We start from the raw sequence: 54,628 nt of genomic DNA, 5'->3' as shown, positions 1-54,628 counted from the left end.
AGATTTAAGAATATATCTTAAAAACATACTAGATTATGAACTTACTCATATTAAAGAACATCGTCCCGATATCATAGCTTCTTGGAAATACTATCAAGAATTTGAAAAGATGTGTAAGGAGTTGGATGGGTGATTAGAGTATAAATTTAATAAAATAGACTTTTAAATTAAGCTAAGATTTTTTTGATAAAATACAAATTTTATTTTATGAAAGGTTAAAAAATGCTAGAAGGTATTATTAGAGAGAGTATCGGTAGAAAAGCTGCCAAAGCTTTAAAAAGAGATGGTTATCTAATTGCAAATATCTATGCAAAAGGATTTGAAAATATTCATGCGGCTTTTAAGCTTAATGATTTTATTAAAGAAGTGCGTAAAAAAACTACACTTGCCTTTGATGTTAAAGTTGGGGAAAAAGTTTTAAATGTTGTTATAGTTGATTATCAAAAAGATCCTGTAACAGCAGAGCTTAAGCATGTGGATTTAAAAGTAGCACAAAAAGGTGTAATGTCTAAATACATGATTCCCGTTAAAATCACAGGAACTGCGATAGGACTTAAAAATAAAGGTGTATTAATTCAATCAAAAAGAAGATTAAAAGTTAAATGTAAAGCTGAAAATTTACCTAATTTTTTTGAGTTAGATGTTAGTAAATTAGATGTAGGTGATGCTTTACTTGTAAAAGATGTAGTTGTTCCAGAAGGTGTAAGCATTATTGATGCTGAAAGAGTAGCAGTAGTAGGTGTAGAAAAAGCAAGGTGATCTTAGTTGTAGGACTTGGCAATATAGGAGATGCTTATAAGGATACAAGACATAATGTCGGATTTATGCTTATTGATTTAATTCTTAAAAATTACAATTTCTTACAAATTTCAAATACTAAATTTAAAGGAGAGTTATATAAAATAGGCTCTTCTTTATTTTTAAAACCAAATACTTATATGAATAATTCCGGTTTAAGCGTAAAAGCTGTTAAAGATTTTTATAAATGTCAAAGAATTATAGTTATTCATGATGATATTGATCTTAAACTTGGATCTTTAAGATTTAAAAAAGCAGGAAGTAGCGGTGGTCATAATGGTCTTAAAAGCATAGATGAACTTTGTTCTAATGACTATGAACGTGTGCGTATTGGTATTGGAAGATCAAATAATATTAAAGAATTTGTTTTATCTAAATTTAATAAAGACGAAAAAATAATTTTAGATAAAGTTTTAGATCATACAAAAAATGCTTTATTTGAACTTATTGATTCAAATGATATAGCTTATATTGCTTCAAAATATAGTTTAAAAGTTTTATAATGTGGATTTTTTTTCGTTTTATTTCAGGAATTTATCTAAAAAATTTTTTTATTATTTTTTTATCTTTACTTTGTTTTTTTGTTTGTATTGATCTTTTATTAAATTTTAAAGATTTACCTAATTCTGCAAATTTAGATTTGCTTTATGTATTTTTTTTAGCTTGTAGTGCTATATTTTATCTTTTGCCGATCTCTTTAATTTTTGCTTTAATTTTAAGTTTAGTTAATATGATTAGAAGCAATGAATTTGTAAGTTTTTATGCATTGGGATTGAGTAAAAATTTAGTCATTCTTTTTCCTTTTTTATGGGCTTTATTTTTTTGTTTTATTTTTATAGGGCTTAATTTCACTTCATTTGCTTATGCTAATGATTATAAAAGAAATATTATTAAAAATGGTGCTTTAATCAAACAAGGTAGTGGAGTTTTTTTAAAATTTAATGATGATCTAATTTATATTGATAAGGTTAAAAGTACTCAAAATGAGGTTGAGGATATTAAAATTTTTAATACCAAAGATCTTAATTTAACCTCATTTATTGTTGCAAAAAAAGCTTTTTTTAGTAATGATTCTTGGACTTTAAAAGAAGGAAGTTTGACATTGTTGCCAAATGAATACAATGTAAGTGGTAAAGGATTACAAAATGAAGAATTTAAAGATCTAAGAACTTTAGAAGGTTTTAAGCCAAAAATTATTGAAAGTGTGGCAAATAATAGTGATTATTCTATTAAAGATGCATTAGAGGGATTGTTTTTATTTAAAGAGCAAGGTATTAGTTTGCATTCTATAAAAATCTCTCTTTATAAATTAGTTTTTACGCCTCTTTTTGCACCTTTTTTAATGCTTATTATGTATTATTTTTTTCCTATAACAGCTAGGTTTTTTAATTTAGCTTTTGTAAGTTTTATATTTTTTATCATTAGTTTTGGTGTTTGGGGTATATTATTTTTACTTACAAGATTGAGCGAAAATGGGGTTATTTTAACTGAATTTGGCATTATCTTGCCTATTATACTTTTGGCATTGTTTGCAATGTTTATGTATTATAAAAATCGTTAAAGGGTTGAAATGGATTATAAAAAGTTAAGAGATGAGTTTCATACTCCTTTTTATATTTATAATTTTGATGAAATAAAGAAGAATTTTTTAGAACTTAAAGAAGTTTTTAAGGCAAGAAAATCTCAAATTTTTTATGCCCTAAAAGCTAATTCTAATTTAAGTCTTTTGCAAATGCTAATCAAACTTGATAGTGGTTTTGATTGTGTGAGTATAGGAGAAGTAAAAAGAGCTTTAAGAGCAGGCGCTAAACCTTATAAGATTATTTTTAGCGGTGTAGCAAAAACCGAAGAAGAACTTAAAGAAGCTTTAAATTATGATATATTATATATTAATTTAGAAAGTGAAGCTGAAATGCTACTTTTAGAAAAAGTAGCCAAAAAACTTGATATAAAAGCAAGAATTAGTATTCGTGTTAATCCTGATGTAGATGCAAAAACCCATCCTTATATTTCTACTGGATTGAATGAAAATAAGTTTGGAGTAGAGTTAGAGCAGGCTAAAAAAATGTATCTTTATGCTAAGAAATCTTCTTACTTAGATCCTATAGGAATACATTTTCATATAGGATCTCAACTTTTAGATCTTTCTCCTGTTTATGAAGCTGCAGAAATTGTTGCAAAACTTGTAAGAGAATTAAAAGCTTTAAAAATTGATATTAAATTTTTTGATATAGGCGGAGGACTTGGTGTTGCTTATGAAAAAGATGATTTAAAACCAGATCTTTATTCATATGCACAAGGAATTTTGGCAAAACTTAATGGACTTGATGTAACTATAGGAATGGAACCGGGTCGTTTTTTAGTGGCAAAAAGTGGAGAGTTTGTTTGCTCTATTCTTTATGAAAAATATAATAAGACAAAACGTTTTGTGATAGTAGATGGGGCAATGAATGATTTAATACGCCCTAGTTTATATGAAGCATATCACGAAATTATTATGCCTTACAATCAAGGAGAAAAAAGTCTTTGTGATATTGTAGGTGGAATTTGCGAAAGTGGAGATTTTTTTGCAAAAGATAGATTGTTAGAACAAACACAAAGTGGCGATATTTTAGTGATTAAAGATACGGGTGCTTATGGATTTAGTATGAGTAGTAATTATAATACTAGAAATCGTGTTTGTGAGCTAGCTTTAGAAGAAGGCAAAGTAAGAATGATACGCCAAAGAGAGACTTTTGAAGATCAAATAGCTTTAGAGGAAAAATTTTTAAAAGATTAAAAAAATGTTTTTTTTAGATGTTCAAGGCACTTTACTATCAGATAAAGACAAAACTTTAATTTCTGGTGCTAAAGAATTAATTAGTTTTTTAAATTTACAAAATATACCTTATATTATCATTACTAATAACACAAAAAAGCTTGATTTTTTGCAAATTTTAAGGCAAAAAGGTTTAGCTATTAAAGATAATGCTTATATTGATCCTTTCTGTGTTTTAAAAGATCTTTTAAAACCTTGTAAGATTGCAGCTTTTGGGGCTATTGAATTTTTACAAAATCTTGAAATTTTAGGTTATAAAATTGATTTTAATCATCCTGAAGCTTTATTGATTTCTAGTTATGATGATTTTAAATTTAAAGATTTTGCTAGCATGATAGAACTTATTAAAAAAGATATTAAAGTAATTGCCATGCATGAAACAAGTATTTATAAAAAAGATAATAGGCTTTATCCAGGTATAGGTAGTATTATGGCTATGCTTAAAAATGCTATAAATTTTAAGTATGAAGTAGTTGGAAAGCCTAGTTTATCTTTTTATAAAGAAGCTTTAAGGCTTATTCAAAAACAAAATCAAAAAATTAGTTTTAAGGATGTTTGTATTATAAGTGATGATTTTATAGGAGATTTAGTAAAAGCTAAGAGTTTAAATATGAAATGTATTTTGGTTTTAAGCGGTAAAATTAGTGATACTAAAGGAATTAATATAAACTTACTTGATAAAATTTATCCTAGCGTTTTAGAATTTTTAGAGGATTTAAAATGCAAGATTTAAATGACTTAAGAGCAAAAATTGATACTTTAGATGATAAAATTTTATATTTACTTGATAAAAGAATGTCTTATGTTAAAAAAATAGGCAAGATAAAACAGAGTAAGGCTAAGGAGATTTGTGATTTTAAAAGAGAGGAAGATATTTTAGAGCGTCTTAAAAATACTAAATATAAATTTTTAGATGCAAAAATGATTAAAAGTATTTATAAAGAAATTTTTATAATATCAAAACAAATACAAAATTTAGATTAAGATTTTATTAAACTCTTAATTGATTTTTGATACAATAAAATTATTTTTTAAATTTTTGTAATATAATTTTCAGTTTAGATAAATGAATAGTTATTTGTAAATTTATTGAGGTTGCATATGGATTTTAAAAATATGTTCCATCAAATTGGACAACTTTATCAAAATTTAAGCCGTAAACAACGTATAGTTATAGCAGCTTCTATTGTTGTAGTGGTTGGATTTTTAGTTTTTTTAAGTTTATATCGTAACTCAGGAAGTGCTACTTCAGATGGCTATGCTATTTTGGTTGAAAATGTAAAACCAAGTTCATCTGCTGCTATTGTTTCAAAATTGGAGCAAAATGGTGTTCCTTATCGTTTGCAAAATGAAAATACAATTTTAGTTCCCCAAGATCAGGTTTATAGACAAAGGATGATTATTGCATCTGAAGGCCTTATTAAGGATAGTCGTGTAGGTTTTGAAGCTTTTGACCAACAACAATTTGGTGCCACCAATGAAGAACAAAAAGTTAAATATCAAAGAGCAATTGAAGGAGAACTTGCTAGAACTATTGAAACTTTAGAACCTATAAGATCAGCGGTTGTGCATATAGCTTTTCCGAAAGAGAGTGTTTTTACTGAAAGACAAACTCCACCCACTGCTTCTGTTGTACTTAATATTAAAGAAGGTTTAAAACTTACAAGAAAACAAATTGATGGGATAAAAAATATTATTTCAGCTGCAGTTCCAAAGCTTACCAAAGAAAATGTAAGAATTAGTGATCAAAGTGGAGCTCCTTTGGATGAACTAGAAGCTTATGAGAGTGATGTAATTGCTGCACAAGTTAGATATAAAAGAGATCAAGAAAGAGAATTAGAAGAAAAAATTATATCAACTTTAGCTCCTTTTGCTGGCGGAACTGATAAAATAGAAGTTAATGTAAATATAGATTTTGATTTTTCTAAAAAAGAATCTCAAAGTGAAATTTATGATCCAAACCCTATAGTTAGAAGTGAGCAAACCTTGGAAGAACAAAGAGAAGGTAGAAAAGAACCAGAAATTCAAGGAGTTCCAGGTGCTGTATCTAATATAGGTCCAGTTCAAGGGCTTGATAATAAAGGTCAAACAGAGCTTTATAAAAAGAATCAAGTAACAACTAATAATGAATTATCTAAAACAATAACTAATACTAAAAAACAATTTGCCACTATTATTAGAACTTCAGCAGCTGTTGCAATTGATGGAAAATATAAAGAGGTTGTTGATCAAAATGGTAATGTTCAAAATGAGTATGTGCCTTTAAGCGATGTAGAACTTAGAAATATAGAAAGTTTGGTACAAAGTGCTATTAATTATAATGCTGCAAGAGGCGATATTGTTGTAGTTAGAAATTTACCTTTTCATCGTGAATCTGTTAAAGTGGAAAGTAAAGTTAGAACTTTTTATTCACGTTTTATCGAGCCATTTATCCCACCTGTTAAATATTTTATTGCAGCTATTTTACTTTTTATCTTTTACAAAAAAGTTATTGGACCATTTATGCAAAAAATGCTCGAAGATGCAACCCCAGAAGAGCAACAACAAGCTCCTGGTTTGGTATTAGATGAAGCAGAAGATGCTATTGAGAAATTCAATGCGGCAAGGAAAAAAGTTGAAGAACAACTTGGTTTTGGTGATAATTTTAATGAAGATTCTATCCAATACGAAGTTTTACTTGAAAAATTAAGAGGAATTGTAAATGATAAAAGTGAAGAAATTGCCGCTTTGCTTCAAAATTTAGTTCAAAATGATTCTGAATTTAGCGAAAAGGATATGTGATGATAAAGCTTAGTGAAGAACAAAAAATGATTTATGATGATTTATCTATGCCTGAAAAAGTAGCTATTTTCTTAATTCAGCTCGGAGAAGATGCTACAACGGCTGTCTTTTCGCATATGGAAATTGATGTTATTACTGAAATTTCAAGATATATAGCTATGGCAAAAAATGTTGATAGATCTGTAGCTACAGCAGTTTTAGAAGAATTTTATACCTTACTTCAATCAAATCAATATATAAAAAGCGGTGGTTTAGAATATGCAAAAGAAATACTTTTCCGCACCTTTGGTCCAGATATTGCCAATAAAATTCTCGAAAAACTTACTAAAAGTATGGAGAATAACCAGAATTTTGCTTATTTGGCGCAAATTAAACCACAACAACTTGCTGATTTTATCACAAAAGAACATCCACAGACTATTGCTCTTATTTTGGCTCATATGGACTCGATCCATGCAGCTGAAACTTTAGAGTATTTTAGTGATGAGTTAAGAGCTGAAGTTGTAATTAGAATGGCAAATCTTGGTGATATTTCTCCAAGTATTATTAAAAGAGTTTCTGCAGTACTTGAAAGCAAGCTTGAAAGTCTTACTTCTTATAAAGTTGAGGTAGGTGGTCCAAGAGCTGTAGCTGAAGTACTCAATCGCTTAGGACAAAAAGCAAGTAAATCTACCATTACTTATATTGAGCAAAGTGATGAGCGTTTAGCTGAAACTATTAAAGAGCTTATGTTTACTTTTGATGATATTAGCAAACTTAGCACTAATGCAATTCGTGAAATTTTAAAAGTTGCTGATAAAAAAGATTTAATGATAGGTTTAAAAGGTGCAAGTGAAGAATTAAAGCAAAAATTTCTTTCTAATATGTCCTCAAGAGCTAGCGAAGCATTCTTGGAAGAAATGGGATTTTTAGGAGCTGTAAGAGTAAAAGATGTTGAAGAAGCACAAAGAAAAGTAGTTGAAGTGGTACAAAAATTAGCAGAACAAGGTTTAATACAAACAGGTGATGCAGATGAAATGATAGAATAGGAATAATATGACAAATCGTAGTAATGTAATTTCTAAAAAAGATAATGAACAACATGTTGTTGAAGGTTACAGATTTAAAGTTATATCCGAATTTAACAACGAACAAGAAAAATCTCATATCAATACAAATAATGAAATTAAAAATGAGAATGAAATAGCCTTTAAAGAAGAGCAAACTCAGACTATTTTAAAAGATAATGAAACTACCGAAGAAAAACAAATTGATTTTCAACCAAGTTTTGTAGAGGATTTGCTTAAAAAAACAGATGAAATGTCAAGTAATATTATTAAACTCCAAATGCAAATTGAAAATCAAGAAAATGAATTTAACAATCGCCTAAATTCTGAACTTGAAAATGCAAAAGAAAAATTTACACAAGAAGGTTATAATAATGCTAAAATGGAATTTGAAAAGGAATTAAATGAATTAAAAGAAAGGTATTTAAAAAGTATTTTAAAACTTGATGAGGCAAGTAAAAATTTAGATTCATTTATAGAAAAAAATAAAAAAGAATTAGCAGATACTGCAATTGATATTGCCAAAGAAGTAATTTTAAAAGAAGTAGAGGATAATTCTTCTAAAATTGCTTATTCTTTAGCAAAAGATTTGATTTCAGAATTAAAAGGTGCTGGAGAAATAGATATTAGAGTAAATTGCAATGATTATGATTATTTAAAATCTGAATTTAAAAATGATCTTAATATTAAAATTACTTTAGATGATGCAATTTCTAAAGGAAGTGTTGTAATACTAAGTGATTTAGGAAATATAGAATCAAGTCTCAATCAAAGATTAGAAAAAATTAAAAGAATGATTAATAATGAGTAAGAGATTGTACTATACTCATAAAGAACTTCAAAATTTAAATATCAAAGAACTTGAAGAACTTGCTTCTAATTTAAGAGAAAAAATTATAGAGGTAGTTTCAAAAAATGGAGGACATTTAAGCTCAAATTTAGGTGTTGTAGAACTTAGTATCGCAATGCATGTAATTTTTGATCATAATAAAGATCCCTTTATTTTTGATGTTTCTCACCAATCCTATGCTCATAAACTTTTAAGTGGAAAAGAAGGTATTTTTCACACCTTACGTCAATTTAAAGGACTTAGTGGATATACTAAACCAAATGAAGGAGATTATTTTATTGCTGGACATTCTAGCACCTCGATTTCTTTGGCTATTGGAGCTTGTAAGGCTATAAAATTAAAAAATGAAGATCGTTTGCCGGTAGTTTTGATTGGAGATGGAGCTTTAAGTGCTGGGATGGCATATGAGGCTTTAAATGAATTAGGTGATAGAAAATACCCTTGTGTTATTATATTAAATGATAATGAAATGAGTATTTCAAAGCCAATAGGAGCTATTTCTAAATATCTTTCTCAGGCAATGGCAACGCAGTTTTATCAAAAATTTAAAAAAAGAGTAGAAAAAATGCTTGATTTTTTGCCAGATAGTGCAACTTATATGGCAAAACGCTTTGAAGAAAGCTTTAAATTAATTACTCCAGGACTTTTATTTGAAGAATTAGGACTTGAATATATAGGTCCGATTAATGGACATAATTTAAATGAGCTTATTAGTGCTTTAAAACAAGCAAAACTTATAAAAAAACCTTGTGTTATTCATGCACAAACTATAAAAGGCAAAGGTTATTCTTTAGCCGAAGGAAGACATGCTAAGTGGCATGGAGTAAGTGCTTTTAATATAGAAAATGGAGAAAGTATTAAAAAACAAGATAAAAAAAGTGCTACCGAAATTTTTAGCCAAAATTTACTAGAGTTAGCAGATAAATATGAAAATATAGTCGGAGTTACTGCTGCTATGCCTAGTGGAACCGGACTTGATAAACTTATAGAAAAATATCCTCAAAGATTTTGGGATGTTGCTATTGCAGAACAACACGCTGTTACTTCTATGGCAGCTATGGCAAAAGAAGGTTTTAAACCTTTTATAGTTATCTATAGTACTTTTTTACAGCGTGCATATGATCAAATAATTCATGATTGTGCTATTTTGAATTTAAATGTTATTTTTGCTATGGATAGAGCTGGAATTGTAGGTGAAGATGGAGAAACTCATCAAGGAGTTTTTGATATTAGCTTTTTGTCACCTTTACCTAATTTAACGCTTATTGCCCCAAGAGATGAGGCTATGATGATAAAAATTATGGAATATGCTTATCATCATAAAGGTCCTATAGCTTTTCGCTATCCTAGAGGAAGTTTTATTTTAGATAATGAATTTAAAGCATGTGAAATAAAATTAGCTAAAGCTCAATGGCTCATTGAAAATGAAAGTGAAATTGCTTTTTTAGGTTATGGTCAAGGTGTTGGAAAAGCTTGGTGTGTTTTAAAAAATCTTCAAAATAATCAAAAAAATGTCAATTTAATTGACTTAATTTTTGCTAAACCTTTAGATGAGGAATTGCTTAAAAAACTTGCACAAAAAACTAAAATATGGTTTGTATTTTCAGAAAATAATAAAATAGGTGGTGTAGGAAGTTTATTGAATACTTTTATACAAGAAAATGATTTAAATATTAAACTTATCAGTTTTGAATATAAAGATAAATTTATAGAACATGGAAAACTTTTTGATATAGAAAAAGAATTACAACTTGATATTAACTCTTTAACAAAGAATGTTTTAAATTATATTTAGTTTATTATTTAATAAAAAATATTATTTAATAAATATAAACTTGTTTTAATGATTTTATTATATAATTATCATTTATAAATTTTTCGAGGTGGAGATTATGGAATTGTTAGAAATGCTGAAAAAACATGAACTTAAAGCAACACCACAAAGACTTTGCGTCTTAAAAATTTTAAAACGTCATGAACATCCAAATATAGAAGAACTTTATGAAGAGATTAAAAAAGAATATCCATCTATTTCTTTGGCGACTGTTTATAAAAATCTAAATACTTTACAAGAACAAGGTTTAGTGGTTGAAATAAATGTAGCCAATCAAAAAACTTGCTATGATATTTATGAGGAAGAACATATACATATTATATGTTCTAAATGTAGTAATATAGAAGATTTAAATTTTAAAGATTCAAATCTTAAAGAGTATCAAGAACATTTAGAAAAAAAGATTGGCAATATTATAAATCATTTAGCAATTTGTGCTTATGTTGATGGTTGTAAAAAATGTCTTTAAATTTATTGGAATTGCTTAAGTAATTTCCAATATCTTATAAAGAAATCTTAATTTAAAATTAAATAATTATTCTTAAAAATTTTATACTCTTAAAATTGTTAAATCTATCTGTTTTTCTATAATTTTTAATACAATTAATTTTTGTTAAATTTAGATAATTTTTGCTTAACTAAGATTTTTTATAAAAAATAAATACTAATTAAAAAAGTGCTAAAATTTTTTAATTATAATAGTTATTTATTAAATAAAAGATTTCCATATAAATTAATGAGGAATAAAATGCAAAAGCAAGAGAAAATTGTTCAAATGTTTAACGAAATTGCTCCTAGTTATGATAAAGCAAATAGAATTTTAAGTTTTGGTATTGATATAACTTGGCGCAAAAAGGCTTGTAATTATGTTTTAAAAAATTATAATAAAATAGATTTAAATATTGTTGATGTTGCTTGTGGAACTGCTGATATGATTAATATTTGGCAACAAGAAGCTTTAAAACTTAATAAACAAATTTCTAAAATTATAGGTGTTGATCCTAGTGAAGGTATGTTAAAAATTGCAAGAGAAAAATATAAAGAAATTTTATTTATAAAAGCTTTTGCACAAGATTTACCTTTAGAGGATGAGAGTGCTGATATTATGAGTATAAGTTATGGGATTAGAAATGTTGTTGAAAGGAAAAAAGCTTTAAAAGAGTTTTTTAGGGTTCTTAAAAAAGATGGTTTATTTTTAATTTTAGAATTTAGCAAACAGGAAAAAAAAGGTCTTCTATCTTTTTTTAGGGATTTTTATCTTAAAAATATTTTACCTATTTTAGGCGGTTTTTTAAGTAAAAATAAGAGCGCTTATGAATATTTACCTAATTCTATTGAGCATTTTTTAAGTGAGCAAGAATTAGCTAAAGAATTGCAAGAAGTTGGTTTTAAAATAGTAAAAATTAAAAATTTTAGTTTTGGTATTAGCTCTATGTTTGTGGTAAAAAAATGACCGTAAGCGAACTTAATATAAAAGCTAAAGCTTTACTTGAAACTCATTTTGAAAATATTGTTTTAAGTGGAGAGTTATCAAAAATTACTATGCATTCTTCAGGGCATTGGTATTTTGAACTTAAAGATGAAAATTCAAGTATTTCTTGTGTAATCTTTAAATGGGAAAATTTAAAATTAAGTTTTATACCTAAAGTTGGAGATTCTTTAGAATTAATTGGAAGTCTTAGTTTATATTCTCAAAGCGGACGTTATCAATTCATAGCTAATAGTATTAGAAAGATAGGTTTTGGTGATTTAGAAGAAAAATTTTTAGCTTTAAAGGAGCGTTTAAATAATGAAGGTTTATTTGATATAAAGTATAAAAAACAATTACCTAAATTTCCTTTAAAAATAGGTATTATAAGCTCTTTTACTTCAGCAGCTTTAGAGGATATGTTAAAAATAATAGAGCAAAAATCTTATTTTTTAGCAAAAATTTATATTTTTAATGCTTTAACACAAGGAAATTTAGCCCCTGCTTCATTAATAAATGCTTTAAAAAAAGCGGATGTAAAAAAACTTGATGTTTTAATTATTGCAAGAGGTGGAGGAAGTAGAGAAGATCTTTTTTGCTTTAATGATGAAAATTTGGCTAGAGAAATTTTTAAAGCAAAAACACCTATTATTTCAGCCATTGGACATGAAATTGATTATGTAATTAGTGATTTTGTTGCGGATCTTAGAGCACCAACTCCTAGTGCAGCTATAGATTTGCTTATTCCATCGAGAATGGATTTAGAGCAAGATTTAGATTTTAAAATGCAACAATTAAAATCTCTTTTACAAACAAAATTTAAAAATTTAGAATTAGAGCTTTTAAATTTAGAAAAAATATTAAAGGCTAATTCTTTAAGTACTTTAATCTTTCAAAAAATCAATCAAAGCAATCATTTAAAACAACAATTGTTTTTTTCTATAAAAAATAAATTAAATATTGCTTATTTGAATTTAGAAAAAATAGAAAATTCTTATAAACAACATAAATCTTTTTTTCAAAAAAGTAAAAATTTAGTTAGCATTGAAAAAGATGGCAAAATAATGAATTTAAAAGATTTAAAACAAAATGATAAAATAATTTTAAATTCTCAAGATGATAGAAAAGAAGCACAAATTTTATAAAGGAAAAATATGAGAAAAATTAATTTTAGTGCAGGACCTTCAACTTTACCTTTAGAAGTTATAAAAGAAGCCAATGAAAATTTACTTGATTATAAAGGGCTTGGTTTTTCTATTATGGAGTTTAGTCATAGAAGTAGTGTTTTTGAAGAAATTCATTTTAATGCTATGAAAATGGCTAAAGAACTTTATGGTTTAAATGATAATTATGAAGTTTTGTTTTTACACGGAGGAGCAAGTTTGCAATTTGCTATGATTCCTATGAATTTATATTTAGGTGGAATTTGTGAGTATGTAAATACTGGAATTTGGACTCAAAAAGCTATTAATGAGGCTAGAATTTTAGGTGTTAATCTTAAAGTCGTTGCTTCAAGTAAAGAAGAAAATTTTTCTTATATACCAAAGGTAAGTTTTAGTGATGATGCTGATTATGCTTATATTTGCTCAAATAATACTATTTATGGAACACAATATAAAGAATATCCAAAAACAAAATGTCCTTTAATTATTGATGCTTCGAGCGATTTTTTTTCTAGAAAAATAGATTTTTCCAATATTGCTCTTTTTTACGGAGGAACTCAAAAAAATGCTGGAATTTCAGGTTTGTCTTGTATTTTTATTCGTAAAGATATGCTAGAGCGAAGTAAAAATAAAAATTTGCCAAGTATGTTAAAATATAGCATTCATTCAGAATATAATTCTTTATTTAACACTCCTTGTAATTTTGCCATTTATATTTTTAATCTTGAAATGCAATGGCTTTTAAAACAAGGGGGTCTTGATGTAATTTATAAAAAAAATTTAGAAAAAGCAAATCTTTTATATAAGATCATAGATGAAAGCGAAGGTTTTTATAAAGCTTATGCTCAAAATAAAGATAGATCTTTAATGAATGTAAGTTTTAACATAAAAGATGAGAATTTACTTCCTATATTTTTAAAAGAAGCAGAACAAAACAATCTTTTAGGACTTAAAGGTCATAAACTTTTAGGTGGAATTCGTGCAAGTATTTATAATGCTATAACTTTAGATCAGGTTAAAATTTTGTGTGATTTTATGAAAGAATTTATGAAAAAATATGCGCAGTTATATTGATAATTTGAAATAGCTATTTCAAATATATTACCATAAAAAAGCTCCAATAGCTATTAAATTTGATTTTAATATAAAAGCTATTTAAAAATAGATTTAAAAAGTTAAATTTTTATACAATTTTTTAGTTTTTTATGTAAAGTTTTTTAAATTGTGTTTTTAAAAAAATACAATTTAAAAAATTGAATTTATTATTGTTTTATTGAAGAATATTATTTTTAAATGAAAAATTTTAATAATTTTCGCCACCAAATTTAAGTAAGGCAGAACCCCAAGTAAAACCACCTCCAAAAGCATCAAGTAGTATTAAATTTCCTTTTTTAAGACGTCCTTCTTCATAAGCATCATTCATAGCCATAGGTATAGAAGCAGCTGAGGTATTTCCATATTTTTGTACACATATAACACATTTATCATCTTCTAAATTTAGTTTTTCTTGTACAGCTTTAATAATACGTAAATTTGCTTGATGAGGTATAAAAAGATCAATATCACTTGCTTTGAGTTTATTTTTTTTCAAAATTTCTATAACATCATTACTTAAAGTATTAACAGCTATTTTAAAAACTTCATTTCCTTTCATACTCATACAAAGCGGGCTACTTATGCTTGACTTTTGTGAACGTTTAGTCATTAAAAGATCACCATAATCACCATTACTTGAAGTATGAACATCAATGATAGAGTTATTGCAATCAAGACTTACAATTCCAGCTCCAGCTCCATCTCCAAATAAAATACAAATACTTCTATCTTTATAATCAATGATAGAACTTGTTTTTTCTGCGCCTATAATTAAAACATTTTTTTTGGCACCACTTTCAACCATAGCTTTTGCAAGTTCTAATAAATAAATAAAGCCTGTACAAGCAGCTGAAATATCAAAAGCTGTTATATTTTTAAGCCCTAAATTTGAAGCTATTTTGCAAGCAGTTGAGGGCATAGCAAAGTAATCAGGACTTAGAGTTGCTACTAAAATAGCATCAATATCATTGGGATTTAAATTTGCTCTTTTTATAGCTTTTAATGCTGCTTTGGTTCCAAGATCACTTGTTTGCTCATTATCACTAGCAATACGTCTTTCTTTAATTCCTGTGCGTCTTGTTATCCATTCATCTGAGGTATCGACTATTTTTTCAAGATCAAAATTGCTTAAAATCTTTTCAGGTATATAAGCTGCTATACTACGTAAAGATGCTTTATTAACTATATTTTGAGAGTTCATTTTCTATAACTTGATTAATATTTGATTCACTAAAGTTAATGGCTTGAAAAATTGCATTTTTAATTGCTCTAGAATCACTTTTTCCATGGCTTATAATAACACAACCATCAACACCTAATAATGGCGCTCCACCATATTCTTGCCAGTCAATACGCTTTTTAAGTCTATAAAAAGAATTTTTAAGTAGTAAAGCTCCCAATTTTGAAATCAAAGATTTTTTAATTTCTGATTTTAATATTTGAAATATAGCAGTTGCAACACCTTCACAGGATTTAAGAATGATATTACCATTAAAACCATCACAAACTAAAACATCAATACTTCCATTAAAAATATCTCTACCTTCAGCATTTCCAACAAAGTTTGGAATTTGTTTCATAAATTGATGAGCTTCTTTTGTAAGTTCATTGCCTTTACCTTCTTCTTCTCCATTAGAAATAAGGGCAATTTTTGGTTTTTTAACTTTCATGATTTCTTTAGCATAAATTTCACCCATTATTGCAAATTGAAATAGATTTTCAACTTTACAATCAGTATTTGCACCGACATCTAAAATTAAAGTATTTGTTTTAATATTCGGCATTAAAGTTGCTATAGCAGGTCTTAAAACATTTTTAAGCCTTCCTAGTTTTAAAGTTGCTAAAGACATAGTTGCACCACTATGTCCTGCTGAAACAACCGCTTTTGCTTTGCCTTGTTTAACAAGATCTATAGCTTTATAAATGGTTGTTTCTTTTCGTTTTAAAACATCTGTTGCATTTTCTTCCATAGAGAAAATTTCGTTTGCCTCTTCATATTGAATGTATTTTTCTAAATGTTGCGGAATTAAAGGCTTTAAAATTTTAGATTGACCTACCAAGATTGCATTAAAAGGCTTTACATTTAAAGCTTCTATTACACCTTCAATAATAGGTTTTTCTCTAAAATCTCCACCCATTGCATCAATTGCAATGTTTATCATAAATATTAGTATTCCTTGGTAACTGGATTAACACGATGAGGCATTTTATAACTTCCATCTTTGTCTTTGATAGGCATCGGAAGAACTACTTTATAGTGTGTTCTGCGTTTTGCTGCACGTGTTTTACTTACTCTTCTTTTAGGTACTGCCATTTTTTCTCCTTTTTAATTTTTACATTTATTACAATAAAAATAATCACTAAAATATGTTTCAATCTCTCCAATTGCAATTTCCATTAAATCAATTTGAGAGTCAAAGAATTCGATAGTATTACTAAGTTCATTTGCTAAATCCTTAAAAATACCATCACTTGCAAATAGCTCTAGTTTTTCATTAAAAGAAAATTCTGTTTCTTCGCCACAACTATCACAAGGTTTATAAATAAAACCTCTTATTATAGCATTTATTTTTACTATTTTAGCATTTATTTTTACCATATCTCCTTCAAAAACTACATTTTCAAGGTCTAATTTGAAAGGATAAGGTGTTGTATGAATTTTAGAAAAATAAATCTTCATTAATAAATTTCATCAGCTTTAAAGAAAAAATCAATCTCAATTTTTGCATTTTCTAAGCTATCACTTCCGTGTACAGCATTTGCATCAATATTTTCAGCAAAATCAGCTCTTATAGTTCCAGCTTTAGCTTCTTTTGGATTGGTTGCTCCCATTAGCTCTCTGTTTTTAAATACGGCGTTTTCTCCTTCTAAAACAGAAACAACTACAGGCCCACTAATCATAAATTTAACTAGATCTTTAAAGAAGGGTCTATCTTTATGAATTTGGTAAAACTCTTCAGCTTGATTTTGACTTAATTGAATTTTTTTTATTGCAACAATTTTTAAGCCATTACTTTCAAAACGATCAAGAATTTTACCTATTACATTTTTTTTAACTGCATCTGGTTTAATAATTGATAAAGTTTTTTGAATCAAAGTATTCTCCACAATTTATTTTAAAAAGCTATGATTATACTTAAATTATTCTAAAATTTTATTTAATTTATACTTTATCAATTTTTTATTTTTTATGCAAATACAGGGGTACTTCCATCTCTCATACTTGCACTGATTTCACTGCGACTTGGTTGTCCTTCTTGAATATCACTCCAAACTATACATCCATCCGTAGGACAAGCACTTGCACAGGCTGGTTGATCATTGTAACCTACACATTCAACGCATTTATTTGCATATACATAATAACTATCTTCATTGTTAGGATTGCTAGCATCATCAACTATTGCTGAAACAGGACATTCATCAATACAAGAACCACATGCAATACAAATATCTGTAATTTTTACTGCCATTTTTTCTCCTTAATTAAACAATATAAATAATTAGAATTTTATCATATTATTCTTAAAAACTTATTTTTTTGATAATCAAAATTTACTACTTATTGATAATATTTATTAAAAATCAACATTATAATGTTTATTTCAAAAATATTTAAAGATTTAAACGATATAATTTTGCTATCAATAAAATTTATTATTTAGGAGAAAAAAATGATAGTTACAAAAAAAGCTTTAGATTTTACTGCTCCAGCAGTTTTAGGAAATAATGAAATAGTAGAAGATTTTAATCTTTATAAAAATATAGGACCAAAAGGTGCTGTTGTATTTTTTTATCCAAAAGATTTTACTTTTGTATGTCCTTCTGAAATCATTGCATTTGATAAGAGATATCAAGAATTTAAAGATAGAGGAATTGAAGTAATTGGAATTTCTGGTGATAATGAATTTTCGCATTTTGCTTGGAAAAATACTCCAGTAAATCAAGGTGGTATTGGCCAAGTTAAATTTCCTTTAGTCGCTGATTTAACTAAACAAATAGCTAGAAATTTTGATGTATTATATGCAGAAGCTGTAGCACTTCGCGGATCTTTCCTTTTAGATGCTGATGGAACAGTTCGTCATGCGGTAATTAATGATTTACCACTTGGAAGAAATATCGATGAAATGATTAGAATGGTTGATACTATGCTTTTCACAAATGAGCACGGCGAAGTTTGTCCAGCAGGCTGGAATAAAGGTGATGAAGGTATGAAAGCAAATCCTAAAGGTGTTGCTGATTATCTTAATAAAAACGAAAATAAACTTTAATTAATCTTTCCCCTTTAAGAAGGGGAATTTTTTATTTATATATTTTAAAATTAATCTTATATCTTACTTATTTAAAAATCAGAATTTAATATAAAATAAACTTTTATGAATTTTGTTAGTTTAAAAATATTTTTTAATATAATCATTAAATATAAATTTTATCAAGTATAGGTTATTTAAAATTTATTAGGTTTAATAAATAGGAGAATTTATGGCGGGTGAAGATCAAGAAAAAACAGAAGAACCCACGTCCAAAAAGATTGAAGATGCCAGAAAAGAAGGGAATGTTCCTAAAAGTCAAGACGCTTCTGCGGTTATAAGTTTAATTGTTGCTGTAGCTATTACTCTATTTTTAATGGGTTTTTTAGGTGAAAGAATAGTTAATTTATATAGATATTATCAAAGTTTTATTGGAGTTGAACTTGATCTTAGAATAATTCAAGCAATTATGATTAAAAGTATTTTTGAAGTTTTAATAATACTTGCTCCTATAGTATTAAGCATTATGGTTGCAGGTGTTCTAGGAAATGTTATGCAATTTGGTTTTGTTTTTACAACAAAACCTATTATGCCAAATTTAGGAAAAATTAATCCTTTAAAAGGTATTAAAAATCTTTTTTCTTTAAAAAAATTATTAGAAAGTATTAAAATTATTTTAAAAGTTAGTGTTGTTTTCACTATAGCTTTTATAGTGTTGCTTCAATTTGTAAAAGAACTTCCAAAGGTTGAACTTTATAATATCACTAATCAGCTTATTTGGTTAAGAGATAAGGCTGTTATTTTAGCTGCTATTGTAATTATTGCTTTTATGATTATTGCTGTTTTAGATGTATTTTTAGTGCGTTTTCAGTATTTTAAAAGTCTTAGAATGAGTAAGCAAGAAATCAAAGATGAATATAAACAAATGGAAGGGGATCCGCAAGTTAAAGCAAGAATTCGTCGTATTCAAATGGAGACAGCACGTCGTCGTATGGTACAAGATGTAGCAGGTGCTGATGTTGTTATAACAAATCCTACTCATTATGCTGTTGCAATTCGTTATGATTCAACCAAAGAACAAGCTCCAAGAGTTGTGGCAAAAGGTATTGATTTTTTAGCTTTAAGGATTAAAGAAATTGCTTATAAAAATAATGTTGTTGTTTATGAAAATCCTCCTTTAGCAAGAGAACTTTATAAAGTTTGTGATATAAACGATCTAATTCCTAGAGAATTATTTAAGGCTGTAGCTGAAGTATTAGGATTTGTTTATAATTCTAACAATAAAAGTAGACTTTCAAACCAAATTAATTCTAAAAATTAATTTGGTCTATGAATAAGTTCAAGTATAGATTTTTGCGCAGCTTCATTATCGCTATCAACTTTAAAATAAATTTCAACTCTATTATTATTTAAAGTAGTAGGATTATTTTGTAAAGGTTCATTAAAGCCATAGCTTTTTACACTTAAATTTTTTATATTAACTCCACCATCAATAAAATATTTTAAGACACTTTGGGCCCTTTCGTAACCTAAATCAAAACTTCTTAATATGGTATCACTATTATCTGTATAGCCTCTAATTTCAATTTTCGTTTGAGGAGGTAAATTAAGAGCGAGTTGTGCCATACGTTTTAAATAATCTTTTATATCAGCAGATACAATTTCAGCACTCCCTCTTTGAAATAAGATTTTAGAAGGAAGATTTAAGGCGACTTCATTATTTGATTGATCTAAAGCAGCTTGAAGTTTTTTAATGGTATCTTGTTGAGTTGTTATTCTTTGTTTTAAAGCTTCTATTTCATCACTTTCTATTTTTGCTGCTCCTTTATATTTTTCTTGATTTTTGCTTTCTTCTTGTATGGTTTGAGTTGTAGTATAATCAAAAATTTTGATAAATTCTGTTTTTAAAGCCTCAACTTTTGCTGGATTTGATTTTGAAATTGCCCATAAAGCTATAAAAAGTGCTAAAAGTAAACTTAAAAAATCAGCATAAGGAACAGCCCATTTTTCACCTGCTGGACATTCTGGGCATTTATGTTTTTTTGCCATTTTTAACCTTTGTCAAATTGTGAAATTTTAGGATCATCGTGACTTAGAAAATTAAAGAGTTTAGCTTCTAAATCTCTAGGATTAGCCCCTTCTGCTATACCTTTAATAGCTTCAGTGATTACAATTTGTTCTTTAACCAAATCCATACCGTTAGCTTTCATTTTTCTACCCCAAGGAGCAAAAAGAGCATATGCTCCAAAAATTCCTGTAACTGTTGCGGTAAAAGCTCCTGAAATACCAGCAGCCATTGCTTGAGGATCATCAAGAAGTTTAAGTGCCAATATAAGTCCAAATACTGCTCCAACTAATCCCATAGTTGGACAAGTTTCTCCAAATACTATCCAGTATTCTGCACATTCTTTATAATGTTCTTCAAGTTGTTCGGTTTGAATTTCCATACTTTCTTTTATTTCTTCAAAACTTTTTCCATCTACTAGCATCATCATAGCATTTTTTAAAAATTCATTTTCAATTTCATTGGTTTTTGACTCTAAAGCCAAAAGACCATCTCTTCTTGCTATAATAGCAAATTCTATAAGTTGAGCGATTCTTTCTGAAAGATTAACCCCTGAACCTTTAAAAACTACTTTTAATTCTTTATAAGCAGCCTTAACTATTTTTTTGTGAGTAGAAGTCATTGCACAAAATGCAGCAGTTGGCATCACGATAAGAAATGAAGAAAGGTGAATAACATGTAAAGGGTTTCCCCCTTCTAGTATGTCACCAACAGAAATACTTGTTATAGCAAGTACCATTCCAAGTATGGTTGAAAGATCCATTAGCAATTCTCCTTATTTAAGTTCTCCCCAATTTTTGGCAATACTTGATGAAGTTTTTAATTTTACATTTAATTTTACAATATTTTCCATAATATCAGTAGCTTTTTTTACAAAATTTTCACACAATTCATCTTTCACTTCAAAAATAAGTTCATCATGAATTTGTAAAATGAGTTTTTTATTTTCATCTAAGTCTGAGGCAATTTTTATCATAGCAAGTTTAATAATATCAGCTGCTGATCCTTGTAAAATAGAATTTATACTTTCTCTTTCATACATTGCTATTTGCACAGCTTTAGCATTTTCGAAATTAAAAAATCTTTTACGACCTAAGAGTGTGGTAATAAAACCATTTTTTTTAACTTCATTTTTAACTTGTTCAAAATATTCTTTAATGCTTGTAAAATTTTCAAAATACTTTTCTATATAAGATTTAGCAAGTTTTGTTTCAATTTTTAAATTAGCACTTAAAGTTTTATAACCCATGCCATAAATAAGTCCAAAATTAATACTTTTTGCTATACTTCTTGTTTTATAATTGCTTTCACCAAATATCATAATAGCTGTTTTTGAATGGATATCTTCATCATTTGAAAATGCTTCTAAAAGTTTTTGATCTTTACTAAAATGTGCAAGCATTCTAAGTTCTATTTGAGAATAATCTAAAGAGATAAAACTAAAACCATCTTGTGCAATAAAACAAGATTTATAATCTTTAGCATATTGTCCATGTGCTGGAATATTTTGCAAATTTGGATCTTTAGAAGAAAGGCGTCCTGTTGCAGTTCCTGTTTGCAAAAAACTTGAATAAATTCTTGAATTTTCATCTTTTTGTGCTAATTTTAAAAGAGGCTCGCAGTAGGTTGAATAAAGTTTGGCAAGTTCTCTATAAGATAAAATCTTTTCTATTGCAGGATGTTCATCAATAAGTTCTTTTAAAACTTTTTCATCGGTAGAATATCCTGTTTTGCTTTTTTTCTTAGTATTAAGATTGAGTTTGTTAAATAAAACTTCTGCTATTTGTTTAGGGGAATTAAGATTAAAACGATCTTGACATAAAGTATAAATTTCTTCGCTTATTTTTTTTATTTCTTTGCTAAATTGTTGCATTAAATTTTCAAGCTCTAATATATTAAGCTTTATACCATTTTCTTCCATCATTATAATAACTTTTATAAAATCAAATTCGTTTTTATAGGCAAGTTCTAATAATTTTGGTTCTAAATTTTTTAAAAAATAAAGATAAAATTTTAAAGTGATATAAGCATCTTCTGCTGCATATTTACAAGCTTTATCAAGTTCTATACTCGCAAAATTTTCCCCTTTTTTTACTATATCTTCAAAATGTAAGGTCTTATAATCAAAAAGCCTTAAAGCTAAATCATCCATATTTACTCTTAAGCTAGGATTAAAAAGCCAAGCTAATATCATAGTATCAGCATATTTTTGAGGAGGATTTAAATCAAAATTATTTTGTATGATTTTAAAATCATATTTAAGATTATGTCCTATGATAGTATGTTTGTAAATAATTTCTATAGCTTTTTTTGCGCTTTGAAGTGGAATTTGTTCTTTTACTCCCAAATAATTATGATTTAAAGGAACATAAAAGGCTTCATTTTCATTATAACAAAAGCTAAATCCAACTATTTTAGCTTTTTTTGTATCAAGACCGGTTGTTTCTGTATCGAAAGCAATAATACTTTCTTTATCTAAATTTTCTAAAATATTAAAAAGTTGATTTTCATCTAAAATTAAAGTCGTTTTGAAATTTAAAATTTTATTTTGATTTTTTGGATTTAGTTGCATTTTTTTAATCAAAGAATTAAGTTCGTATTCTTCTAAAATATTTGTAATTTTTAGTAAAGGTTCTTCTTGATTAAAAACAGATTTTTCTAATAAATTTGGAATTTCAATATCATTTTTTAAACTAGCAAGCTTTTTACTTAAAAAAGCATTTTCTTTTCCTTCTAAAAGAAGAGTGCGACTTCTTTCATTACGTACCAACATAAGATTTTCATAAATGTTTTCTATATTATCAAATTGTTCAAGTAGAGTTTTGGCTCCTTTAGCACCTATACCCTTAACTCCTGGAATATTATCAGAGCTATCTCCACAAAGAGCTAAAAAATCTCTAATTTGTGAAGGTTTTACACCATATTTTTCCATGCAAGCTTCTTCATTATAATCATTTTTAGAAATAGGACTATAAATACTAACTTTTCCATTTTTTATAAGTTGATAAAGATCCTTATCTTGAGTAATAATGCGTACAAAAATATCTTTATCTTCACATTTTTTAACAACAGAAGCTATAATATCATCTGCTTCATAACCTTCTTTAGAATAGCTCATAAAACCCATTTTTTCAATCATTTCGATACAAATTGGAATTTGTGCTAATAATTCTTCAGGTGGTGAGGTACGGTTGATTTTGTAATTTGGATCAATTTCACTTCTAAAAGTTTTACCTTTACAATCAAGTGCAAATAAAATATAATCACTTTTATATTCATCTTTTAAATTATAAATAAAATTAGCAAAGCCTGAAATCATACCACTAGGGGCACCTTTAGAGTTTTTAAGCCCTTTAAGTGCATAAAAAAGTCTAAAGAAAAATCCAAATGTATCAATTATAGTTAAAGTTTTCATAGAGTAAATCTTTAATTAAGAAATTTATTTTTTTAATTATTTCAAATTTTAACTTAAAAATTAGGAAAAATGTTGAAATTAAAAGTTGATAATAGGTATTTAAGCAAAATTAGTATATTTTTTCATCTTTTAATTTATATTTTAAGGAAAAATATGTCAAATAAACAAGCTTGTAGTATTGCAGATCAAAATTTTAATACTCCTGATGGAAAAAAAGCTTTTAAAAAAGCTATATTTTCTTGTTGGCTTGGAACAGCTTTAGAATATGCTGATTTTGCGCTTTATGGTTTGGCTGCAGCAACTATTTTTTCAGAAGTGTTCTTTCCGGAACAAACTCCAGTAATAGCTCTTTTGCTTTCTTTTGTTACTTATGGTATAGGTTTTATTGCGAGACCTATAGGAGCTTTATTTTTTGGATATTTAGGTGATAAGTACGGAAGAAAAAATATTATGATGATAACTATTGCTTTGATGGGAATTTCTACAACACTTATAGGTTTTATTCCAAGTTATGCTATTATAGGAATTTTGGCGCCAATTTGTTTAGTTATTTTAAGATTTATGCAAGGTTTAGGAGCAGGGGCAGAGCTTTCAGGTGGAACTATTATGCTTGGAGAATATGCTCCTAGCAAAAGAAGAGGACTTGTTTCTTCTGTTATAGCATTAGGCTCTAATAGTGGAACTTTACTTGCTTCTTTTGTATGGCTTTTAGTAGTGCAAATTGATGATGAATCTTTCAAGGAATGGGGTTGGAGAATTCCTTTTATTGGAAGTTTTTTGATTGTTTTATTTGCTCTTTATTTACGCATTTTTATTAAAGAAAGTCCTGTTTTTGCAAAACAAAAAGAGGAGATGTTAAAAATTAGGGCGCAAAATGTGAAAGAATTAGAAGAGGATACAAGAACTTTTTGGCAAAAAAGTAAAGCATTTTGGATTATGGTTGGTTTAAGAATAGGAGAAAACGGACCATCTTATTTAGCACAAGGTTTTATAGTAGGTTATGTTACTAAGATTTTGCTTTTAGACAAATCAGTAGCTACAACAGCAGTTTTAAGTGCCTCTTTATTTGGATTTTTGATAATTCCTTTAGCAGGTTATTTAAGTGATAAATTTGGAAGAAAAATAACTTATAGAACTTTTTGTTTTCTTTTAATGCTATATGCTTTTCCTGCTTTTATGTTATTAGATAGCAAAGATGAACTTATAGTAATTTTAACCATTATCGTAGGGATGTCTTTAGCATCTTTAGGAATTTTTGGGGTTCAAGCAGCGTGGGGTGTTGAAATGTTTGGAGTTAAAAACCGTTATACTAAAATGGCTTTTGCAAAAGAATTAGGCTCTATTCTTTCAGGCGGAAGTGCACCTATGATAGCTTCTTTTTTGCTTGCTTATTATGGAACTTGGATTCCTATAGCAATTTATTTTGTTGTAACTGCTGGTATAGGGTTTGTTACTACCTTTTTTGCACCAGAAACAAGAGGAAGAGATTTAAATTTAATTAAAGATGCTATATGATCCGTTTGATTTTGGATACTGATATAGGTAATGGTATAGCAGGAGCTAATACTGATGATGGTTTAGCCCTTGCTTTAATTTTAGCTTCTAAAGAAATTAAACTTGAAATGATAAGTACAGTAAGTGGTAATGTATCTAATATTGTAGCTTATAGCGTAGCAAAGCATTTTTTAAAGCTTTGGAATTTAAATATTCCTGTGTATTTAGGAGCTGATTCTGCCTTAAAAGAACCTATGAAACCTTGGCGCAATAGGCTTGATAATAGTGTTAAAAAGCAAAATTTAAAATTTCTTTGGGATACGATAAAAAAACCTAAAATAATAAAAAATATAATACCTAATGCTCCTTTGAAAATGGGCGAACTTATAATGCAAAATCCTAAAAAAATTTCAATTTGTGCTATAGGTCCTCTTACAAATATAGCTATTGCTATGAGACTTTTTAAAAATTTTGATAAAAATGTAAAAGAAATTCATATTATGGGTGGTAGTTTTGATATGCCCTCATATATTAAAGATACAAATTTTGGTTTTGATCCAGAAGCAGCTAATATAGTATTAAATTCAAAGGCAAAAGTTGTTTTAGCTCCTTATAATGCTACTATGCAAACTTTATTAACTCATAAAGATTTAGATGAATTAGAAAATAAAAATGAACTCTGTAATTATTTAATTCAAACTTTAAGGGCTTGGACTTACTATGCTAGTCGCACAAGAGGAACTAAAGGAACTTGGATCCATGATGCTTTAAGTGTAGCTTATATGCTTGATGAAAATATTGCAGAATTTAATGAGTATTTTGTAGATGTAGTTTGTGATAGTTCTTTAATTAGAGGTTTAGCTTATCGTGTTGAGAAAGAGCCAAAATTAAGTTTAGGTTTAAATTTAAAAGAAAAAAAGCCGGTAAAAGTTTTAAAAAATATAGATAATTCTAAACTTTTAGAGCTTATTAAGACAAGATTATTAAAAGGAATTTGCTATAAAAATTATAAAAATATAACGACTTAATTTTCCAAGAGTGATAAAAATAATAGCTCTTATAAGAGGGTATTTAGCAAATCCTAACCCTAAAACAAAGATATCTCCTACTATGGGTAAAAAACTTAAAAAAGAGAATATTGCCCCAAAGCGATTAAAATTAATACTTAATTTTTCTAATTTTTTTAAAGAATTTGAAAAATATTTTTCTAAAATTTTTTGTTTTCCTAAAAAAGCAAGAGTATAAGTACTCAAACTCCCTAAAGTATTTCCTAAAGTAGCTATAAAAAGTACTGAATAAGGATTAAAATTAAATTTAATAAAAGCAAGCACAAAAGCTTCGCTTGCAAGTGGAAGAAGCGTGCTTGAGAGAAAGCTTGCTAAAAAAAGCATAGGATAACTAAGAGTTTCAAACATTCAAAGGCCTAATTAATTATTTTAAATTAATTTTTATCGCTTTTAAGTTCTAAATTTAAATAATATCCTGTATAAGAACCTGTTTTTTTATATTCTTTTGCTACTTTTTCTACATTACCACTTGCTATAATTTTACCTCCTTTAATCCCGCCTTCTGGTCCCATATCTATGATATAATCAGCATTTTTAATTACATCTAAATTGTGTTCGATTACAAAAACTGAATTTTTTAAATCCACTAAATGTTGCAAAACAGAAATAAGTTTATTAACATCTTCAAAATGAAGTCCTGTAGTAGGTTCATCTAGGATATAAAGAGTTTTACCGGTATCACTTCTACTTAATTCTTTGGCAAGTTTGATTCTTTGAGCTTCTCCTCCGCTTAGAGTTGTAGCATTTTGCCCTAAGGTAAGATAATCTAGTCCTACTTTTACTAAAGTTTCAAGTTTTTGACGAATCTTTGGTACAGAACTAAAAAAATCATACGCTTCTAAAACACTCATTTTTAAGATATCTGAAATATTTTTATCTTTATATTTGATTTCTAAAGTAGCATCATTATAGCGCTTGCCTCCGCAGGTATCACAAATAACCATAACATCAGGTAAAAAGTGCATTTCTATTTTAATTTCTCCATCCCCGCTACATTTTTCACATCTTCCCCCTTTTACATTAAAAGAAAAGCGTCCCGCTTTATAGCCTCTTGCTTTAGCTTCTTTAGTAGCAGCAAAAAGATTGCGAATTTCATCCATAACTCCTGTATAAGTGGCAGGATTAGACCTTGGGGTGCGTCCAATAGGACTTTGATCAAGATAAATAACTTTATCAAGTTGTTCTAATCCTTCTATTTCAACTCCACCTAATTTTTTTACCTTTTTAGCGTGATTTAGAGATTCTTGTGCAAATGGAAGTAAAGTTTGTAGTATTAAAGAGCTTTTTCCACTTCCTGAAACACCTGTAATAGCTACAAGATTTTGTAAAGGAAATTTGGCATTTAAATTTGATATATTGTTAATATTTACATTTTTTAATTCAAGATAATTTTTTTGTTTTCTATTTTTTTGCCAAGAAATTTGTTTTTTTTTGTTCATATAAAGAGCAGTTTCACTTTTGCTTTTTAGAAGTTCTTTATAAGTTCCACTAAAAACAACTTCTCCGCCAAATTTTCCAGCTTTTGGACCAATATCAACAATAAAATCAGCTTCTTCAATTGTCATTTTATCATGTTCTACCACAATAAGCGTATTACCTTTTTGTTGTAAATTTCTTAAAGTTTTAATGAGCTTTGCTGTATCTCTTTCATGAAGTCCAATGCTTGGCTCATCTAAAACATACATTACTCCACTTAAACCACTTCCAATTTGAGATGCAATACGTATTCTTTGGGCTTCTCCACCACTGATTGTTCTAGCATCACGTCCTAAAGAAAGATATCCAAGTCCTACATCAAAAAGAAAAAATAATCTTTCATTTATTTCTTTAAGTATAGGTTTTGCTATGAGTTTTTGTTGTGCATTTAAATAATCAAAATTACTTTCTTGTGAAAAAAAAGCACTTGAATTTTCTATACTCATATCTAAAATTTCCCCTAAGCCTTTGTTGGCTACTTTTACAGCTAAGCTTTCTGGCTTTAAACGATGAGCATTGCAATCTTTGCAAATTTTTTCACTCATATATTCATTTAAGTCTTTTTCATCTTTTAATATATCATAAGCTATTTTGATTACACCTTCAAAAGTTCGTTTTAAATGATTTCTTTTCCAAGTAAAATTTATAGTTTTTGCATTGCCATATAATACAAGACGTTTTTGTTCTTCATTGAGTTCAGCAAAAGGAGTTTTAATAGAAATTTCATTTTGCTCACAAAAAGCAATTAAAAATTTATAATAATAGCTTTTATTAAAACCATACATTGTTTTAATAGCACCATTTTCGATACTTAAATTTTCATCAATGATTTTTTTCATATCTAGAGTGTAACGAATTCCTAAACCATCACAAGATTCGCAAGCTCCTTTTGGAGAATTAAAAGAAAAACTTAAAGGCTCAAGTGGCATAAAAGAAATTTTACAATCAAAACAAGCAGAGTGAATACTATAATGATAATGTTTATTTAAGCCTAATTCTTCATTATTTAATACTTCTAATTCTATTTCTCCAAAGCTTTCTTCAAGTCCTTTTTCAATATCGCTTGCAAGACGTGAGAGTAAATCTTCTTGAATTTCTAATCTATCAATTACGAGTTTAATGGTATGTTTTTTTGTTTTAGAAAGTTCAATATCTTCATCTAAACGCACTAAAACTCCATCAATTTGTGCTCTTATATAACCTTTATTGCGTAGATTTTCAAGTAAATCTGCATAAGTGCCTTTTTTTTCTCTGATTAAAGGAGCATAAAGAATAATTTTTGCTCCTTTAGGAAATTTTAAAATTTCTGACACTATATCTTCTGTATTCATTGAAGTGATTTTTTTACCACATTGATGACAATGTTGCACCCCAATTCTTGCATATAAAAGTCTTAAATAATCATAAATTTCAGTAATTGTTCCAACTGTAGAGCGTGGATTTTTTGAAGTTGTTTTTTGATCAATTGCAATGGCTGGAGTTAATCCTTCAATTTTATCTACATCAGGTTTGCCTACTTTATCTAAAAATTGTCTCGCATAAGCACTTAAGCTTTCTATATAACGACGTTGGCCTTCAGCATAAAGAGTGCCAAAGGCAAGAGTAGATTTACCTGAGCCTGAAAGACCTGTGAATACTATAAGTTTATTTTTTGGAATTTCAAGATTGATATTTTTAAGATTATTTTCTTTTGCGCCTATGATTTTTATCATATCATTCATTTTTTTTCCTAAAAATTAATTAAATTTGGAATTCTAGCATAAATAAAATTAAAAATCTAAAGTTTTTATTTGAATTTAGCTTTACTTAAAAAACTATAATTCCAAGTTTTCTAAGCAAAGAATGCGTAGTTGCAAATATAGATAAAGCATAGATGAAGAGTAAAATTTTACGATGAGAAGAAAGTTTCATTTTTTCTATGATTTTAATACCCATGAAAACTCCTATCATTGACGCAATTCCTACTATTATACCTTTATGAATTACTTCACTATCAATTACATTTGAATTTGAAAAAGAAATAATTCCAGAAATTGAAGCAAATATTACAAAAAACAAAGATAAAGAAACAACTTTTTTACTATCGTAGCCTAGAAAATAAGCTAAAATTGGAGCAATCAATAATCCACCTCCAATTCCTAAAGAAATAGCGAAAACACCAGTAAAGGTTCCAGCTATAAATAAAATTATATTTTTTTGTAAAATGCTTTTATTATTTTTAACTACATTTTCCTTGATTCCAAAGGCATATTTTAGAAAAAAAATACAACTTACACCTAAAAATATAGATGTTAAACTAATATCACTTAAGTATTTTAAAAGTGTTCCACTAAAGCTTGCACCTAAAAGACCTCCTAAACCTATATAAATTCCATCTTTTAAATTTAAATTCTTTTTTTTATAATTTAAATAAGATCCAAAAATTGCAGCAAAAATCATTTGTAAAACTGAAATTCCAATGGCAGAATGCGAGCTTGCACCTAAAATTAACATAGTAGGGACTATTATCATTCCACCACCTATGCCAAAAAGTCCTGAAGCTACGCCAGATATAATTCCTATAGCAAAATAAGGTAAATCTATTAAGTTCATTTAATATCCTAAATTACATTTTATATACTTTACAAATTAAAATATTTTTTTTATAAAATAAAAATAAAATCTTTAAAAATAATTAAGAATTTTAAATATTTTTTATATTATAATAAGAATAATTTTATTTTTAAGGTATGGGTTATGTTAAGTATGCTTGAATATTCAACCACTCATTTTTATAATCACATTTTAAAAATGCATATTGAAAAAATGAAAAAGATAAAAAAGGGTGAATTTTATGCAACTTCTATCACTATAAAAAACAATGAAATAGAAAATGTTTTTTATTTATTTTTCTCTCAATCAATTTTACAAGAAATTGCTAGTATATTAATTCCAGGTGAAGATTTGAGTGAAAATGATTGGCAAGATCTTACTAAAGAATGTACTAATCAGATTATAGGATATATGAAAAAATTACTTAATGATGCGCAAGGAAAAGATGAATATAAACTTGGAATTCCAAAATATCTTGGAAAAACTGATCCTTCAAGTATAAAACTTAATGAATTTTTAGTATATAAACTTGATGATCATTATTTTAAAATAGGTTTTAATAATTATGAATGATGATATTGAATTTAGCAATTATCACGGCTTACTTCATTCTTACGAAGATATTTTAGATATTACAGTTGATTTTGTTAGTGAGCTTGGAACGACTAATATGAGTGTAAATGAGCTTTTAAAATTAGAAGTAGGTTCTGTTATAGATCTTGAAAAGCCAGCAGGAGAAAGTGTTGAGCTTTATATTAATAAAAGAATTTTTGGAAAAGGCGAAGTTATGGTATATGAAAAAAATCTTGCCATAAGAATTAATGAGATTTTAGATTCCAAAACGGTGTTACAATATTTTAAAAAAGAAATTTAATGAGAATTTTATTTGTCTTTTTTTGTTTTTTATTTCCACTTTTTTCCGCAAATTTAACTGATTATAACATTTATAACAGAAACGATAGAGTAGATTTAATGCTTTCTTTTGATAGTGCTTATCAAGGTAATATTTCTCAAAGAAAAGATAAAAAAATATTAGAACTTATTTTTGATAATCTTAAGTATTCTAAAAATGAAATAAAAAATCTTCAATCTAAGTTTATAGATAAGATTGCAATTAGTTCAAAGAATAATAAAACATTTATTATGTTTCATAATAAAGAAGAAATAAATTTAAATGTTAGTTCTGTTAATGATAAATTTGGGATTAGGGTTAGAATTACTCCTTTAAATCAAAGCAATATTGAAGAATTATCAAAAGCAAGTTCAATGTCTAGTAGTGAAAATTTTTTAACAACTAAAGAAAAAATTTCACAAGAGTATAATTATACTAATTATATTTTAATTATATTGGCTTTAATTATTTTGCTTATTGCTCTTTTATGGCTGAAAAAGAATATGCTTTATAAAAAAAATATAGATATAAAAAATTTTAATATTATTTTTCAAAAACCTTTAGATAGAAATAATCAATTTATGATTTTAGAATATAACTCAAAACGTTATGTAATGATTATTGGTCAATCTAATTTACTTTTAGAAAGTAGTGAAATTCCGGTTGATAAAATGGAAAAAGATTTGGAAGATAAAAATTTTAACTCTTTCTTTGAAGAAAATAAAAGAAAGATTCAAAATTTAATTAATGAAAAGACAAAAAGCAGTTAAGGTGCTTGATTTATCGATATATTAATATTGCTAGGTTTGGTAATTTTTTTGATTTCATCTTTTGATAGATTGAGTTTTTGATCTTTATTATAAATATAAAGTGTGTCTTTGCAAAAAGAAAAATTAATTTTTTCTTCGCTAAAACTTAATGTTTTTGCAAGTGTTAGCATAAATCCTAACCAAGTTATAATTTGAGAATTTGGTAAAAGTTGTTTGAAATGCTCTAAATTATAAGGGATAGCTTTTTTACCATTTAGTTTAATAATGGTAGCAATGAGAGCTTTTTCTTTGTGTGAAAACCCATAATTTAAACCACCTAAGATAAAATTTGCTGAATGTTCATTTGCAAAATAAAAATTTAAATATTCTCCAATATGACAAAGTTTTGAAGCTACTATTAAGATATTTTTATAGTATGTATTAAGATTATGAATTTCTTTAAGTGTATCAAAAATTTGCAAAGCATATTGTGGCGTTTTATTTTTTATATTATTTGTTAAAAATCTATCTTGCAAAGATTTTAAACTAGGATTAAAATTATTTGGAAAATATTTTAGTGGTCTTAATAAATCTTGCAAATATATTCCCTCTCTAATTCCAACACCACTTGTTATAATTTGTTTTGCTTTGATTTTTTGAGCGATTTTTAAGAAAATTAGAGCACCTTCTTTAATAGTATCAAAACGATCTTTTTTTATTCCAAAATCGATAAGAGAATTAGCATTGGTGTTTAAAATTTTACAAATATAGTCTTTTTCATCTTCAAAATTGTATCTAAAATCGTGTAAATTTTTTAAAGGATATGAGTTTTTTTGCATAATAGAACTTGAAATTGCCCTTAGACTTCCTCCAATGGCTATAAGATTATCGTTGCAAAATGTTTCTGGTATCAGTCTTAAAGTAGATTCTAAAAATTCATCTAATTTTTTTGAATCTGAATTAAAAAGCTCTTTTAGTCTAACTGTTCCTATATCAAGCGAAATACAATCAATAATTTTTCTATTCTTAATCAAACAAAGCTCGCTTGATCCCCCTCCTATATCTAAAGTTGTACCATCTTTAAAGTTGCTTAACAAATTTAAAGCAGCTAACCCTCCTAAATAAGATTCATTCTTTCCATCAATACAGCGAATATTTAACTGAAGTTTATTTTTTATTCTTTTTATAAATTCTTTTGAATTAGGAGCATCTCTTAGAGCTGAAGTACCAACTATAAAAATTTTTTTACATTTATTTTTTAAAGCACATTGCTTGAAGAAACTTAAAGTCTCTTCAGCTCTTTGCATAGCTTCTTTTTGTAAAAATTTTTTATTGTTATAAGAATTTTCTCCTAAACGAACTTTTCTTTTAAATTCGTGAGTAGTGTAAAACCCATATCGTGAAGTTTTTTCAAAAATCACCATTCTAATTGAATTAGAACCTAGATCAACAACAGCAGTTTTTTTAGCCATTAATATTCTCTACGTTTGTTTTTAAGACGTAATTCCTCTATACTTTCAACATTGTCTGGATCTGGAATGATGCATTCATAAGGACAAGCAACAATACAAGCTGGTTCTGAAAAATCATTTACACATTCTGAACAAAGATCAGGATCTATAACATAGATAGGACTATTTTCATATATAGCGTTATCAGGACATTCTTCTCTACAAGCATCACAACAAACACAATCTTTAGTTATTAAAAGAGACATTGGATTGTAACCTTTCAGATATATTTTTTGTTTTATACAATAATAAAACTTAAATATAATATAAAATTTTAAGTAATAAAATTAAGAAATTTTTTGCTTTTATGCAAAAAATTAAGATTTTTTAGGAAAGCAAAAACGATATCCTCTGCGACGTACTGTTTCAATAGTAGAAATATTTAAAGGTTTATCCATTTTTTGACGAATTTGATTGATTGCGACTTCTATTACATTTGGTGTAACAAGTTCAGGTTCTTCCCAGATGGCATCAAGCAATTGTTCTTTAGAAACAATTTGATCTGAATGTCTTGCTAGATGAGTTAAAACTTCGAAAGGTTTTCCTTTGAGCTCTATATCTTGTCCTCTATATGTTATTTTTTCTTCATCAGGATCTATAGTTAAATCTTCTATTTTTATAACATTAGTTCCACCAAGCCTTAATCTTGCTTCAATTCTTGCCATTAATATATCAAAATCTATATTTTTCTTAACAAAATCATCTGCACCTGCTTTTAAAACTTTGATTTCAGTTTCTTTGTCTGTTTTTGAAGACATAATAATAATTGAAGTTCTTGGAGATTTTTGTTTTATAATATTGATAAGATCAGATCCATCTCCATCTGGTAGATTCCAGCTTGCTAGAACTAGATCATAATGTCTAATGCCAATGAAATATTCTCCATCTTTAAAATTTTCAGAAGAGTCAGTTTGATAACCAAAACTATTAAGATTATCTATAATACTTTTATTTAAATTTATCTCATCTTCTATTACTAAAATTCTCATTATATTATCCTTCTCATAAGAAAAATTTAAAAAATTATAACATAGTTTAAGTAAATATTCAAATAACTTAAAAAAATATTAATATTTTTTTTTAAGAAGAACTCCAGCTTTTGTTTTTTTGATAATTTTTGGTTTAAAAACAGAAATTTTTAAGCTATATAAAGATGGAATTTTTTCTTTTAATTTTATACTTACAAATTTTAAAGATTCTTCTATAGTATAAAATTTATTTTTTTTGTAATATTTTTTTATTTTTTTTGTAAGTATAGAATAATCTAAAAACTCATAAGATTTTGCCTTTAATTTTATTATCACTTTTTGTTTTTTTTTGCGTTCAAAATCTAAAATACCAATAATACACTTAAATTCTGTTTTAATACTAATTATATAATCTTGCATTCTTGTTTAAAAAATAATCTTTTGATATTTGGCAAATGCTTATAAAATATAATGAAAGCAATAATAAAAACAGGTGCGTGAGTATGAATTTCTGGCATATCATAATGATAAATAAAAGAACTTCCTATAAAACTTAACAAAGCCAATAAAGAAGCTAAAGATGATATTTTAAAGATTTTTCCAATAATCAGCCATACTATTAAGGCAGTTAATGTTTCTAAAGGTAAGAGTATTATCATTGCACCAGCACCAGTAGCAACCCCTTTACCTCCTTCAAATAATAAATAAATAGAAAAACAGTGTCCAAATATTGTTAATATAGCAACACTCCAGAGTAAGCCTATATCATAATTTAAAACTTTTAATACTAAAAGCAATAGTGCAGATTTTGAAAAATCCAAAATAATAGTCATAATTGCTAGTTTTTTTGCTAATTTAGGATTATCTTTTTTTATAACTCTTAAAACATTTGTGGCACCTATACTTTTTGATCCTTGTTCTTTAATATTAACATTAGCAAATAACTTAGCAAGGATAAAGCCAAATGGAATTGACCCTAAAAGATAAGAAATTAAATAAATAATTAGATTTTCCATATAAACCTTAAATAAAAACAATAATTTTGTTTTAATTATAAATAAAAAAAATAAATAAATCAAATAAGATAAAAATACTATTAATTAATTATTTATTTTTTTTAGTAATTTTTATTATTAATTAAGTATTAAGAGATTAATATTGTATTTCTATTTAAAATATCAAGGAGTTTTTAATGAAAATTAAATTACCATTTATCATTTTCATTTGCGGTATTTTTTATTCTGCAAATTTGGGTGCTTTAAGTTTAGTTGAAGAAGCTAAACAATCAGGTCTAGCTTCTTTGCCAAAAAATCAAAAAGAAATTGATGATATTTTGAAACAAAATGGTGTTAAAGCAAGTGCGTTTAGCATAGAAAAATCAGAGCTTGGTAAAAAACTTTATTTTGATCCTAGACTTTCTAAAAGTAGTATTATTTCCTGTAATACTTGCCATAATTTAGGTTTAGGTGGAACAGATGGTGTTTCTACAGCTATTGGACATAGATGGACTGCTAATCCTCATCATTTAAATTCTCCGACTGTTTATAATTCTGTTTTAAATACAACTCAGTTTTGGGATGGTAGAGCTAAAACTTTAGCTGATCAAGCTAAGGGTCCTATCGAATCAGAAGCTGAAATGGCAACTCCTTCAAAACTTGCTGTAGAAAAAATTTCTTCTTTGCCTGAATATGTAGAAGAATTTAAAAAGATTTATGGAAAAAGTGGTGTAAATTTTGACAATATTGCTGATGCTATTGCAAATTTTGAAAGAACTTTAATTACTCCTTCTCGTTTTGATAAATTTTTAGATGGAGATGAAAAAGCTTTAAATGATAAAGAGAAAAAAGGTCTTAAACTTTTCCTTGATAAAGGTTGTGTTGCGTGTCATACAGGTGTAAATTTAGGTGGAAGTATGCAGCCTTTCCAAGTTGCTGCTAAATATAAATTTGCAGATATTGGAGACTTTAAAGGCGATGCTAATGGTATGGTAAAAACTCCAACTTTAAGAAATGTAGCAGAGACTGCTCCTTATTTTCATAATGGTGCTATTTGGTCATTACAAGATGCCATAAAAGAAATGGGTAGCGTTCAACTTGGAATTAAAATTACAGATCAAGAAGCAAAAAGTATAGAAACTTTTTTACATTCTTTAACAGGTGAAAAACCAAAAATTATTTATCCTCAATTTCCAGCTTCTACTGGTAAAACTCCAAAACCACAACTTTAATTTTTTAAAACCCTTTTTTAAGGGTTTTTATTTAATATTCTTAATTTTCAATTTGTTATAATTGTTTCAAATTTTATTATAAGGTTTAAAATGGAACTTTTTGGAACAGATGGTGTTAGAGGAAAGGCGGGAGACTTTCTAGATTCTTTTTTGGCAATGCGTTTAGCAATGGCTGCTGGAATATACTTTAAAGATAAAAGTCTTACAAATAATATTTTAGTAGGAAAAGATACTAGAAGAAGTGGTTATATGATTGAGAATGCTATAGTTTCGGGACTTACCTCTATAGGCTATAATGTAATACAAATTGGACCTATGCCGACCCCTGCTATAGCTTTTTTAACTGAGGATATGCGTTGTGATGCTGGTATAATGATTTCAGCCTCTCATAATCCTTATTATGATAATGGTATTAAATTTTTTGATTCATTTGGCAATAAACTTAATGAAGAAGCAGAAAAAAAAATAGAAGAGATATATTTTAATAATGATTTAATTGAAAATGCAAGAGTTACCATGGGTGAAATTGGTCAAGCGAAAAGAATTGATGATGTAATTGGTCGTTATATTGTTTCTATTAAAAATTCTTTTCCTAAAAATTTAACTTTAAAATCATTACGTGTTATTTTAGATGTTGCTAATGGGGCTTCTTATAAAGTAGCTCCAACTGTGTTTAAAGAACTTGGTGCTGAAGTAATTGTAATTAATGATAAGCCAAATGGTTTAAATATAAATGAAAATTGTGGAGCATTGCATCCTATAAATTTAGCTGATGAAGTTAAAAGACTAAGGGCTGATGTAGGATTTGCTTTTGATGGAGATGCTGATCGTTTAGTTGTAGTTGATGAAAGAGGTGAGGTTGCTAATGGTGATAGTTTATTAGGTGTTTTAGCTTTATTTCTTAAAGAGCAAAATAAATTAAAATCAAGTGTAGTTGCAACTTCTATGAGTAATGGTGCATTGAAAGAGTTTTTAAATAAAAATGGTATAGATTTTCAAACTTGCAACGTTGGAGATAAATTTGTTCTTGAAAAATTAAAAGAATTAAAAGGAAATTTTGGCGGAGAGCAAAGTGGGCATATTATTTTTAGTGATTATGCAAAAACAGGAGATGGACTTATTGCAGCTTTGCAATTTAGTGCTTTGATGCTTACTAAAAAAAAGTCTGCTAGTGCAATTTTAGGGCAAATAAAACCTTATCCACAACTTCTAGTAAATTTAAAAATTTCAGAAAAAAAGAATTTAGAAAAAATAAAAGGTCTAAAAGAACTTATTGAAGAATTAAAAAATAAAAATATCAATGCTTTATTTAGATATTCAGGTACTGAAAATCTTATACGTTTGCTCTTGGAAGCTAAAGATGGTAAAAATTTAGAAAAGGAAATGAAAAATGTTGTTGCATTTTTTAAGAAAGCATTGAATGATTAATAAAATCAAATATCAAATTTTATTTTGGTTTAGTTTTATCATAGTTTTTATTTTTGATCAATGGTTTAAATCTTTAACCTTAAATGGTTTGCGTTATCAAAGTGAATATTTAGATCTTACTTTTGCTTTAAATACAGGCGTAGCTTTTTCTATGTTTAGTTTTTTAGAGCATTATCTTAAATATATTCATCTTTTTGTTATTGTTGTTTTATTAATTTATCTTTTTTATCAGAAAGTTTTTTTTAGAAAACATTTTATAGCTTTTGGAATAATACTAGGTGCAGGAAGTTCAAATTTGTTTGATCGCTTTGTTTATGGTGGTGTTGTCGATATGTTTTTTTGGCATAAATGGTTTGAATTTGCTATTTTTAATGTTGCTGATGTAATGATTAATTTAGGGGTATTTTTAATTTTAATACAAGAAATTTTTATAAAAAAGGAAAAGAAATGATAGAATGGATTAATGAATATTATTCTTGGATAAAATGGATGCATTATTTAGCGTTTGTTTCTTGGATGGCTGGACTTTTTTATTTACCAAGACTTTTTGTTTATCACGCAGAAAACAAGAAAAATCAAGGTTTTGTTGAAGTTGTAAAAATTCAAGAGAAAAAACTTTATTTTGCCATTCAAACTCCTGCAATGATTGTGACTTTAATCACAGGAAGTTTAATGTTGCACGCTCATAAAGAAGTTTTAATGGTAGGATCTGGATATATGCACGTTAAACTTACTTGTGTTACCCTTTTAATTATTTTTCATATCCATAATTATTTTTGTTTAAAAGCTTTAGCGAATAATACTTCTAAGAAGAGTGGAAAATATTTTAGAGTTTATAATGAGTTTCCTACTATCATGTTTATCATTATTGCGTGGATGATAGTATTGCGTCCTTTTTAAGTTGTTTTATTGCTCTGTTTTAAATTCCATACTGGTGGAATTTAACGGATCAATATTTTCTTTCATTACATCAATAAAATTTTTGTTTTTTAGGCGTTCATCATCTCTAAAGACTGCACGTACAAGATCCATTCCTGTATAAAAATCTTTCATCAAGACAACAAAAAGATATTTGCCAAAATCAGTGCTATAAAAAGAATCATTTTCCTTATAAATTGCTTTACTTAATTTTAAACCCAAAAGTTCTATAAAAAGATCTTTTTCAAGGTTGCAATTTAAAGTTTTATTAAATTTATTTATTTCAATTTTTCCAGCAAAAATTTCTGTTAAAAAAACATATTTTATAATTTCTTTTTTATTGAAATAAGCTTTTGCTATATTGGCATTGCGTTGTTCTTTTATAAGTTTTGCATAATCATTCAAATTAAAAGCATTAATCAAAAGCTCACCTTCTAAAAAACTAAAAGCTCCACTACCAATGCCTAAATATTCATGATGAGAACTTACGTATTCATCATTTAAAGAATTTTTTTGCAAAGAAAAAGACCAGCTATTGTTTTGAACATAATTTTTTAAAGATTCTCGTATTATTTTATAAAATTCAAATTCATTGTCTTTAAAACTTATACCTAAACTTTTAGCAATATTATCTTTAGTAAGATTTGATTTCATTAAAGGATAAGTTGTAATTTGTTGAGGTGTTAAATTTTTTGCAATTTCTAGATCATTTAATAATTGTTCTTTAGTTTGCCCTGGAAAATTAAAAATTAAATCTATACTAAAAATAGGTAAAATTCCCAAAGCTTTAGATATTTTTTCTTGAAGTTCTTTTGAAGAGCCAAATTTGTTATATCTTGATATTTTTTTTAAAATATTATCGTCAAAACTTTGTATTCCACAACTTAAACGATCTATAAGACCTTTAAATAGAATTAATTTTTCAGGCTTTATATGATTTGGATCGCTCTCACAAGAGATTTCTTTAATAGAGAAAAGTTTTTTGCAAAGTTCTAAAGTTTTTAGAAGTTCTTCTTCGTTAATAAGCGTAGTTCCTCCACCAACATACAAAGAAGTAAAATCAAAACCTTGTTCTTTTATAATTTGAATTTCTTTACGCAAATTTTCAAAATAAGCTTTTGCCAAATTTTCATTATAATAATATTTATGAAAACTACAATAAGGGCAAAAAGTATGACAAAATGGTATATGCATATATAGCATATATTGCTTATGATTTTGCGGAAGTTTTTCTTTAGGTGTTTTTAAAAGCTCGATATTAAAACCTTGTCTTAAAGATTTTTCCATCATATTGTGAGAATATTTTAAAGCAAGATTTTGAAAAAAGTTCATGTTGTTCCTAAGATAAAATTTTAATAAAACTTTAACAGTTTTTATTTAACTAAGCGGTAAATTTTTTATTTTTTAACCAAAAAAAAGATTTTAGCTAAAAAGATATAATGAGTAAAATAAAATCATTTAAAATTTAAATACTTTATTTAAATAAAGAGCTGATTTTAAATTTTATCTTTACTTTAATAAAATATTCCTAAAATAAGTTTTTATTTTTTAAGAATGTTAAATTAATTATAAACTAATATAGATTTTATTTATTTTTAGAGAATAGAAACTATTCTCTAAAAGACATATCTAAATTTTTTGAATCTTGTTCTATATTTTTACTTATATTTTCATTTTGCTCAAATCCGCCTCCAAAAGCTTTAATAACCTCTACTATAGAATTAGCATAAGAATATTTAGTGTTATTAAAGGCAATTGTAGCATTAAGCCAATTTTGACGTGCTTCTAAATAATCTTGTAAAGACATTTCACCTATATCATAACGTTCTTTGGCAATTTCATAAATTCTTTTATAAGATTGTTCGCTTGATTGTGCATTATCATATTGTAAGCGTATATTTTTTCTAGCTACTAAGGCATAGCGAATTTCTCCAAAAGCAGTAATTAGAGTATTTTGATAATTTATAAAGGCTTCATCTTTATTAAGTTTGACTAAATTTACATTCTGGTAAATTTCTCCCCAATGAAAAATAGGCATTGTAAAATTCCCGCCTATATTCCAAGTTTTGGAGCCTCCATTTACAAGTGTATCTAAATCTCTACTTTCAAACCCTAATAATCCTGTTAAAGAAAGACTTGGTAAAAATGCTGTTCTAGCTACTCCAACAAGATAATTTTGTTGAATAAGTTTTTCTAAAGAAGAACCAATATCAGGACGTTGAAGTAAAATAGTGCTTGAAATCCCAGTTGGTATATTAAATTCTTTAAGATTAAAAGCTTGATAAGCTTGATCTTTATAGAGTATATCATTTAAATCATTTGAAGTTAAAATTTTTAAAGCTTTTAAATAATTTTCTTTATTTAATTTTGCTTCATTATATTGTAAAGCTATGCTTTCTAAGTTGGCTTTTGCTTGAGAGAGTTCATATTCTCCAACTGCACCTGCTTGAAATTTTTCATCATTAATTCTATAAATTTCTTTTGCAGAAGCGTATGCATCTTTAAGCGTATTTTCATTCTCGTATGCATTTGTAAAATTAAAATAAGCTTGGGCTGTACTTGAAATTATAGAAAGTCTTGCTGCTTCATAATCATATTCGCTTGCTTTAAAAGCTGATTTTGAAGCACGATATGTATCACGATATTTACCCCAAAGATCAAGCTCATAGCTTAAATTAAGTCCCATTTTAAAATCATTATTATAATTTACTTTTCCTGTTTGGTTGCTAGGGGCATTTATAGAAGTTTTTCCACGACTTGCATCAGCACTTCCATCTAATTTTGGCAACAAGCTACTAAAATCTATGCCTAATTGAGCAGAAGCTTGCTCCATATGGATAAAAGCAAGCTTTAAATCGTTATTATTTTTAAGAGCTAAATCTATGAGTTTATTTAAATTCTCATCATCAAACTCTTTCCACCATTGACTTGAAATATTATTTTCTTTTGTAATATTTAATTGATTATTATCAATACTATAGTTTGCTTCTGGTATTTTTAAATTAGGGCTTAAAGAACAAGCACTAAGAAAAAATAAGATAAAAAGATATAATAATTTTTTCATTTTATTTTACCTCTTTTTTTATCTAGCCATTCATTAAAACTTTCTAAAAGATAGAAAAATAATGGAACAAAAAATATTGCTAGCGTTGATGCTGCAATCATTCCTCCCACAAGTCCAGTCCCTAAGGCGTGTCTTGAAGCACTTCCTGCACCACTAGCAAAAATCATTGGTAAAACTCCAAAAGTAAATGCTAAAGAAGTCATAACAATAGGTCTAAATCTCAATTTAGCTGCATTAATGGCTGCTTCAAAAATGCTTTTTCCTTTTTTTAAGCGCTCTTCCATTGCAAATTCTATAATTAAAATAGCGTTTTTAGCAGAAAGTCCTATTAAAAGTAAAAGTCCTGTTTGAAAGTATATATCGTTGTCAAATCCTCTAAGTGCTACAAGTAAAAAGGAGCCAAAAACTGCAAAAGGAACAGCTGTGATAACAGCAAGTGGCATTAACCATCTTTCATATTGTGCTGCTAAGATTAAAAATACAAACACCATACCTAAAACAAAAGCATATGCTCCAGTTCCTTTAGAACTTACTTCTTGATAAGCCGATCCTGACCAAGCGATAGAATACTCATCTCCTAGACTTTGTTTTGCTACTTCAGCAATAGCATTAATAGCTTGTCCTGAGGTATATCCTGGAGCAGGATCTCCTTGAATTAAAGCTGCTGGGAAAAGATTAAATCTTTTTACATCATCAGGACCTGCAGTTCTTACAAGACTCAAGAATGAATTTAAAGGGATCATTTGATTATCGCTTGATCTTACATAGATATTTTTCAATGCATCTTGAGTATTTCTAAAGTCTCCTAAAGCTCTAATATTTACTTGGAAATTTTTACCCAACATAGGAAAATCATTAACATAATATGTTCCTATAGTTGCACTGATTGTGTTAAAAACATCTTGCATGCTAAGATTATAATATTTCATTTTATCCCTATCGATGATAAGTTTATATTGTGGAAAACTTGTATCAAGGGTAGTTCTTACATTAGCAAGTTCTTTTCTTGTTCTTGCAAGTTCAAGCATTTTATTAACATCTTGTTGTATAGCATCATAATCTTTACCGCTCTTATTTTGAGCATACATTTCAAAGCCACCTGTTAAACTAAGACCTGGTATTGGTGGTGGATTTAAAAAATAACTTAATGCATTTCTATCTGCTGCATATTGTTTAAATAATTGTGCGATCAATTGATTAGAACTTTCTTCTCTTTGACTCCAATCTTTAAGTTTGAAAAATACTGCTGCAGCATTTTCTTTTAAAGAACTTGTAAATAAATCAAATCCTACAAGAGAAACACTTGATTCAATGCTTTCTATTTGAGTAGCATTTTGATTGATTTTATCAACCTCTTCAATAGTTCTATGTATAGATGATCCAGAAGGAAGATTGATAATGCTCATAATAACCCCTTGATCTTCAGAAGGAACTAAAGAACTTGGAACAATTTTATAAAGATAGAAAATAGATCCTATCATAATGAAAAATATAAGCACAAAACGAATAGTTCTTTTTAGTATATAAGCGACACCACTGCTAAATACAGAAGTACTCCAGTCAAAAAAGTCATTAAATTTTTGAACAAAATAAAAAGGTTTGCCTTCATTTCTTGTTAAAAATAAAGCAGATAAAGAAGGGGTAAGTGTTAGAGCGACAAATCCTGAAATAGCAACAGAAATTGCTAAAGTAAGAGCAAATTGTCTTTGAATTTCTCCTACAAATCCTGAAATAAAAGAAACAGGTATAAAAACAGCACACAATACAAGAACGATAGAGATAACAGGCGAGCTTACTTCATTCATTGCTTGAATTGCTGCATCTTTAACTGAAATATCAGGATTTTCATGAAGAATTCTATCAATATTTTCAACAACTATAATAGCATCATCTACAACAATTCCAATGGCTAAAACAAGAGCAAATAGTGTTAAAAGATTGATACTAAAGCCTAAAAGATAAAGTATGGCAAAAGTTCCTAGCAAAGAAACAGGAACTGCTATCATAGGAATGATAGTTGATCTAAAATTTTTTAAGAAAAGATACATTACAACAAGAACTAGTACTAAAGCTTCAACGAAAGTTTTTATAACTTCTTTAATAGAAGCTTTAACAAATATAGTTGTATCATAAGGAGTTCTATATTTTAAACCTTCTGGAAAATTTTTAGAAAGTTCTTGCATTCTTTCTTCAACAAGTTTTGCAGTATTTACAGCATTTGCTCCTGATTGCAAATTAATCATAATTGGAACAGCTGAACTTGTATCTGAACGACCCGTAGAATTATATTGTTTTGCCCCTATTTCTACTTGTGCTACATCTTTAATTCTTAGAAAAGAATTATCTTCATTTACTCTTAAAATAATATTTTCAAATTCTTGTGGAGTTTGAAGTCTTCCTTGCATAGTGATAGTAAGAACTTGAGGTGATTTATTGACCACAGGTTCTTCTCCGATTTTTCCTGTAGCGTATTGTGCATTTTGATCGTTTATTGCACTTATAACATCATTTGCAGTGACACCAAATTTATTTAATAAATCAGGTTTTAACCAAATTCTCATTGAATAGTCTTTTTCGCCTATAGCAGAGACATTTCCAACACCTGGGACTCTTTTTAATTCATCTAAGATATTTAAAGAAACATAATTATAAATATCTATATCACTCATCGAGCCATCTTCTGAATATACAGAAAGTACCTCAAGTATTGTAGAAGAGGATTTTCTAACAGTGACTCCAAGTTTTTTTACAGCTTCTGGAAGTTTGGCTGTTGCTTCTGAAATTCTGTTATTTACATCAATTGTTGCTTGATCTGGATTGGTTCCTATATCAAAATAAACAGTTAATTTCATTTGTCCTGGAGAACTTGTAGAATCCATATAAATCATATTTTCCACACCATTAATTGCATCTTCAATAGGTGTTGCAACCGTTGATGCAATAGTTCTAGCATCTGCTCCTGTATAAGTAGCGCTTACTTGAACGGTTGGCGGAGTTAAAGAAGGGTATTGTTCTACTGGTAGATTTACTAAACCAATAGCTCCAGCGATTGAAATTATTATAGCGACTACAGAGGCAAATATAGGTCTTTCTATAAAAAATTTAGAAAACATTATTTGCTCCCAACTTCTTGAACATCAGAGCCTATACGAATTTTTTTGAAATTATCTAAAATAACTTTATCATTATCTTTAAGCCCTGAACTAATAATGGCATATTCATTATCTTGATAGCTTATATGAACTGGAGTTTTGGTTACTTTGTTGTTAACTATAGTATAAACATAAACTTCATTTTGGTTTTGCATTATCGCACTTTGAGGAATTTTATAGCCATTTTTTTGAATAAAACCTTCAGATGTGATATTTGCAAAAGTTCCTGGAAGTAAAGTGGAGTTATTGTTGTCAAAAATGGCTTTAGCTTTTACACTTCCACTTTTAGAATCAATTACAGAATCAATAAAATATAATTTTCCTTGTTTGATTTCTCCATTGACATTTAAGATAGTGTGAATATTATCAAGTTCCCATTTTCCAGTCTGTATATTGCGATTAAGATTTAATTTATCTGTATCAGAGATATAAAAATCAGCATAAATTGGATTAAGATTTGTAACACGAACAAGCTCTGTAGTGCTTGCACTAACAAAATCTCCTATATTAATCAATGCATCACCTATTACACCATCAAATGGAGCAACAATTTGAGTATAATTTAAATCAATTTTAGCACTAGCTAAATCTGCTCTTGCACTTGTAAGATTAGCCTTAGCACTATCAAAATTTGCTAAAGAAGTATCATACTCTTTTTGAGAAATGGCCTTTTTTTCAAATAAGATTTTATTTCTTTCATAGTCTTTAGAAGCACTATCAAAATTTGCTTTTGCTGTTAAAACTTTTCCATAAGCAGAATTTACATTTGCTTCAAATTTATCAGGCTCGATTAAAAAAAGTTTTTGACCCTTTTTTACAAGATCTCCGGCCTTAAAGTATTTTTCAACTATGACCCCACTTACTTGAGGTTTGATAATTACATCATAATCACTTACCAATTTTGTAGGATAGGTAAATTTTAAAGGTAAATCTTCACCTTTAACACTCATAGCGCTTACAGGTTGTGCTGGCATAGCCATTTTTGGAGTTTCTTTTTCGTTACAAGCACTAATAAAAATTGCAATACTTAAAATTAGAAAAATATTCTTTTTTAAAATCATTATTCCTCCTTATTTAAATTTAACAATCTTTTAAATCAAAACTTTTATTATAACTTTTAATTATTAACTTTGAATTAATAACTACTTTAGTCTGTATATTGCGATTAAGATTTAATTTATCTGTATCAGAGATATAAAAATCAGCATAAATTGGATTAAGATTTGTAACACGAACAAGCTCTGTAGTGCTTGCACTAACAAAATCTCCTATATTAATCAATGCATCACCTATTACACCATCAAATGGAGCAACAATTTGAGTATAATTTAAATCAATTTTAGCACTAGCTAAATCTGCTCTTGCACTTGTAAGATTAGCCTTAGCACTATCAAAATTTGCTTTTGCTGTTAAAACTTTTCCATAAGCAGAATTTACATTTGCTTTATAGCCTTTGACATTGATTATTGATTTTTAGGATAAATAAAAATGCTTTTCCTATGAACAAAGATTTTATCATTATCAACAGCATAAGCTTTAATTGTAATAGGGATAATGATATCTTTTTGAGTATGGGAATTTAAATTTTTTTTAGCTTTTAATACTACAATTTTTTTTATTTTTTCTCCTGCTTCAAGTTTAAAAGCTTTTTTAGGTCTTATAATTTCTATGTCAGTATTTAAACTACCATTTTCTTCTTCTAATGTAAAATAATATTTATGTGCTTGATTATCAGTATTTTGAAATAAAAATGTATAAGCATTAGTTATTTCTAATTTTCCATTTTTATTATCAATGCTATAAAGTTCGCTATTGCGATTAATATTTAAAAGCATCTTTTCTTTTTTGCTACCTGTGATAATTAATAAAACTAAAATAATTAAAAGAACTATTAAATAACCAATAGTTTTAAATCTTAAAAATTTAACCTTACTTTTAGTTTTCATAGCTTCTATACTTGTCCATTCTATAAGACTTGGACGATTAAATTTGTTTTGAATTTTAGAGCAAGCATCAGCACATTCAAGGCAATTAATGCATTCAAGTTGCATTCCTTTACGTATATCAATATGTGTAGGGCAAATATCAACACAAGCTTCACATCCTATACAATCTCCTTGTGGAGGTTTTTTATAAAGTTTAATTTTATCCTTATAGATTATTCCTCCTCTTTTCTCATCGTAAATTACTTGCATTGTATTATGATCAAACATAACAGATTGAATTCTTGCATAAGGACAAACATAAATACAAAATTTCTCAGCCCACCAAGTTATATCAAAAGTTAAAAATAGAGAAACAAAAAATAAAATTCCAACTAAAAGTAAGTGTTCTTGAGGATTTTTTAAATAATTAAAAAATATTTCAGGAGGCACAAAATACCATAAAAAATTACTTACTGCTATTAAAGAAATCATATAAAAAATTAAAATTCCAAAAATTTTTTTAATAAAATTTTTAGGATATTCCTTTTGTTTGTTGTTTATATTTTTGCGGATTTTAAGGAGTTTTGTTTGAATTAAATCTCTATAAATAACACGAAATAATGTTTGAGGACAACTCCAAGCACACCAAATTCTACCTGCTAAAGTTGTTATAAAAAATATTCCTATAAAAAGAAACATTAATATAAAAGGCATAAGATAAAGTTCTTGAGTATCAAAAGATATGAAAAATAAATTAAGTTTCTCATTTATAAAATCAAGAAGAAAAAAATGATTATTATTGATTTTAATAAATGGCAAAATGAAAATAATTAAAGTAATAATAAAATATGTTATATAACGTCTTTTTGTATAATGTGTGATATATTGCATATAAATTCCTAAAATTATGTAAATTTTGGATGGATTTTTGATTTTAATTTTAATTGAAGGATTATAACTTCTAAAAAATAATTTAAGCTTAAAGTTTTATTTAGTAATTTTTGCATAAAATTACAAGCCAAAAATATTTTTATGAAAGGTGGTGAGGGTAGTGCCAGGAATTAAGGTGCATCCTAACGAGTCTTTTGATGAAGCATATCGCAAGTTTAAAAAGCAAGTGGATAGAAATCTTATTGTAACTGAAGTAAGAGCAAGAAGATTTTTTGAACCTATGACTGAAATTCGTAAAAAACAAAAAATTTCAGCACGCAAAAAAATGCTTAAAAAACTTTATATGTTAAGACGCTACGAATCAAGACTTTAAAATCAAAGGCCTTTTTGGCTTTTGATTAACTATATAATAAATTTAACACTATAAAATACTCTAAACTTATTAATAATTTTTATAACTATCTATATAAATTTGAAATTTATCATAAAAATTTTGTTAAAATTTTAAAAATTTTTAAACAATTTAAGGATTTTATATGAAGCATATTAAAAAGATAATCGAAATTAGCGTAATAGGGGGATTGAGTGTAATTTCTCTAGGAGCTTTAAGTGGTTGTAATTCAAATCAAAATGATTCTTTAGCTCAGACACAAGCACAAGAAGGTGCTTTTGTAATCATAGAAGAAATAGCACCAAATCAATATAAAATTAAAGATCAATATCCTAGCAATGAAACAAGAGTTATTTTAAAAGAATTAAATGGAACTGAAAGAATTTTAAGCAAAGAAGAAATGGATGCTTTGATCAAAGAAGAAGCCGCTAAAATTGATAATGGAACATCAAATTTAACTAAAGATAATGCTCAAATAAGTAGCGGGGGATTATCTTTGGGTGAAACTTTACTTGCTAGCGCAGCTGGAGCTATACTTGGAAGCTGGATAGGATCAAAACTTTTTAACAATTCTAATTTTGCTAATCAGCAAAGAGGAGCTTTTACTAATCAAAGTGCGTATCAAAGGAGTGTAAATAGCTTTAATCAAGCAAATTCAGCTAAAGCTGGAAATTCTGGTAAATCTGGTTTTTTTGGAAGTAATTCTAAAGCAAATTCTCAAACAAGTTTTGGATCTTAAGGGTAAAAATGAAATTATTAAAAGTAGAAAAACTAAAAAAAGATTATTTAGAAAGTATGGGTTTTTCTTGGCATACTGATTCTGATGGAAGCGATTATATAAGTGATGAGTTAGTATGTATAACACCAAATGAAGCTAATGCATATTATGAAGCTGCAAATGAGCTTTATGATATGTTTATAGCAGCAGCTCAAAATGTTATAGATAATGATCGTTTTGATGAATTAGCCATTCCTTTTAATCTTAGGGATATCATTAAAATTAGTTGGGAAAATGAAGTTCATTGGCATTTATATGGCAGATTTGATTTTGCTGGTGGTATTGATGGAAAGCCTATAAAATTATTAGAATTTAATGCTGATACTCCTACCATGCTTTTTGAAAGTGCTATTTTGCAATGGGCTTTACTTAAGCAAAATAATATGGATGAAAGATCTCAGTTTAATAATATCTATGAAGCTTTAATGGATAATTTTAAAAGACTTATTACTTTAAATGATGATCCTAACTCTTTTGAAGAATATTATCAGGGTTGGAAAATTCTTTTTTCTAGTATTGCTAGTAATCAAGAAGAAGTTATTACAACAAAATTACTTGAACATATTGCAAAAGAAGCAGGATTTCATACACATTTTGCCTATGTTGATGAGGTTGAATTTAACGAAAATGAAGGAATTTTTAAAGACGGGCAAAATTATGAGTATTGGTTTAAGCTTATTCCTTGGGAAGATATAGCTATAGAAGAAGGAGAACTTGCTGCACTTTTAACACAAATTATGAAAAATCAAAAAGCTATTATTTTAAATCCTGCTTATACTTTACTTTTTCAAAGTAAAGGCATTATGAAAATTTTATGGGAGCTTTATCCAAATCATCCTTTACTTTTAGAGACAAGTGATAAGCCTTTAAATAACAAATCTTATGTTAAAAAACCTATTTTTGGTAGAGAAGGTGCAAATATTAGTATAGTAAAAGATGGTAAAGTAATTTGTGAAAATCAAGGTCCTTATCAAAATAATTTTATTTATCAAGAATATGTAAAATTAAATGAACATAATGAAAAATATTATCAAGCGGGAGTATTTTTTGCTTATGAGGGTTGTGGTTTAGGCTTTAGAAAAGGTTCTATGATATTAGATAATAGCTCTAAATTTGTAGGACATATTATCGAGGAATAAAATGAAAATTGTATGTTTAGATGCTAAAACTTTAGGCAATTATGATTTGTCTATTTTTAATGATTTTGGTGAGTTTAAATCTTATGAAACCACTAAAAAAGATGAGGTAATTGAAAGATTAAAAGAAGCAGATGTTGCAATGATTAATAAAATTATCATTGATAAAGAAGTAATTGATAATACAAATTTAAAACTTATTTTAGAAACAGCAACAGGAGTAAATAATATCGATGTTGCTTATGCTAATTCTAAAGGTATTAAAGTTAAAAATGTTGAAGCTTATTCAACTAAAAGTGTAGTGCAACATACTTTTGCTTTGCTTTTTTCTTTTTTAAATCAAATTATTTATTATGATAAGTGGTGTAAAGAACAAAAGTGGATAAAAAGTCCTATATTTACAGATTTTAGTAAAATTTTACATTCTTTAGAAGGTAAAAAATATGGCATTATAGGACTTGGAACTATAGGAAAAGAAGTAGCTAAGATTGCAAATTCTTTTGGAGCTGATGTTTGTTATTATTCTACTTCAGGACTCAATCACAATAATGATTATATTTCTTTAGATTTGGATACATTATTAAGCACTTGTGATATTATTAGTATTCATGCTCCTTTAAACGATAAGACTTATAATTTAATTGATTATGAAAAAATGAAACTTTTAAAAGATGATGCTATTTTGATTAATGTTGGTAGAGGTGGGATTATCAATGAACAAGATTTAGCAAAGATTATAGATGAAAAAGGAATTCGTGTAGGGCTTGATGTATTGGAAAAAGAACCAATGATACAAGATCATCCACTTTTAAAAATTAAAAATATACAAAATTTAATTCTTACTCCACATATTGCTTGGGCAAGCGAGGAGGCTATAAATAATCTAATGAAAAAAGTATATGAAAATCTTAAAGAATGGATCGAAAATGGCAAGTGAGCATAGTTTTGATATTACAGCTGCAATTGATAAGCAAGAAATTAAAAATGCTTTTGAACAAGCAAAAAAAGAGCTTGATACGCGTTATGATTTAAAAGGTATAAAAACAGAAATTGAATTTAGTGAAAAAGAAAATATTTTTAAATTAAGTTCCTCAAGTGAGGCAAAACTTGATGTTTTAAAAGATATCTTAATCTCTAAACTTATTAAAAGAAATATTAATTCTAACGCGATTAAAGAGCTTTCAAAAGAAAATGGGGCAATGTATCGTTTAAATTTAAAAGTAAATGATAGTATAGATAGTGAAAGTGCTAAAAAAATCAATAAAGCTATAAAAGATAGCAAACTTAAAGTAAATTCTAGCATACGAGGAGATGAAATTCGCGTAGTTTCAAAACAAATTGATGATTTACAAAGTGTGATGCGTTTAGTAAAAAATCTTAATTTAGAGCTTAATTTAACTTTTAAGAATTTAAAATAATGAATAAAATATATTTTCTTATCATTTTATTTTTTTTAAATGCTTGTTCTATAAAAACTTATGAGGCAAATACTAAAAGCGTAATGATTAATTTTAATTCTCCTCTTGTGCGTATTCAAGATGCAGGTTTTTTAGAGCAAAATGGCAAAATGACTTATTTAGAAGTTTATAAATTGGGTCAGGCTTTTTTTAGAATTAAAATAGAAGATAAAATTTGTTTAAATGAAATTTGTTATGATAAAAAGCTTTTTAATAAAAAATTTTTTAAAAATTCTTTTTATGATGATTTTTTAGAGGATATTTTAAAAAATAGACCTTTGTTTAATGCTAAAAACTTGCAAAAACAAGATTGTGGTTTTAAGCAATCAATCAAAGGATTAGATTATGATATCATTTATGAGGTTTGCAATAATCAAACATTTTTTTTAGATAAATTAAATAAAACAAAAATTACAATTCAAAAGCTTGATTAAATTCTTAAGGAAATTTATGTTAGATCTTAAAGAGTTTTTAAATACAAAAGATATAGAAAAAACAAAGCTTTATCAAAAGCTCAAATGCTCTAAAAATGAAGCTTTAATTTTAAAAGAACTTTGTAAAAATTATGTTATTTCTATATCAAGTATTAACGCTTTTTCTCTATTAAGTGGAATTTTTAAACAAGAAAAATATGCTTATTTAGATGCTTTAGAAGATCTAAAAAAACTTTTAGAAAGAGGATTTATCACTCAAAGTTTAAATTTTTTAAAAAGCTCTAGAGTGAGTAAGCTTTCTAATTCAAAATTAAATCTTTTGCAAAGTGATATTAGTTTAAGTGAGTATTTTTTAGATTTTTTAGAGGATAAGCCTAAATTAAAACTTGACAAAAAAGATCCTTATGAGAATTTTTTAGAATATTTAAAAGATGAGTTTTATAAAATCGAGCTTTATGAGAAACTAAGTTTTATTAAACTTAATTCTTATAATCTTGAGCTTAAAAATCAAATTAAGGAATTTGAAAAACACATTAAAGATCGTTTAAAGCTAAGTAAATTTTATAATGTTTTAGCTGATATTTTTAAAGAAAATAAACTAAATCATAAAGAACAGATTTTATTTTTAGCACTTTTAAAAGAAGAATATGCCTTAACAAATGAAAATTCTAGTTCAAGAGAATTTAATTTTTTACTTTCTTTGATTAGTGAAAATGATTTAGACAAAAGAACTAATAAAAAGTTTTTAGAAGAGGGTTCAAGACTTATTGATCTTGATTTAATCGAATATGATGAGTATCTACAAGATTTTGGAGAGCTCGCAAAGAGTTTTTTTATCAGTGATAAAATTTTGCAAAGAATTGTAAATTTTGAACCAAAACAAAATAAAAAAATTAAATTAGAAAGTGTCTTAAAAGAGCAAGATATTTTTGAACTTATAGAGCCAAATACTGATATAAACGATATTATAATGCCTAAGCAAACTAAAGAGCTTTTAGATACCATTTTAAAACAACAAGATAAGAAGGTTTTAGAAAGACTCACTAAATGGGGTATTAAGACAAGCAAGAATATCGAAGCAAAAATCATTTTTTATGGTCCAGCTGGAACGGGTAAAACTATGTCAGCTCTTTCTTTAGCTAAATCAATGAAAAAATCGGTTCTTAGTTTTGATTGTTCTAAGATTTTAAGTAAATGGGTTGGAGAAAGCGAGCAAAATGTAAGAAAAATTTTTGATACTTATAAAAATATCACTCAAACTTGTAATCAAAATCCTATACTTTTACTTAATGAGGCTGATCAGTTTTTAAGCACAAGGATAGAAAGCAGTAGCGGAAGTGATAAAATGCATAATCAAATGCAAAATATTTTTTTAGAGCAAATAGAGAAATTTAATGGGGTAATCATTGCAACAACAAATTTTTTAGAAAGTTTAGATAGTGCGTTTTCAAGAAGATTTGATTATAAGATTGAATTTAAAAAGCCAGATTTTGAAGATAGACTTAAAATTTGGAAGAAATTTTTACCTAAAAATGCTGAATTTGATAAAGAATTTGATGAAAAAATTTTAGCAAATTATGAATTAAGTGGAGCACAAATTTTAATGGTAGTAAAAAATACTGCTTTAAAAGCTGCAGTTTCTAAAGAAGGAATTTTTAAAATGAAAGATTTTTTAGAAAATATACAAAAAGAATTTAATTCTAGTTTTGATAAAACAAAGATAGTAGGCTTAATCTAATAAAAATTTTATATATAAAATATTAGATAAGCTCACCCTCTAAGTTCTAAAACAAATTTATCTTCTTTATCTTTAAAGGTAAAAACCTTTTCTTTACAAGGATAAGAAATAGAGTTTTCTCTCATAAAAGATTTTCTATTTTTTAATTTTTCTAATACTATAGGTAATTCTTGTCTAAATAAAGCTTTATCAGTCATTCTTAATCCGTGTTCTAAACTCTTAATTAATTTTCCATCTATTTGATCTTCACTTTCTATTAAATGTAAAGTAGAATCAAAGCCTAGGTTTTTATAAAAATCATAAAGACATTTTTTACTATCAGCAGTTTTAAATTCATCTTTTAGACTATGGTAAGAAGTATAAATAATATTTTTATTTTTTTCATTTTGCAAAAGAAGATGATCTTTATTAAGCAAAGCTCTTATCATATAGTTTTCATCACCAAAATAAAAAGGAGAGTTAATATCTCTTGTCCAAAAAGTTTTAACATAAGTTTGTATAAAGGTATTTGGATCATTAAAAGTATAATCAGAAATTCCAAATTCTCTACCTAAAATAGAAGCTAAATTAGGAAAAGCTCCTCCTGAATTATCAACCACCCCATCCACATACCAAGGAGCAATCTTAGCTATAAGTAAGGACAAGTATCCACCATAAGACCCCCCCCCATAAATTTTAGGTAAATTTGCAAATTCAGGATAGTTTTTAACTATATCTTTTAAGGCATTGATATGATCAATTGCTGCCATAATGCCAT

General features: G+C 27.1%; 55 protein-coding genes and 2 pseudogenes. 33 read left to right on the top strand and 24 right to left on the bottom strand.

Going from position 1 to position 54,628, the window contains the following annotated elements:
- From GQV94_RS05680 to serC, 15 genes are all read left to right on the top strand, one after another.
- A partial coding sequence (locus GQV94_RS05680) for a DUF2972 domain-containing protein (protein WP_200170076.1) occupies positions 1-133 on the top strand: 133 nt, incomplete at its 5' end.
- Between the two features lie 89 nt (positions 134-222).
- On the top strand, positions 223-759 hold the full coding sequence (locus tag GQV94_RS05675; protein WP_200170075.1) for a 50S ribosomal protein L25/general stress protein Ctc: 537 nt from the start codon (positions 223-225) through the stop codon (positions 757-759).
- Complete coding sequence (gene pth, locus GQV94_RS05670) at positions 756-1,301, top strand: aminoacyl-tRNA hydrolase (RefSeq protein WP_200170074.1); 546 nt, start codon at positions 756-758, stop codon at positions 1,299-1,301. Before GQV94_RS05675 ends, pth begins: the two co-directional genes overlap by 4 nt.
- Positions 1,301-2,359: an LptF/LptG family permease gene (locus tag GQV94_RS05665; RefSeq protein WP_200170073.1), complete on the top strand. Its 1,059-nt coding sequence runs from the start codon at positions 1,301-1,303 to the stop codon at positions 2,357-2,359. Before pth ends, GQV94_RS05665 begins: the two co-directional genes overlap by 1 nt.
- A gap of 9 nt (positions 2,360-2,368) precedes the next feature.
- Positions 2,369-3,577 carry a diaminopimelate decarboxylase gene (gene lysA / locus GQV94_RS05660; RefSeq protein ID WP_200170072.1) on the top strand — a complete coding sequence of 403 codons (1,209 nt, stop codon included), beginning with the start codon at positions 2,369-2,371 and terminating at the stop codon, positions 3,575-3,577.
- A gap of 4 nt (positions 3,578-3,581) precedes the next feature.
- Positions 3,582-4,349: an HAD-IIA family hydrolase gene (locus GQV94_RS05655; RefSeq protein ID WP_200170071.1), complete on the top strand. Its 768-nt coding sequence runs from the start codon at positions 3,582-3,584 to the stop codon at positions 4,347-4,349.
- Positions 4,337-4,600, top strand: coding sequence for a chorismate mutase (locus GQV94_RS05650; protein WP_200170070.1), 264 nt, complete (start codon positions 4,337-4,339; stop codon positions 4,598-4,600). Before GQV94_RS05655 ends, GQV94_RS05650 begins: the two co-directional genes overlap by 13 nt.
- Before the next feature lie 117 nt (positions 4,601-4,717).
- Positions 4,718-6,397 (top strand): flagellar basal-body MS-ring/collar protein FliF, encoded by a 1,680-nt coding sequence (gene fliF, locus GQV94_RS05645; protein ID WP_200170069.1) that lies wholly within the window; start codon positions 4,718-4,720, stop codon positions 6,395-6,397.
- Complete coding sequence (gene fliG / locus GQV94_RS05640; protein WP_200170068.1) at positions 6,397-7,425, top strand: flagellar motor switch protein FliG; 1,029 nt, start codon at positions 6,397-6,399, stop codon at positions 7,423-7,425. Before fliF ends, fliG begins: the two co-directional genes overlap by 1 nt.
- Before the next feature lie 7 nt (positions 7,426-7,432).
- Positions 7,433-8,254 (top strand): flagellar assembly protein FliH, encoded by an 822-nt coding sequence (gene fliH, locus GQV94_RS05635; RefSeq protein ID WP_200170067.1) that lies wholly within the window; start codon positions 7,433-7,435, stop codon positions 8,252-8,254.
- Positions 8,247-10,088, top strand: coding sequence for a 1-deoxy-D-xylulose-5-phosphate synthase (dxs, locus tag GQV94_RS05630; RefSeq protein WP_200170066.1), 1,842 nt, complete (start codon positions 8,247-8,249; stop codon positions 10,086-10,088). Before fliH ends, dxs begins: the two co-directional genes overlap by 8 nt.
- Before the next feature lie 97 nt (positions 10,089-10,185).
- Entirely contained in the window at positions 10,186-10,596 is a 411-nt protein-coding gene (gene perR, locus GQV94_RS05625; protein ID WP_200170065.1) for a peroxide-responsive transcriptional repressor PerR, read from the top strand.
- Between the two features lie 279 nt (positions 10,597-10,875).
- Complete coding sequence (ubiE, locus tag GQV94_RS05620) at positions 10,876-11,580, top strand: bifunctional demethylmenaquinone methyltransferase/2-methoxy-6-polyprenyl-1,4-benzoquinol methylase UbiE (RefSeq protein WP_200170064.1); 705 nt, start codon at positions 10,876-10,878, stop codon at positions 11,578-11,580.
- Positions 11,577-12,740 (top strand): exodeoxyribonuclease VII large subunit, encoded by a 1,164-nt coding sequence (gene xseA / locus GQV94_RS05615; protein WP_200170063.1) that lies wholly within the window; start codon positions 11,577-11,579, stop codon positions 12,738-12,740. The genes ubiE and xseA overlap by 4 nt, the downstream gene beginning before the upstream one ends.
- Before the next feature lie 9 nt (positions 12,741-12,749).
- Positions 12,750-13,832, top strand: coding sequence for a phosphoserine transaminase (serC, locus tag GQV94_RS05610; protein WP_200170062.1), 1,083 nt, complete (start codon positions 12,750-12,752; stop codon positions 13,830-13,832).
- 229 nt (positions 13,833-14,061) lie between these two features.
- On the opposite strand, the gene GQV94_RS05605 is transcribed toward serC, so the two are convergent.
- From GQV94_RS05605 to GQV94_RS05580, 6 genes are all read right to left on the bottom strand, one after another.
- Positions 14,062-15,054, bottom strand: coding sequence for a beta-ketoacyl-ACP synthase III (locus GQV94_RS05605; RefSeq protein WP_200170061.1), 993 nt, complete (start codon positions 15,052-15,054; stop codon positions 14,062-14,064).
- On the bottom strand, positions 15,032-16,015 hold the full coding sequence (gene plsX / locus GQV94_RS05600; protein WP_200170060.1) for a phosphate acyltransferase PlsX: 984 nt from the start codon (positions 16,013-16,015) through the stop codon (positions 15,032-15,034). Before plsX ends, GQV94_RS05605 begins: the two co-directional genes overlap by 23 nt.
- Positions 16,016-16,020: 5 nt before the next feature.
- Complete coding sequence (gene rpmF / locus GQV94_RS05595; protein WP_200170059.1) at positions 16,021-16,167, bottom strand: 50S ribosomal protein L32; 147 nt, start codon at positions 16,165-16,167, stop codon at positions 16,021-16,023.
- A gap of 12 nt (positions 16,168-16,179) precedes the next feature.
- On the bottom strand, positions 16,180-16,533 hold the full coding sequence (locus GQV94_RS05590; RefSeq protein WP_200170058.1) for a hypothetical protein: 354 nt from the start codon (positions 16,531-16,533) through the stop codon (positions 16,180-16,182).
- Positions 16,533-16,946 (bottom strand): nucleoside-diphosphate kinase, encoded by a 414-nt coding sequence (ndk, locus tag GQV94_RS05585; RefSeq protein WP_200170080.1) that lies wholly within the window; start codon positions 16,944-16,946, stop codon positions 16,533-16,535. Before ndk ends, GQV94_RS05590 begins: the two co-directional genes overlap by 1 nt.
- Before the next feature lie 95 nt (positions 16,947-17,041).
- A complete protein-coding gene (locus tag GQV94_RS05580) occupies positions 17,042-17,326 on the bottom strand; it encodes a DUF362 domain-containing protein (protein WP_200170057.1) in 285 nt (94 codons plus the stop codon).
- Positions 17,327-17,527: 201 nt separating this feature from the next.
- On the opposite strand from GQV94_RS05580, the gene GQV94_RS05575 reads away from it, so the two are divergent.
- Both GQV94_RS05575 and flhB read left to right on the top strand, forming a co-directional pair.
- Positions 17,528-18,124 (top strand): peroxiredoxin, encoded by a 597-nt coding sequence (locus GQV94_RS05575; RefSeq protein ID WP_200170056.1) that lies wholly within the window; start codon positions 17,528-17,530, stop codon positions 18,122-18,124.
- A gap of 211 nt (positions 18,125-18,335) precedes the next feature.
- Positions 18,336-19,424 (top strand): flagellar biosynthesis protein FlhB, encoded by a 1,089-nt coding sequence (gene flhB / locus GQV94_RS05570; RefSeq protein WP_200170055.1) that lies wholly within the window; start codon positions 18,336-18,338, stop codon positions 19,422-19,424.
- Here flhB and motB read toward each other — a convergent pair.
- From motB to polA, 3 genes are read right to left on the bottom strand one after another with little or no spacing between them, the layout of a single operon-like run.
- Positions 19,421-20,152, bottom strand: coding sequence for a flagellar motor protein MotB (motB, locus tag GQV94_RS05565; RefSeq protein ID WP_200170054.1), 732 nt, complete (start codon positions 20,150-20,152; stop codon positions 19,421-19,423). The genes flhB and motB overlap by 4 nt on opposite strands.
- A gap of 2 nt (positions 20,153-20,154) precedes the next feature.
- A complete protein-coding gene (gene motA, locus GQV94_RS05560; protein WP_200170053.1) occupies positions 20,155-20,931 on the bottom strand; it encodes a flagellar motor stator protein MotA in 777 nt (258 codons plus the stop codon).
- Between the two features lie 12 nt (positions 20,932-20,943).
- On the bottom strand, positions 20,944-23,583 hold the full coding sequence (polA, locus tag GQV94_RS05555; protein ID WP_200170052.1) for a DNA polymerase I: 2,640 nt from the start codon (positions 23,581-23,583) through the stop codon (positions 20,944-20,946).
- A gap of 153 nt (positions 23,584-23,736) precedes the next feature.
- Between polA and GQV94_RS05550 the strand changes: the two genes are divergently transcribed.
- Both GQV94_RS05550 and GQV94_RS05545 read left to right on the top strand, forming a co-directional pair.
- Complete coding sequence (locus GQV94_RS05550; protein WP_200170051.1) at positions 23,737-25,098, top strand: MFS transporter; 1,362 nt, start codon at positions 23,737-23,739, stop codon at positions 25,096-25,098.
- Positions 25,098-26,105, top strand: a complete 1,008-nt coding sequence (locus GQV94_RS05545) for a nucleoside hydrolase (RefSeq protein WP_200170079.1) — start codon at positions 25,098-25,100, stop codon at positions 26,103-26,105. The genes GQV94_RS05550 and GQV94_RS05545 overlap by 1 nt, the downstream gene beginning before the upstream one ends.
- Here GQV94_RS05545 and GQV94_RS05540 read toward each other — a convergent pair.
- The 3 genes from GQV94_RS05540 to GQV94_RS05530 all read right to left on the bottom strand — a co-directional run bounded on the left by GQV94_RS05540 (position 26,061) and on the right by GQV94_RS05530 (position 30,212).
- Entirely contained in the window at positions 26,061-26,492 is a 432-nt protein-coding gene (locus GQV94_RS05540) for a YqaA family protein (RefSeq protein WP_200170050.1), read from the bottom strand. The two genes, GQV94_RS05545 and GQV94_RS05540, sit on opposite strands and share 45 nt — an antisense overlap.
- 26 nt (positions 26,493-26,518) lie before the next feature.
- Positions 26,519-29,341, bottom strand: coding sequence for an excinuclease ABC subunit UvrA (gene uvrA / locus GQV94_RS05535; protein WP_200170049.1), 2,823 nt, complete (start codon positions 29,339-29,341; stop codon positions 26,519-26,521).
- An 85-nt stretch (positions 29,342-29,426) separates the two neighbouring features.
- The gene (locus GQV94_RS05530) at positions 29,427-30,212 is read right to left on the bottom strand and encodes a sulfite exporter TauE/SafE family protein (RefSeq protein ID WP_200170048.1); all 786 of its coding nucleotides are present in this window, start codon (positions 30,210-30,212) and stop codon (positions 29,427-29,429) included.
- A gap of 144 nt (positions 30,213-30,356) precedes the next feature.
- Between GQV94_RS05530 and GQV94_RS05525 the strand changes: the two genes are divergently transcribed.
- From GQV94_RS05525 to GQV94_RS05515, 3 genes are read left to right on the top strand one after another with little or no spacing between them, the layout of a single operon-like run.
- Positions 30,357-30,785, top strand: a complete 429-nt coding sequence (locus GQV94_RS05525; RefSeq protein WP_200170047.1) for a chemotaxis protein CheX — start codon at positions 30,357-30,359, stop codon at positions 30,783-30,785.
- The gene (gene fliN, locus GQV94_RS05520; RefSeq protein ID WP_200170046.1) at positions 30,778-31,086 is read left to right on the top strand and encodes a flagellar motor switch protein FliN; all 309 of its coding nucleotides are present in this window, start codon (positions 30,778-30,780) and stop codon (positions 31,084-31,086) included. Before GQV94_RS05525 ends, fliN begins: the two co-directional genes overlap by 8 nt.
- Positions 31,086-31,874, top strand: coding sequence for a hypothetical protein (locus GQV94_RS05515; RefSeq protein ID WP_200170045.1), 789 nt, complete (start codon positions 31,086-31,088; stop codon positions 31,872-31,874). Before fliN ends, GQV94_RS05515 begins: the two co-directional genes overlap by 1 nt.
- Here GQV94_RS05515 and GQV94_RS05510 read toward each other — a convergent pair.
- The 5 genes from GQV94_RS05510 to plsY all read right to left on the bottom strand — a co-directional run bounded on the left by GQV94_RS05510 (position 31,871) and on the right by plsY (position 35,348).
- Positions 31,871-33,325, bottom strand: coding sequence for a Ppx/GppA phosphatase family protein (locus tag GQV94_RS05510; RefSeq protein ID WP_200170044.1), 1,455 nt, complete (start codon positions 33,323-33,325; stop codon positions 31,871-31,873). The genes GQV94_RS05515 and GQV94_RS05510 overlap by 4 nt on opposite strands.
- Positions 33,325-33,570 carry a YfhL family 4Fe-4S dicluster ferredoxin gene (locus tag GQV94_RS05505; RefSeq protein ID WP_200170043.1) on the bottom strand — a complete coding sequence of 82 codons (246 nt, stop codon included), beginning with the start codon at positions 33,568-33,570 and terminating at the stop codon, positions 33,325-33,327. The genes GQV94_RS05510 and GQV94_RS05505 overlap by 1 nt, the downstream gene beginning before the upstream one ends.
- A gap of 111 nt (positions 33,571-33,681) precedes the next feature.
- On the bottom strand, positions 33,682-34,353 hold the full coding sequence (gene hsrA, locus GQV94_RS05500; protein WP_200170042.1) for a homeostatic response regulator transcription factor HsrA: 672 nt from the start codon (positions 34,351-34,353) through the stop codon (positions 33,682-33,684).
- A 78-nt stretch (positions 34,354-34,431) separates the two neighbouring features.
- Complete coding sequence (locus tag GQV94_RS05495; RefSeq protein WP_200170041.1) at positions 34,432-34,752, bottom strand: dihydroneopterin aldolase; 321 nt, start codon at positions 34,750-34,752, stop codon at positions 34,432-34,434.
- Positions 34,737-35,348, bottom strand: a complete 612-nt coding sequence (plsY, locus tag GQV94_RS05490; RefSeq protein ID WP_200170040.1) for a glycerol-3-phosphate 1-O-acyltransferase PlsY — start codon at positions 35,346-35,348, stop codon at positions 34,737-34,739. The genes GQV94_RS05495 and plsY overlap by 16 nt, the downstream gene beginning before the upstream one ends.
- Before the next feature lie 176 nt (positions 35,349-35,524).
- On the opposite strand from plsY, the gene GQV94_RS05485 reads away from it, so the two are divergent.
- The 4 genes and pseudogenes from GQV94_RS05485 to hemJ all read left to right on the top strand — a co-directional run bounded on the left by GQV94_RS05485 (position 35,525) and on the right by hemJ (position 38,887).
- Positions 35,525-36,559, top strand: a complete 1,035-nt coding sequence (locus tag GQV94_RS05485; RefSeq protein ID WP_200170039.1) for a cytochrome-c peroxidase — start codon at positions 35,525-35,527, stop codon at positions 36,557-36,559.
- 90 nt (positions 36,560-36,649) lie between these two features.
- The gene (glmM, locus tag GQV94_RS05480) at positions 36,650-37,987 is read left to right on the top strand and encodes a phosphoglucosamine mutase (protein WP_200170038.1); all 1,338 of its coding nucleotides are present in this window, start codon (positions 36,650-36,652) and stop codon (positions 37,985-37,987) included.
- Positions 37,980-38,451 (top strand): annotated as a pseudogene (gene lspA / locus GQV94_RS05475) (signal peptidase II). The gene glmM and the pseudogene lspA overlap by 8 nt, the downstream one beginning before the upstream one ends.
- A complete protein-coding gene (hemJ, locus tag GQV94_RS05470) occupies positions 38,435-38,887 on the top strand; it encodes a protoporphyrinogen oxidase HemJ (protein WP_200170036.1) in 453 nt (150 codons plus the stop codon). The pseudogene lspA and the gene hemJ overlap by 17 nt, the downstream one beginning before the upstream one ends.
- 6 nt (positions 38,888-38,893) lie before the next feature.
- Here the strand turns inward: hemJ and GQV94_RS05465 are convergent, their stop codons facing one another.
- The 6 genes and pseudogenes from GQV94_RS05465 to ccoG form a co-directional block, all read right to left on the bottom strand.
- On the bottom strand, positions 38,894-40,237 hold the full coding sequence (locus GQV94_RS05465; protein ID WP_200170035.1) for a coproporphyrinogen III oxidase family protein: 1,344 nt from the start codon (positions 40,235-40,237) through the stop codon (positions 38,894-38,896).
- A gap of 277 nt (positions 40,238-40,514) precedes the next feature.
- Entirely contained in the window at positions 40,515-41,969 is a 1,455-nt protein-coding gene (gene cmeC, locus GQV94_RS05460) for a multidrug efflux transporter outer membrane subunit CmeC (protein WP_200170034.1), read from the bottom strand.
- Positions 41,966-45,082 carry an efflux RND transporter permease subunit gene (locus GQV94_RS05455; RefSeq protein ID WP_200170033.1) on the bottom strand — a complete coding sequence of 1,039 codons (3,117 nt, stop codon included), beginning with the start codon at positions 45,080-45,082 and terminating at the stop codon, positions 41,966-41,968. Before GQV94_RS05455 ends, cmeC begins: the two co-directional genes overlap by 4 nt.
- Positions 45,082-46,182 carry an efflux RND transporter periplasmic adaptor subunit gene (locus GQV94_RS05450; RefSeq protein ID WP_234126399.1) on the bottom strand — a complete coding sequence of 367 codons (1,101 nt, stop codon included), beginning with the start codon at positions 46,180-46,182 and terminating at the stop codon, positions 45,082-45,084. Before GQV94_RS05450 ends, GQV94_RS05455 begins: the two co-directional genes overlap by 1 nt.
- Positions 46,183-46,270: 88 nt before the next feature.
- Positions 46,271-46,588: pseudogene (locus GQV94_RS05445) on the bottom strand (HlyD family efflux transporter periplasmic adaptor subunit); the annotation flags it as partial.
- Positions 46,585-47,937, bottom strand: coding sequence for a cytochrome c oxidase accessory protein CcoG (ccoG, locus tag GQV94_RS05440; protein WP_200170032.1), 1,353 nt, complete (start codon positions 47,935-47,937; stop codon positions 46,585-46,587). The pseudogene GQV94_RS05445 and the gene ccoG, both read right to left, overlap by 4 nt.
- 160 nt (positions 47,938-48,097) lie before the next feature.
- Here ccoG and rpsU point away from each other — a divergent pair, with 160 nt between their 5' ends.
- From rpsU to GQV94_RS05405, 7 genes are all read left to right on the top strand, one after another.
- The gene (gene rpsU / locus GQV94_RS05435; RefSeq protein WP_200170031.1) at positions 48,098-48,310 is read left to right on the top strand and encodes a 30S ribosomal protein S21; all 213 of its coding nucleotides are present in this window, start codon (positions 48,098-48,100) and stop codon (positions 48,308-48,310) included.
- A gap of 163 nt (positions 48,311-48,473) precedes the next feature.
- Positions 48,474-49,067 (top strand): UPF0323 family lipoprotein, encoded by a 594-nt coding sequence (locus tag GQV94_RS05430; RefSeq protein WP_200170030.1) that lies wholly within the window; start codon positions 48,474-48,476, stop codon positions 49,065-49,067.
- 8 nt (positions 49,068-49,075) lie between these two features.
- Positions 49,076-50,245: a glutathionylspermidine synthase family protein gene (locus GQV94_RS05425; protein WP_200170029.1), complete on the top strand. Its 1,170-nt coding sequence runs from the start codon at positions 49,076-49,078 to the stop codon at positions 50,243-50,245.
- A gap of 1 nt (position 50,246) precedes the next feature.
- The gene (locus tag GQV94_RS05420; RefSeq protein ID WP_200170028.1) at positions 50,247-51,179 is read left to right on the top strand and encodes a D-2-hydroxyacid dehydrogenase; all 933 of its coding nucleotides are present in this window, start codon (positions 50,247-50,249) and stop codon (positions 51,177-51,179) included.
- On the top strand, positions 51,169-51,660 hold the full coding sequence (locus GQV94_RS05415) for a YajQ family cyclic di-GMP-binding protein (protein ID WP_200170027.1): 492 nt from the start codon (positions 51,169-51,171) through the stop codon (positions 51,658-51,660). The genes GQV94_RS05420 and GQV94_RS05415 overlap by 11 nt, the downstream gene beginning before the upstream one ends.
- Positions 51,660-52,133: a hypothetical protein gene (locus tag GQV94_RS05410; RefSeq protein WP_200170026.1), complete on the top strand. Its 474-nt coding sequence runs from the start codon at positions 51,660-51,662 to the stop codon at positions 52,131-52,133. Before GQV94_RS05415 ends, GQV94_RS05410 begins: the two co-directional genes overlap by 1 nt.
- 16 nt (positions 52,134-52,149) lie before the next feature.
- Positions 52,150-53,871 (top strand): ATP-binding protein, encoded by a 1,722-nt coding sequence (locus GQV94_RS05405; RefSeq protein WP_200170025.1) that lies wholly within the window; start codon positions 52,150-52,152, stop codon positions 53,869-53,871.
- A gap of 32 nt (positions 53,872-53,903) precedes the next feature.
- On the opposite strand, the gene GQV94_RS05400 is transcribed toward GQV94_RS05405, so the two are convergent.
- The coding region (locus GQV94_RS05400) for a DUF2920 family protein (RefSeq protein ID WP_200170024.1) at positions 53,904-54,628 on the bottom strand (725 nt) is incomplete at its 5' end.

This window comes from Campylobacter sp. TTU_617, from assembly GCF_016599045.1.
In the GTDB taxonomy this organism is placed as follows: domain Bacteria; phylum Campylobacterota; class Campylobacteria; order Campylobacterales; family Campylobacteraceae; genus Campylobacter_D.
The sequence above is the reverse complement of the archived record's forward strand: the minus strand, read 5'-3'. Positions and strand labels throughout refer to the sequence as shown.

Coding starts and splice junctions, on each gene's coding strand:
- GQV94_RS05465 (WP_200170035.1), bottom strand. CDS start 40,237: ATGAACTTTTTTCAAAATCTTGCTTTAAAATATTCTCACAATATGATG.
- GQV94_RS05540 (WP_200170050.1), bottom strand. CDS start 26,492: ATGTTTGAAACTCTTAGTTATCCTATGCTTTTTTTAGCAAGCTTTCTC.
- GQV94_RS05415 (WP_200170027.1), top strand. CDS start 51,169: ATGGCAAGTGAGCATAGTTTTGATATTACAGCTGCAATTGATAAGCAA.
- GQV94_RS05525 (WP_200170047.1), top strand. CDS start 30,357: ATGTTAAGTATGCTTGAATATTCAACCACTCATTTTTATAATCACATT.
- perR (WP_200170065.1), top strand. CDS start 10,186: ATGGAATTGTTAGAAATGCTGAAAAAACATGAACTTAAAGCAACACCA.
- plsY (WP_200170040.1), bottom strand. CDS start 35,348: ATGGAAAATCTAATTATTTATTTAATTTCTTATCTTTTAGGGTCAATT.
- GQV94_RS05420 (WP_200170028.1), top strand. CDS start 50,247: ATGAAAATTGTATGTTTAGATGCTAAAACTTTAGGCAATTATGATTTG.
- lysA (WP_200170072.1), top strand. CDS start 2,369: ATGGATTATAAAAAGTTAAGAGATGAGTTTCATACTCCTTTTTATATT.
- GQV94_RS05430 (WP_200170030.1), top strand. CDS start 48,474: ATGAAGCATATTAAAAAGATAATCGAAATTAGCGTAATAGGGGGATTG.
- polA (WP_200170052.1), bottom strand. CDS start 23,583: ATGAAAACTTTAACTATAATTGATACATTTGGATTTTTCTTTAGACTT.
- dxs (WP_200170066.1), top strand. CDS start 8,247: ATGAGTAAGAGATTGTACTATACTCATAAAGAACTTCAAAATTTAAAT.
- hemJ (WP_200170036.1), top strand. CDS start 38,435: ATGATAGAATGGATTAATGAATATTATTCTTGGATAAAATGGATGCAT.
- GQV94_RS05410 (WP_200170026.1), top strand. CDS start 51,660: ATGAATAAAATATATTTTCTTATCATTTTATTTTTTTTAAATGCTTGT.
- GQV94_RS05675 (WP_200170075.1), top strand. CDS start 223: ATGCTAGAAGGTATTATTAGAGAGAGTATCGGTAGAAAAGCTGCCAAA.
- motB (WP_200170054.1), bottom strand. CDS start 20,152: ATGGCAAAAAAACATAAATGCCCAGAATGTCCAGCAGGTGAAAAATGG.
- GQV94_RS05605 (WP_200170061.1), bottom strand. CDS start 15,054: ATGAACTCTCAAAATATAGTTAATAAAGCATCTTTACGTAGTATAGCA.
- flhB (WP_200170055.1), top strand. CDS start 18,336: ATGGCGGGTGAAGATCAAGAAAAAACAGAAGAACCCACGTCCAAAAAG.
- uvrA (WP_200170049.1), bottom strand. CDS start 29,341: ATGAATGATATGATAAAAATCATAGGCGCAAAAGAAAATAATCTTAAA.
- rpmF (WP_200170059.1), bottom strand. CDS start 16,167: ATGGCAGTACCTAAAAGAAGAGTAAGTAAAACACGTGCAGCAAAACGC.
- GQV94_RS05665 (WP_200170073.1), top strand. CDS start 1,301: ATGTGGATTTTTTTTCGTTTTATTTCAGGAATTTATCTAAAAAATTTT.
- fliG (WP_200170068.1), top strand. CDS start 6,397: ATGATAAAGCTTAGTGAAGAACAAAAAATGATTTATGATGATTTATCT.
- GQV94_RS05590 (WP_200170058.1), bottom strand. CDS start 16,533: ATGAAGATTTATTTTTCTAAAATTCATACAACACCTTATCCTTTCAAA.
- GQV94_RS05450 (WP_234126399.1), bottom strand. CDS start 46,182: ATGATTTTAAAAAAGAATATTTTTCTAATTTTAAGTATTGCAATTTTT.
- GQV94_RS05510 (WP_200170044.1), bottom strand. CDS start 33,325: ATGGCTAAAAAAACTGCTGTTGTTGATCTAGGTTCTAATTCAATTAGA.
- fliF (WP_200170069.1), top strand. CDS start 4,718: ATGGATTTTAAAAATATGTTCCATCAAATTGGACAACTTTATCAAAAT.
- serC (WP_200170062.1), top strand. CDS start 12,750: ATGAGAAAAATTAATTTTAGTGCAGGACCTTCAACTTTACCTTTAGAA.
- GQV94_RS05495 (WP_200170041.1), bottom strand. CDS start 34,752: ATGCAAGATTATATAATTAGTATTAAAACAGAATTTAAGTGTATTATT.
- cmeC (WP_200170034.1), bottom strand. CDS start 41,969: ATGAAAAAATTATTATATCTTTTTATCTTATTTTTTCTTAGTGCTTGT.
- glmM (WP_200170038.1), top strand. CDS start 36,650: ATGGAACTTTTTGGAACAGATGGTGTTAGAGGAAAGGCGGGAGACTTT.
- GQV94_RS05455 (WP_200170033.1), bottom strand. CDS start 45,082: ATGTTTTCTAAATTTTTTATAGAAAGACCTATATTTGCCTCTGTAGTC.
- ccoG (WP_200170032.1), bottom strand. CDS start 47,937: ATGCAATATATCACACATTATACAAAAAGACGTTATATAACATATTTT.
- GQV94_RS05515 (WP_200170045.1), top strand. CDS start 31,086: ATGAGAATTTTATTTGTCTTTTTTTGTTTTTTATTTCCACTTTTTTCC.
- GQV94_RS05425 (WP_200170029.1), top strand. CDS start 49,076: ATGAAATTATTAAAAGTAGAAAAACTAAAAAAAGATTATTTAGAAAGT.
- ubiE (WP_200170064.1), top strand. CDS start 10,876: ATGCAAAAGCAAGAGAAAATTGTTCAAATGTTTAACGAAATTGCTCCT.
- GQV94_RS05550 (WP_200170051.1), top strand. CDS start 23,737: ATGTCAAATAAACAAGCTTGTAGTATTGCAGATCAAAATTTTAATACT.
- fliN (WP_200170046.1), top strand. CDS start 30,778: ATGAATGATGATATTGAATTTAGCAATTATCACGGCTTACTTCATTCT.
- GQV94_RS05650 (WP_200170070.1), top strand. CDS start 4,337: ATGCAAGATTTAAATGACTTAAGAGCAAAAATTGATACTTTAGATGAT.
- GQV94_RS05405 (WP_200170025.1), top strand. CDS start 52,150: ATGTTAGATCTTAAAGAGTTTTTAAATACAAAAGATATAGAAAAAACA.
- GQV94_RS05580 (WP_200170057.1), bottom strand. CDS start 17,326: ATGGCAGTAAAAATTACAGATATTTGTATTGCATGTGGTTCTTGTATT.
- GQV94_RS05655 (WP_200170071.1), top strand. CDS start 3,582: ATGTTTTTTTTAGATGTTCAAGGCACTTTACTATCAGATAAAGACAAA.
- GQV94_RS05575 (WP_200170056.1), top strand. CDS start 17,528: ATGATAGTTACAAAAAAAGCTTTAGATTTTACTGCTCCAGCAGTTTTA.
- plsX (WP_200170060.1), bottom strand. CDS start 16,015: ATGATAAACATTGCAATTGATGCAATGGGTGGAGATTTTAGAGAAAAA.
- motA (WP_200170053.1), bottom strand. CDS start 20,931: ATGGATCTTTCAACCATACTTGGAATGGTACTTGCTATAACAAGTATT.
- GQV94_RS05505 (WP_200170043.1), bottom strand. CDS start 33,570: ATGTCTCTTTTAATAACTAAAGATTGTGTTTGTTGTGATGCTTGTAGA.
- fliH (WP_200170067.1), top strand. CDS start 7,433: ATGACAAATCGTAGTAATGTAATTTCTAAAAAAGATAATGAACAACAT.
- hsrA (WP_200170042.1), bottom strand. CDS start 34,353: ATGAGAATTTTAGTAATAGAAGATGAGATAAATTTAAATAAAAGTATT.
- GQV94_RS05530 (WP_200170048.1), bottom strand. CDS start 30,212: ATGAACTTAATAGATTTACCTTATTTTGCTATAGGAATTATATCTGGC.
- xseA (WP_200170063.1), top strand. CDS start 11,577: ATGACCGTAAGCGAACTTAATATAAAAGCTAAAGCTTTACTTGAAACT.
- GQV94_RS05485 (WP_200170039.1), top strand. CDS start 35,525: ATGAAAATTAAATTACCATTTATCATTTTCATTTGCGGTATTTTTTAT.